Source organism: Streptomyces pseudovenezuelae, assembly GCF_001513955.1.
Taxonomy (GTDB): domain Bacteria; phylum Actinomycetota; class Actinomycetes; order Streptomycetales; family Streptomycetaceae; genus Streptomyces; species Streptomyces pseudovenezuelae.
The window spans coordinates 428,019-483,987 of the sequence record NZ_KQ948148.1; the positions used below are offsets into that span (position 1 = coordinate 428,019).

A 55,969-nucleotide genomic window follows, 5' to 3' on the forward strand; every position below is an offset into this window, starting at 1 on the left:
ACCTGACCACCCCCACGCGAGGGACGGGCGTGAGCGGTCGTGGGGCCGGTCCCCCCTCCCGGGGACGGGATCCGACCGCCGGGGTCACCCTGCGGAAAACCGGGGGCGAGGGTGCGGGGAACCGCGCGCGCTCGAGCGGCCCCGGGGCGGGCCTCGCCATCGCCCTGGAGAACCTCTTCCCGCCCCTGCCCGGCGAGGTGATCCTCCCCCTGACCAACTTCGCGGCCGGGCAGGGACAAGCCCGACCGCGCGGGCTGTCACCAGCTGACGGCGTCGTCCATCGACTGCTGCCAGTACGTGACCTTGAGGGAGTCGTCGACGTAGGTGCCCTTCGCGGGCAGCGAGGGGGTGGCGGCCCTGCCGACGCTGCCGCTGCCGGAGCGGCCCTGGAAGTAGACGGTCAGGGTCTTCGCGGTGTAGCCGTTCGCGCCGCTGCCGTCGGTGGCGGAGAGGTTCACGGAGGCGTAGCCGGACTCGCCCGGTGCGAGCGTGACGACCGCCTGCGGCTGCGAGGCCTCGATGACCGGGGGCACGGCCTGGGCCTCGCCGAAGCGGACGACCGGGTAGCCGTACAGGTAGCAGCTCTTGCTGCCGGTGTTGGTCACCGTGAGCAGCATGTGGTTCACGGGACGGGTCAGCGGGGCCGCGACCGTCCTGGTGGTGGAGCCCTCGCAGGTGACCGGCCTGCCGGCGGAGGAGGGCGCCTTGGACACGGCGGTGCGCGAGGCGGAGGTCCCCGCGCCGCCGCCCGCGGAGCCGGCGTCGGCGCCGGAGGGGCCCGTGGCGGCCGAGGAGTCCGTGGCGGGCGCCTGGTCCGTCGCCGCCGAGGGGGCCGGGGAGGCGGTCGCGGGGGAAGTGCTCGCGCCGGTCGCGTGGCCCTCGTCCTGGGTGCCGGTCCCGTCGTTGCACGCGGTCAGCGAGAGCGCGGCGAGGACGGTGGTCGCGGCGACGGCGACGAGACGGGTGCGGGAGATGCTGGACATGGTGGCTGTGCCCCTTCGGAGTTGGGGTGGCGGTGGTGATTGGATGACCGAAGCTTGTGGGGTGATCCGTCCCGACCGCCACGCTCAGCGGGCAGTTGGGGACACTGGAACGCCGAAACGGGCTCTGAACAGGGGAAACGCACTGCCCCTGGAATGCGGTACTGGAATGCGGGGGGTTGAGGGGAACGGGTGTCAGGGGCAACGGGGACCGAGCGGACGGAGACGTTCGCGCAGCTGCTGCGGGAGCTCAAGGACCGGTCGGGGCTGAGCTACGGGACGCTCGCCAAACGTCTGCACATGAGTACGTCGACGCTGCACCGCTACTGCAACGGCACGGCGGTGCCGGTCGAGTACGCCCCGGTGGAGCGCCTCGCGCGGGTCTGCCGGGCCACACCGCAGGAGCTGGTGGAGCTGCACCGGCGCTGGATCCTCGCGGACGCGGAACGGGGGCGCAGGCCGGACCAGGCCGCGGTGAAGGAGCCGGCCGGGGAGGCGGGTGCGGAGGGGTCCGGGTCAGCTGGTGACGAGGCCGCGCCCGAGGACGACGAGCCGGTGGTCACGGACACGGACACGACGGACCGGGCCACGCCGTCTCGTCACGCCTCCTGGCTGCGCCGACGCCGTACCGCGTTGATCGCCTCCGTCGTGGTGGTCGCCGCGCTGGGAGCCGGCGCCTACGCCCTGCGTCCGACGGCCGTCGGGGACACCTCGGCGCCGGCGTCCACCGGCACCCTCGCCGCGGGCGCCTCTCGGCAGCCTCCCGTCGCCCCGTCCGCCGACGGGAACGGACACGAGCCGTCCGCGTCGGCCACCGGCTCGCCCACCGCGGCCGCCGGGTCCGGGGGCGGACGGTCCGGCACCTCGCGGGGCGACGGCAAGCAGGGCGCGGGCCGGTCCACCGGCGGCGCCACCGACACCGTGCCGCTCACGGTCGGCGTCCGCCCCTACGTCTACGACAGCCCGTGCAGCCAGCACTTCCTCGTCGACAGCGATCCCGAGCAGGTCGGCCCCCCGGCGTCCGAGCAGGACGCGCCGCGCTGGGCCGCCGCGTACGGGGCGGTCTCCTCGGGCGAGCAGCGGATCGCGCTCACCGTCCAGGGCACCGGCCAGGAGACCGTCGTCCTGAACGCCCTGCACGTCCGCTTCCTCACCAAGGGCGCGCCGCTCGCCTGGAACGACTACTCGATGGGCGTCGGCTGCGGAGGCGGTGTCGGCACCAAGTCCTTCGACGTCGACCTGGACAACGGCAGCCCCGCGGTCACCGTGAAGAACGGCCAGCGCGACTTCCCGTACAAGGTCAGCGAGTCCGACCCGGAGGTCTTCTACATCAACGCCCGCACCAAGGCGCACGACGTCCGCTGGGATCTCGGCCTGGACTGGTCCAGCGGCGGGCGCAGCGGGACCGTCCACATCGACGACGGCGGCAAGCCGTTCCGCACCAGCGCCGACGTGGCCCGCCCGGGCTACGACTATCCGCTGGGCGGCGGCGAGTGGATCGAGCGGGTGGGCGGCTGATCCCGGGGTCCGCCGCGGTTCACAGCAGTTCGGGCTGCGGTTGCGGCGCTCGCGTCGGCGCCGGCGCCGGTTCCCACCGGGCGACGGTCCGCAGGTAGCCGTAGATCACCGAGGCCATCGCCAGCAGGAGCAGCGGTCCGGCCAGCCAGGGGTACTCGGCCATCTGCACCGGCAGCCAGCGGTACGACACCAGGAGCGCGACGAAGACCGTGGCGCCGTAGGCGGTCAGCCGGACCCCGGAGCGGTCCCAGCCGCGGTCGAACGCGCGCAGGCCCGCCTCGATGGTGAGGGTGAACACCACCCCGGCGACGAGGTCCACGCCGTAGTGGTAGCCGAAGCCCAGCGTGGCGCAGAGGGTCGCGATCAGCCAGAAGGTGCCCGCGTACCGCAGGAGACGGGGGCCCTTGCGGGAGTGGATGAAGATCGCGGTGGCCCAGGCGGTGTGCAGGCTGGGCATGCAGTTGCGGGGGGTGACCCCGTCGAACGGTATGGAGTGGGGGGCGGATATCGGCGGCGGGGTCTGCGGCCACAGGTTCGCCACCGCCCAGTGCCCGTCGCTGGGTATCTGCGGTGACCACAGGGCGATCGAGGCCCAGTGGTCGGTCCCGGTGCCGTAGGCGAAGACCGGTCCGACCACCGGGAAGATCATGTAGACGGCCGGTCCGAGGAGGCCGATCAGCAGGAAGGTGCGCACCAGGTGGTGGCGCGGGAAACGGCGTTCCCTCCCCACGTTGCGCAGTTGGTACAGCGCGACGACCACCGCGGCCACCGCCAGCTGGCCGTAGATGGTGTCGAGGAAGTTGAAGCCGATCGCCCCGGTGGCCGTGACGATCCGGCCCATGATCCACGAGGGGTTGCCCAGGGCGTGGTCGGCATTGGCCAGATACGGGTCCAGGACCAGGTGCCGGCTCTTCGCGGTGATGAGGAGCCAGGTGTCACCGGTCTTGCGGCCGGCCACCAGGAGCAGGCCCAGTCCGACGCCCTTCAGCAGCAGGACGCGGTCCGGGCCGGTGCGGCGGGTGAGGGCGAAGACCGCGCAGCCCACGATCACCCACAGCGCGCCGTTGCCGAAGGGGTGGCCGTGGGTCACCTTGATGTCGAGCGTCCACCGGACCACCGCGATGACGAGGTCGATGCCGATCGCGGTACCGAGCACCACGAACCGCTGCCGCCAGGTGAGCACCACCATCATCAGCGCCAGGCCGGCGTACAACAGGGGGCCCGACTTGGGCGGGTACACGAACTCCCGCAGCTGGGTGCCGAGCGGCCCCGGCAGACCGTAGCGATGTGCGGTGATCTCCATCGCGACGAAGAAGCCGAGGGCCACGACGGCCGCCGCGGCCCAGAGTCTCGTCCGCGAAGGAATCCGCGGTGGCATGTGTATCAATTTCGGCCAATTTCACTAGATGCTCGTCAGAGAACCGCCCGCCCGACTGAGGAAGAGGGAAGGATCGCGGTCCGGGTTCCTGTGTCCCCCCTGAGAAGCCCGGCTCACCGAAGATGCAGGGTATGACACGGCAGCGGTAATCGAACACCGAGCTGCACGGTCCGATCCGTCCCGGCCGTGGGCCGCGACCGTCGCCCGGTTCCCGGCGCAGGGATCAGGTCCGCGCGCGGCGACGCGTCAGGAGATGGCCCTCAGACCGCCGTGGGCCGGGCGGCGCAGCTCGTCGACGGCCTGGGCCGTCGTCTCGTCCGCGGGCAGGAGGACGACCAACTGCTGTGCGTCCACGGGTAGTTCGAGTGTCTCGCGGACCAGCCGGAGTTCGCGTCCGGAGGGATGGCGGAGCCGGAGGTCGCCACGCTGCGGAACGACGTGCCGGTGCAGGCGGCGAGTGAGATCGGGGCCGGCGACGGGTGCGAGCTCCGCGGTGAACCACTCGTAGGAGTCGAGGGACGGGCCCAGCCACAGGTCGAATGCCTGCTCGTCCGCGACGAGGTCCCAGTCGGCGAAGAACGACCGGGCACGGGGGTCGGTGAAGACGTACCGGGTGAGGTTCGGGGTGCCGGAGTCGAGCAGTCCGGTCCCGCTCGTCACCGCGTCGAACGCGCTGGTGTGGGCGAGGATGTCGCCCATCCGGTTGGTCACCAGGGCGATGCCCGGCTCCAGCAGGCGCAGTGTCCGCAGCACGGACGGCCGTACTTCACGCGAGGGCGGGGCGGGCCTGCGGTGGGCGGTGCACTCACCGCCGCTGATCTTCGCGAGGTAGCGCAGGTGGGCGCGCTCCGCCGGGTCGAGGGCGAGCGCGTCGGCCAGGGCGTTGACCACCGCGACCGAGGGGTTGCGGTCGCGGCCCTGCTCGATGCGGGTCAGGTATTCGACGCTGATGCCGGCCCGGGTGGCCAGATCCGACCGGCGCAGCCCCGGTGACCTGCGGCGGCCGTGGTCCGGCAGGCCCAGCGACGCGGGCTGGACGCTGTCCCGCCTGGCCCGGACGAAATCCCCCAGTGGTGTCCCCATGGCCCGAGCATAGGACGCCGCCCCGCCGTCCGCGGAGGGCTCAGGGTGGCCCTGCGGGGGCCAGCCTGAGCCCGGTCTGGCTGGGGTCGCGGCGGGGTTCGATCGTGGTCGGCATGGAAAACGACAAGCACAAGCTGGTGATCGTCGTCGGAAGCGTCCGGGAAGGACGGTTCGGGCCGGTCGTGGCCTCATGGGTCGCCGAACAGGCCGCGGCGCACGGGGGTTTCGAGGTGGAGGTCGTCGACCTGGCCAGCGTCGACGTCCCGTTGGCGCTGCCCGCGGTCTCACCGAAGTACGCCGGGGACGACTACCCGCGGCCGGCCGGGATGCGGCCGCTGACCGCGGCCCTGGAGAGCGCCGACGCGTTCGTCGTCGTCACCCCGGAGTACAACCACAGCTACCCGGCGTCCCTGAAGGCGGCGATCGACTGGCACTTCACCCAGTGGACGGCCAAGCCCGTCGCCTTCGTCAGCTACGGCGGCGCGGCGGGCGGGCGCCACGCGGTGCTGCACCTGGAGAACGTCCTGACCGAGCTGCACGCGGTCACCGTCCGCGACGGTCTCGCCTTCCCCAACTACTTCACCGCCTGGCAGGACGGCCATCCCCTCGACCCCGAGGCCGTCGGATACGCCAAGACCCTGCTGGAACAGCTGTCCTGGTGGGCAGGCGCCCTGCGCGCGGCACGGGAGGCGACGCTGTACCCGGCGTGAGGCGACGACCGGCCCGACCTGCGCACCGCTCCCCGTCGACGTCCACGACCGTCCCGTGCACGAAGGCCGCCTCGTCGCTGGCCGGCCAGACCACGACGTGCGCGATGGCGTCGGGGGTGCCGACGCTGCCGGCCGGGGTGCCCTCCATCATGACCTCGCCCGGGCGGGGCTCACCGCCCTCCGGGGCCGGGGGCAGGACGACACCCGGCGAGACGGCGTTCACGCGGACGCCCAGCGGGCCGAACTCCGTGGCCCACGCGCGCGTGAGCGTCTCCGTGGCTCCCTTGGTGGAGCTGCACAGCGTGCCGAGGGGAACGCCCAGGCGGGCGATCCGCGAACCGAGGTTGACGGCCACCCCGTCGCCGGCCTCCGTCATACCCGGGACGACGGCGGCCGGCGGAGGAAGGGCGCCTCCCGGGCCCGCTCGGCCGGGTCCTGGGAGGCGTCCTTGCTGCCGTCGAGGTCTGCCGCCAGGAACGACTCCCGAGGGCGACAGCGGTGGTCGGGCCGGCGGGCGGTACCCCGGTGACCCGGCATGCGCCCCCGAGTGGCGCTCACGTCGTCGACCCGTCCGCGTGGGGTGGATCACGTGGGCGCGGGGGGCGGATTTTCGGGCGCTTCGGGTGGGGGCGAAAGTCTGGTGTGATGGCATCACATTTACGGGGGTGTCGACGCCAGATTTGGGCCGCCTGGGCGGTGCCATGGCCGCCGGGAGCTCTCCCGACGGCCGTCTCGACGACGGGGCGGGCCGCCGCTGGGCCCAGAGGGCGGTCGCCGCCGGTGCTTCAAGGGTCAGCAGCAGGGCACCCGCGTGGAGGCGGCCTGCCGCGCGAATAACTGTCGCGGCCGCGACAGAATCACGGACCGGGCGCGGCGAAGTTTTCGATCGGGTCGCCACCAGAATGAGGGACGACGTAGATCCGCCCACCTACGGTGTGTTACCGTGATAAAAGTTGCAGTTTTGGTTTCCGGAGAATTTCTTCTCGAAGTTCACCGGCGTCTTTCCGGGTCTTCCGGAGGGGAGTCCATCGCGGCGACTCGGGGTCCGTACAGTGCGGGTCCCGGCACTGCCCCCTAGGGAGATTCAATATGGCATCTGGCACCGTGAAGTGGTTCAACGCGGAAAAGGGCTTCGGCTTCATCGAGCAGGACGGCGGCGGCGCCGACGTGTTCGCGCACTACTCGAACATCGCCACCTCCGGCTTCCGCGAGCTTCAGGAAGGCCAGAAGGTTACCTTCGACGTCACGCAGGGCCAGAAGGGCCCGCAGGCCGAGAACATCGTTCCCGCCTGACGCTGACGCGTATCTTCACGGCTGGGGCCCGCACTCTTGGGGTGCGGGCCCTGTCCCATTGCCCCGAAGAATCAGATTGTCCTGAAGAATCTGATTTTCTTCATTTTCCCCCGGCTCTTTCTTGCGAATTCTCGCGCGGCTTCACCGCGCCTTCGGAGGAATTCCTCGACACGTGCCGCACGCATCGAGGAAGGGTTCCCCTCCCATGAACCGCACCCGCCGTACCGGGAACAACGGGAACAACACGTCCCACCTCCGCTCCCGGGGCGCGAGCCACCAGCGCTCCCGCCCGGCCGCCGCTCCCCGCGGCGAGTTCACCCTCCCCACCACCGTCACCGAGGCCCTGCCCGCGGTGGAGGCGTTCGCCGACCTCGACCTGCCCGAGCGCCTGCAGGCCGCGCTCCTGGCCGAGGGTGTGACCACGCCCTTCCCCATCCAGGCGGCGACCCTGCCGAACTCCCTGGCCGGCCGTGACGTCCTGGGCCGTGGCCGCACCGGCTCGGGCAAGACGCTCGCCTTCGGTCTGCCGCTGCTCGCCCGCCTGGACGGACAGCGCGCCGAGCCCCGGCACCCGCTCGCCCTGGTCCTCGTACCGACCCGCGAGCTCGCCCAGCAGGTCACCGACGCGCTCACCCCCTACGCGCGGGCGCTGCGCCTGCGCGCGGCCACCGTCGTCGGCGGCATGTCGATCGGCCGCCAGGCGTCCGCGCTGCGGGCCGGCGCCGAGGTCCTGGTGGCGACGCCCGGCCGGCTCAAGGACCTCATCGAGCGCGGCGACTGCAGCCTGAGCCAGGTGACGATGACCGTCCTGGACGAGGCCGACCAGATGACCGACATGGGCTTCATGCCCCAGGTCACCGCCCTGCTCGACCAGGTACGCCCCGACGGCCAGCGGATGCTCTTCTCCGCCACGCTCGACCGCAACATCGACCGGCTGGTGCGCAACTACCTGCACGACCCGGTGGTGCACTCGGTCGACCCGTCGGCGGGCACCGTCACCACCATGGACCACCACCTCCTGCACGTGCGGGACGACGACAAGCACACCACCGCCACCGAGATCGCCGCCCGCGACGGCCGGGTGATCATGTTCCTGGACACCAAGCACGCGGCGGAGCGCCTCGCCAAGCACCTGCTGTCGGTGGGCGTGCGGGCCTCGGCGCTGCACGGCGGCAAGTCCCAGCCGCAGCGCACCCGCACCCTCGGCCAGTTCAAGGACGGCCAGGTCACCGTCCTGGTGGCGACCAACGTCGCGGCCCGCGGCATCCACGTCGACGACGTCGACCTCGTCGTCAACTTCGACCCGCCCGCGGACCACAAGGACTACCTGCACCGCGGCGGCCGGACCGCCCGCGCCGGCGAGTCCGGCACCGTCGTCACCCTGGTCCTGCCGCACCAGCGGCGCGCGGTGGACCGTCTGATGTCCGACGCCGGCGTCACCGCGCGGACCACCCGGGTCCGCCCGGGCGAGGCCGAGCTGAACCGCATCACCGGCGCCCGCACCCCCTCCGGCGTGCCCGTCACCCTGCCCGCTCCGGCGCCCGCCGAGACCCCGAGGCGCTCCGGGTCCGCGGGACGGAACCGCAGCAGCCGCTCCGCGCGGGGCCGCCGCCGCTCCACCCCCACCAGCCGATAGCCGTACGACCGACTGACGGGGCCGGTGGCCGCGCCGCCGGTGTCCCCCGTCGAGAAGGAGACGAACAGGGCCGCACCCTGGCCGTTCTCACCGTCACGTCCCGACCGCTCCCCGTGGAGGCACCATGCGCATCGTCATCGCACGTTTTCCCTTCGACCTGACCATGAGCGAGGTCGAGAGGTCGATGGACGGCATCCAGCCCGAACCCGCCACCGGCCTGTGTGTGACCGTCGGCCCCCACGTCTACCCGGTCAAGCAGGTCGGTCAGGTCATCACCCGGCAGGACCGCCGCGACTTCACCGCCAGCGAGGTCGGCCGGGCCCTGACCCGGCTCGGCTTCACCTGCCACGAGGTCCAGCCGCCCCGCCAGGAAGCCTTCAACGACCCGGCGGCGTCGCTGCCCTGGGCCGACACCCCGCTGGGCTGACGCAGCAGGGCGCACGGCACGGCGGTCACGCAGCCGCACCCTCCCGCCGTGCGGCGCCCGCCCCGGGATCACCGCGTTCCGTTCCCCCTCCCCGCCGCCGCGTGCAAGACTGCGGCTCCGCACGGCAGCGCCGCCGTGGTGCCCTCTCCTCTGTCATCGCTTGAGCCGGGAGCCGCGCGGCGGGACGCTGGGAGCATGGACAGCAGGGGCGGCACACCCGGAGGCACCGTGGAGGGACGCGCACCCGAGGACCTGGCGGTCGTCGTCGACGACGCCGGGACCATCACGGTGTGGAGCGCCGGGGCGCGTCAGCTGCTCGGATACGAGGCCGAAGAGGTCGTAGGACACCCCGCGTCCGACCTGCTCGCCGCCGATCTGCCCGAGTCCGCCCGCCGCCATGTCGCCGAGGGCCGGCGCTGGGCCACCGAGGTCGCGCTGCGGCACCGGGGTGGCGGCCGGATCGTCGTACGGCTGAAGGGGACACCGCTCGCGGACGGCGACGGCGCGCGGCCGTGGCTGGTGACCGCGGCCGCCCGGGAGCACATGGCCGGGCCCGTCGGACCGGACGCGGAGGCCCTGTGGGACCTCACGCTCGCGCAGTTGCCCGTGCCGGTCGCGGTCTACGACACCGAGGCCCGGCTGGTGTCGGCCAACGAGGCCATGACCCGGGTGATGGGCCGCAGCGTCACCGAGATGCGCGGGCTGACCCTGTGGGAGATCGAGCCGAACCCGCCCTTCGACGAGTACGACCGCCTCCAGCATCAGGTGCTGCTCACCGGCGAACCGCTCTTCCACGAGAACTACGGACAGGCCCCCGGCGAGGTGCGGGGCCACGCCTGGTCGATGTTCCTCTCCCCGCTGAAGGACGAGAGCGGCGCGGTGCGGGGTCTGTCCGCGGCCGTCTTCGACACCACCGAGCAGTACTGGGCCCGCCGCCGCCTCGCCGTCCTCAACGACGCCAGCCTCCGCATCGGCACCACCCTGGACGTGACCCGGACCGCCGACGAGCTGGCCGAGGTGGCCGTGACCGGCTTCGCGGACTTCGTCACCGTGGACCTGCTGGAGTCGGTGGCGTTCGGCGAGGAACCGGAACCGGTGCCCCCGGACCGGCCGGTCACGGTGCGCCGTACGGCACAGCGCTCGGTCCTCGACGGCTGCCCGGAGTCGGTGGTCCCCACCGGCGAGCGGACGTTCTACCCGGTGGACACGCCCCCGATGCGGGCCCTGATCGCCGGTCGCGGCAACCGGCCGGGGCCCTTGGACCCCGGGATGCGGGAGTGGATCGAGTCCTCCCCCGCCCGTGCCGAGACCGTGGCCAAGTACATGATCCACTCGGTGCTGATGGTGCCGGTGCGCGCCCGAGGGGTCACCCTCGGCCTGGTGCACTTCCTGCGCCACCGTACGGCGGAGCCCTTCAGCGAGGACGACCTGCTGCTCGCGGAGGAGATCGTCGCGAGGGCCGCGGTGAGCGTGGACAACGCCCGCCGCTACACCCACGAACGCCGTACCGCGCTCACCCTCCAGCGCAGCCTGCTGCCCGAGCGGCCGCCGGACCTCGCGGCCATGGAGGTGGCGTACCGCTATCTCCCGGCGGGCTCCGGCGCGGACGTGGGCGGGGACTGGTTCGACGTCATCCCGCTGTCCGGCGCCCGGGTCGCCCTGGTCGTGGGCGACGTGGTGGGCCACGGCATCCACGCCTCGGCGACGATGGGCCGGCTGCGCACGGCCGTACGCACCCTCGCGGACGTCGACCTCGCCCCCGACGAACTCCTCACCCAGCTCGACGACCTGGTCGTCAGGCTCGACCGGGAGGAGGGGCCGGACACCCGCGACCGGGGTACGGAGGCCCCGACACCGAGCGAGGTGGGGGCCACCTGCCTCTACGCCGTCTACGACCCGGTCTCCCGGCGCTGCACGATGGCCCGCGCCGGCCACCCGCCGCCGGCCGTGGTCACCCCGGACGGCGAGGTCCGCTTCCTGAAGCTCCCGACCGGACCGCCCCTCGGCCTCGGCGGGCTGCCGTTCGAGTCCGTCGAGGTGGAACTGGAGGAGGGCAGCCTGCTCGCCCTCTACACCGACGGACTGGTCGAGACGCCCGACCGCGACATCGAGGTCGGGCTGAACCTGCTGCGCGGCGCCCTCGCCGACAAGGCGGGCCCGCTGGAGGAGACCTGCGACGAGGTCCTGCGGACGGTCCTGCCGGCCCGCCCGGCCGACGACATCGTCCTGATGCTGGCCCGCACCTCGGCCCTGGACGCCGGGAAGGTCCGCACCTGGCAGCTCCGGCGGGACCCGGCGGCGGTCGCACGGGCCCGCAAGGCGGCGAGCGAACAGGTGACGGCGTGGGGCCTGGGGGACGCCTCCTTCGCGACGGAACTGATCGTCAGCGAGCTCGTCACGAACGCCGTCCGCTACGGCGACGACCCCGTCGTCCTCCGGCTGATCCGTGACCACGCGCTGATCTGCGAGGTCTCCGACGGCAGCAGTACGGCTCCGCACCTGCGGCGGGCGAGGGTGTTCGACGAGGGCGGGCGCGGGCTGCTGCTGGTCGCGCAGATGGCGGAGCGCTGGGGGAGCCGGCAGACGGCCACGGGGAAGACGATCTGGGCGGAGCTGGGGCTGGCGGACGAGTAGGCGCCGGTGGCCGGTCCGTGGGTTGCCCGGGTTACCCGGTTTGCGCGGGACGGCAAACGGAACGGTGAATTCATCAGCCTGTGCGACGATGCGCGCGTGAACGCACCCTCCAGCCCTTCCACCGGCCCGTCCCCGACGGAGCCGGCCCCCAAGTCCTCCGGTTTCGCGGCGGAGTTCAAGGACGCCGTGACGTTCCGGGCCTTCGGCCTGGTCCTCGGCGGCCTGCTGGTCCAACTCGCCTTCGTCCTCTCGTACGTCGGCGCCTTCCACTCCCCCACCCCCCACCGCATCCCCGTGGCCGTGGTGGCGCCCCCGCAAGCGTCCTCGAAGATCGTCGCCCAGCTGAACGCGCTGGCCGGCGAACCCGTGAAGGCGACGGCGGCCTCCAGTACGGCCGTTGCCCGTGAGTGGGTCATGACGCGCCGCACGGACGCGGCCTTCCTCTTCGATCCGAAGGGCACCGAGGACACCCTGCTGGTCGCCTCGGCGGGCGGCCCGTCGGTCTCCCAGACGGCCACCCAGATCGCCCAGAAGATCGAGGCGTCCGAGAAACGCCGGATCACGGTGACGGACATCCAGTCCCCCAACTCCGGCGACGGCCGCGGCATGACGTCCTTCTACCTGGTCCTGGGCTGGGTGATCGGCGGCTACCTCACGGCGACGATCATGGGCATGGCGTCCGGCTCCCGCCCGGCGAACCGCCCCCGCACCCTGATCCGCCTGGCGGTCCTGATCCCGTACGCGGTGGTCTCGGGCGTGGCCGGAGCGGTGATCGTGGGACCGGTGTTCGACGCCCTGGGCGGCCACTTCTGGGCTCTGAGCGCGATCGGGACGCTGACCGTCATGGCCTCGGCGGCCACGGCACTGGCCCTGCAGACCCTGCTGGGCCTGCTCGGCACCGGCCTGGTCATCCTCCTGTTCGTGGTCCTCGGCAACCCGAGCTCGGGCGGCGTCTACCCGGCCCCTCTCCTGCCCGCCTTCTGGAGCGCGATCGGCCAGGCGTTGCCGCCGGGCGCGGGGACGACCCTGGTCCGCAACACGGTGTACTTCTCGGGCCACGCGACGAGTTCGGCGCTGTGGGTGCTGGGGGCGTACGCGGTGGGCGGAGCGGTGCTCGCCTGGGGGGCGTCCTGGTGGCGGGAAGGGCGAGGCAGTGCCGCGAAGGTGAGTCCCGGGACGGAGGCTCCGGTGACCGTCTGACGGGCCCCTGCGCGGGCCGGGGTCCGGGTGGGCGACGCCGTACCGTCGACCACCCGGACGGCCTCAGGCCGTCGCCGCCGCCGGGACCGGGCCCCTCGCCCTCGCCACCCGCGCCCTGCGCAGGAACGGCCTCTCGATGGCGTAGTACGACAGCAGGGCCATCAGCAGTGTCAGCACCACCGTCGCCGCCAGTCGTCCCTCCTGGACGCCGAGGGAGGCGAGGAGTCGTACGACCGGGTAGTGCCAGAGGTAGATGCCGTAGCTCAGGTTGCGGCCCACCCAGGCCAGGGGGGTCAGGGCCAGCAGGCGGGACAGGCGGTTCTCGGGGCGCAGTTCCAGGGCGGTGACCAGGGTGGCGGAGAGGGCGGCCACGGCGAGGATGCCGACGGTGTACCACGTGGCCGTCCACACACCGAGGTCCTCGGTGACCGGTACCTGCCAGGCGATGAGAGCCAGCAGGGCGAGGGACGGCCAGGCCAGCCGGGCGGACCAGGTGCGCAGGAGGTCAAGGCGCGGGTCGTCGGAGCGCAGGCGGGCCAGGGCCACGGCCACCAGGGCGCCGGCCAGCAGCTGGTCGGCGCGGGTGTCGGTGCCGTTGTAGATGCGGTGGGCCGCCTCCGGGGTCCACAGCACGCAGCGCCAGAGCAGCGGGAGCACGCACAGGGCGGCCGTGCTCAGCAGGACCGTGCGGGCCCGGAACCGTCGCAGGAGGAAGAGCAGGGCGAGCGGCCACAGCAGGTAGAACTGCTCCTCCACACCCAGGGACCAGGTGTGCGCGAGCGGGCTGGTGAGGTCGGAGTAGGCGCCGGGCTCCATGGCCCGTACGACGTTGGTGAGGAAGACGGCCGACAGGCCCGCGGCCTGGAGCGAGCCGTCGAAGCCCCACAGGGACGTCGTCGACGCGAGCAGCACGCAGACCGCGCACAGCGCCAGCAGGGCGGGGACGAGCCGCAGCCAGCGGCGGCGGTAGAACGACATGAGGGAGATCCCGCCGCGGCGGACGTACTCGGCGATCAGCAGGCGGGTGATGACGAAGCCGCTGATGGTGAAGAAGACGTCCACGGCGACCGCGCCGCCCGGCAGCACGTCGGGCTCCACGTGGTGGACGATGACCAGCGCCACCGCGAAGGTGCGCAGTCCGTCCAGGCCGCTCACCCGGCCGGTGCGGGACACCGCGGACGGAAAACCCCGGCTCGCACGGGGTGCGACCGGGGCGGGGGGTCTGCGGACACCGACCGCCGTGTCCGCTCCTTCCTGCTCGGTGTCCGCCACGGCTGTCGAGTCCGGTGCCTTCGCCATGAAAGAGATCTCTTCTCACCTGCCCGCTGAATCGAGTAATCCCGGTGCGCCTAACCGGAAATCACGCTCGCATGCGTCCCTGGGCGCCGACTGTGCGGAATCACCGCCCGGCCACAGCACGCGCACAGGGTCCGCTCAGACACCCGCGGCACAGTCCCCGCTATGCCTGCCACTCGTGAAATCCGCCGGGGCGCGGTGCGCGTGCTGATCGTCGACGACGAGCCCGAACTCACCGAACTGCTCTCGTGGGCCGTCGTCGACGCCGGCTGGCAGCCCTTCCTGGCCGGGGACGGCCGCAGCGCCCTCACCCTCGCCCGCGGTTGCGCCCCGCACGCCGTCGTCCTGGACGGGATGCTGCCCGACCTGGACGGTGTGCACGTCCTGCGCCGGCTGCGCTACGAGAACGCGCGGCTGCCCGTCCTCATGCTCACCGCGCGCGACTCCCTGGAGCACCGGCTCGACGGACTGTCGGCGGGCGCCGACGACTACGTCACCAAGCCCTTCTCCCTGCAGGAGGTCATGCTGCGGCTGGGTGCCCTGCTGCGCCGGGCGGGCGCCGAGCAGGAGGCCGCCGACGAGCCCGTACGGGTGCTCGGTGATCTCGTGCTGGCCGAGAGGACCCGCCAGGTGCAGCGGGACGGGACGCCGATCGCGCTCACCGCGAAGGAGTTCGACCTGCTGCACTTCCTGATGCGGCACCCGCGTCAGGTGCTCAGCAAGGCGCAGATCCTGGGCGAGGTGTGGAGCAGCTCGTTCGACAGCGAGGGGAACCTGGTCGAGGTCTACATCTACGGCCTGCGCGCGAAGATCGACAAGGGCCGGCCGCCGATGATCCACACCGTGCGCGGCGCCGGGTACGTCCTCAGGGCGGCGGACGGCGGGTGAGGACCGGGCGTGCCGCCCGGTCGCTGCGGGCGCGGCTGGTGCTGTGCACCTCCCTGGTGCTGTGCGCGGTGTGCGTGACGATGGCCCTGACCACGGTGCTCGTGCAGCGGGCCCGGCTGCTGGACGAGCTGGACCAGCGGGTACGGGACGCTGCCGCGCGCAGCCAGGGCGGCGCCCGCCACCGGGCGGGCGGCGACACCGACCTGAGCTTCCTCAGCGAGCGGGGGCAGCCCGCCGGGACCGTGGCGGCCCGGACCGAGGACGGCCGGGTCACCGCGGCCGAGGTGGTGGCCCGGGGCGGCGCCCGCCGGAGCCTGACCGCGGACCAGCGCGCGGCCCTGACCGGGGTCCCCGCGGACGGCGTCCCGCGCACCCGGACGATCCCGGGGCTCGGCACCTACCGGGTGACCGCCGTCGTCGGCGACGGGGCCGACGTCCTGGCCGCGCTGCCCATGGCCGCCGTACGGGACACGGTCCGTCAGCTGGTCGTGACCGAGACGGTGATCGCCGTGGCCGGGATCGCCGTGGCCGGCTGCGTGGGCGCGGTCGTCATACGGCGGCAACTGCGCCCCCTGGGGCGGGTGGCCGCCACCGCCGCCGAGGTCGCGCGGGCGCCGCTGGACCGCGGCGAAATCTTGGGCCTCACCCGGGTCCCGGCCGGGGACACCGACCCGGGCACCGAGGCCGGTCAGGTGGGTGCCGCGCTGAACCGGCTGATCGACCGGGTGGAGGCCGCGCTGGTCCAGCGGCAGCACAGCGAGGACCGGATGCGCCGCTTCCTCGCCGACGCGAGCCATGAGCTGCGCACTCCGCTCGCCTCCATCGCCGGGTACGCCGAGCTGATGGGCCGGGACGGGGCACGTGTCCGGCCGGAGTCGGCCTGGCAGCGGGTCGGCGCGCAGGCGGCCCGGATGACCGGGCTCGTCGAGGACCTGCTGCTGCTCGCCCGCCTCGACGAGGGACGGCCGCTGGAGACGGTGGAGGTCGGTCTGGCGACGCTGGTCGCGGAGGCGGTGTGGGACGCGCGGGCGGCGGGCGGCGATCACGACTGGCGGCTCGCCCTGCGCCTGGACGAACCGGCCACGGTGACGGGCGACCCGGCCCGGCTCACCCAGGTCGTGACGAACCTGCTGGCCAACGCGCGGGCCCACACCCCGGCGGGCACCCGGGTCACGGTCACGGTGGAGGCCACGCGCGCGTGCCGCGTGATCCGGGTCCGGGACGACGGCCCGGGCATCCCGCCGGCCCTCCTCCCGACCGTCTTCGCCCGCTTCACCCGCGCGGACGCGTCCCGTGCCCGCGCCCAGAACGGCGGGGGCACGGGGCTGGGCCTCGCGATCACGGCGGCGATCGTACGAGCGCACGGCGGACACATCGAGGTGACGAGCGAACCGGGACAGACGGAGTTCACGGTGACGCTGCCGGGGGTGTCGGGGGTGGACGGGGTGCCGGGGGCGGGCTGAGGGGTTCCCGGGGCATCCGCGGAGGGGCTGGTCGGCGCCAGCGTGTGTACGGAGAGTGGCGGGGTGCGGTGCTCTCGCGGGACGGTGGTGCGGGGGCGCGCACGGGGCAGGTCGAGGGGGCCGGTGGAGCGGGGTGCGCCGAGTTCAGGGTGACGCTGCCCGGGGGCACGGGGTGCCGGGGGCGGGCTGAGAGCTTCCCGGGCATCCATGGAGCGGCCGGTCCTCGGCGCCGTGTGGGCGGAGGCCAGCGGGGGGCGTGGGGCTCGCGGGCGCGCACAGGGCGGGTCGAGGAGGCCCGGTGAACCAGGGTGCGCCGAGTTCTCGGTGACGCTGCCGGGGGCGGCGGGTGCGGCTATCCCGATCACGGCGGCGGTCTCGCGGGCGCACACACGGGCGCCGTCGGAGTGGGTGCGCCGAGTTCACGGTGACCTCACGATCGCGGGGGCGGTGGTGCGGAGGCGCACACAGTGCGCACCGAGTGCACGGTGACTGCCCGGGGTGCCGGGGGCGGCTTGAGGGTTTCCCGGGGCATCCATGGAGGGGCTGGTCTGCGCCGCCGTGTGTGCGGGGGCGGGCTCGCGGGCGTGCACGGGACGGGTCGAGGAGGCCCGGTGAACCAGGGTGCGCCGAGTTCACGGTGACGCTGCCGGGGGCGACGGGTGCGGCAGTCCGGATCACGGCGGCGGTCGTACGGGCGCCGTCGGAGTGGGTGCGCGAGTTCACGGTGGCGCTGGCGGAGGGGCCGGTTCGCGTCGGCATGTGGGCGGCGGAGGGGCCGGGGCGTGGGCGTGGGGTGTGCCGGGTTCACGGGTGTGGGTTTCTCAGGGGATTCACAGAGGTGCAGGTCCGGTGCGCCGGGGCCGTTGCCGTGGGGGGCGGGGTTCAGCTGGGACTCAGTTCGGTCGCCGAGGGTGGGGCGTCGTGGCCGTCCGAGGGCGGACGTGCCCATGACGAAGGGAGCCAGCGACGATGACCGAGCTCGACGAGGCGGGGGCCGGAAAGGCCGACCGGGGGGCCCACGCGAGCCGCCGAAACTTCATGCGGAAGGTCTTCCTCGCCTCCGGCGCCACGGCCGTGGCCACGATGGGCGGTGCCGGGGCCTGGTCGGCGCTCGCGGACGACACCACGGGCACGGCCGACGCCTCCGCGACCCCGGTGCCGAGCGGTGCGCCCAGCGGCGGCCCGGGCGGCGGCACGGGCGGGCCGGGCAACCAGTCGCTCACCGAGGAGTTCTTCGGCCTGACCACGGACGGCAAACGGATCGACGACCTGTTCACGGTCCACTCGACGGGCGTGGCCACCGCCCCGGTGATCGCGGCGGCGAACGCCTTCCTCGCCGGTCTCACGGACACCCAGAAGACGTCGACCCAGTTCACCGTCCACTCCACGGAGTGGCGCCTGTGGAGCAACATCGACTCCTACGACCGTCAGGGCGTCGCCCTGGCCGACCTCACCGACGACCAGAAGGCCCTCGGCACGGCTCTGCTCAAGGCGGCGCTGAGCGCGGACGGACTGGAGACGACGGAGAAGATCCGCAGGATCAACCAGGCGGCGGGCGAGGCGATCGGCAACACGAGCGCCTTCAACGAGGACGCCTACTACTGGACGGTGATGGGCACACCGTCCGCGGACGAGCCCTGGGGCTTCCAGTTCGACGGCCACCACCTGGTGATCAACTACTTCGTCCTCGGCGACCAGGTGGTGATGAGCCCCTGCTTCTGGGGTTCGGAGCCGACCTCGATGGAGATCGACGGCGAGACGGTCACCGTCTGCCACGAGGAGGTCGCCGCCTCACTGGCCTTCGTCAACTCCCTCACGGCGGCCCAGCGGGCGGTGGCGATCGCCTCCGCGACCAAGTCGAACGAGTCGATGAAGGCGGGCGCCTTCTCGGACAACGCGGTCCAGACGTACGAGGGGCTGCGCGCCGACGTGTTGACCGGCGCGCAGAAGAAGAAGCTGCTGGCGATCGTCGAGGCGTTCACCGGCCGGGCGAAGGCGGACGCGGCGAAGGTGCGGCTGGCGGAGGTCCGCTCCCACCTCGCGGACACCTATGTCACCTGGGCTGGCGGGACGGCCGACGACTCCGCGTTCTACGTGCGGGTCCACAGCCCGGTGGTGTGGGTCGAGGTCGACTGCCAGGGTCCGGGCCCCCTGGCCGGCGCGTACGGCGCGAGCCAGGGAGACGGCCCGACTCAGAAGCACGTCCACTCGGTGATCCGCACTCCGAACGGCAATGACTACGGAAAGGAGCTCATCAGGCAGCACTACCTGACCTCGCCGCATCATCGGTGAGGCGGGGGTCTCGCGTCAGGCGCAGGGTCGTACCCGGGTGGGTGCGGCCCTTTCGTCCGTGGGAGGGGCTACGCCGCTTCCGCTTCCGGCCGCGGGAAGGTCTCGTCCTCGTCGTCCCCGAAGTCCGGGGCCTGGAAGGGGTTGGTCGTGGGGGGCGGCAGGGCCGCGGGGGTGCGCTGGGGCTGCCCTTCGGGGGCGGAGAACAGCGAGGTCAGGTCGATGAGAGGGGGTCCTTTCTCCTACAGCTTGGTCATCTTGGAGTACGGACTCAGGATCCGCATCTGCGACGAGCCGAAATCGACGAGCACCGCGATTCCGTCCTCGACGCCGATCACGCGGCCGAGACCGTACATGTCGTGTGTGACCTGGTCGCCCACCGCGAAGTGCTTGGGAGCGGGTGCGACCGGTGCCTTGAAGGGGCTGGTGGGCAAGTGACGCTTCTGTGCAGCAGGCTTTGTCATCCTCCTCAGTATGCGCCTACGGCCGCCCGGCCCGCGCCGTCTGTCCAGGACCGATACGAACACGCAACGGGCCACGAGCCGCGCAGGGCGTCCCGAAGATCGCCGAGAAGGGCCCGACAGGGGGTACGGCAACCGCCCCGGGCCTGCGCCGGGGCCCGCTCGTGAACGCCGCAGGGAGCTCTTTCCCTGGAGCCGGTCCGCCGGCCTGTGCCCTCACCCCCGTACGCCACCCATCTCCGCCATGAAGCCCGCGGGATTGCTGTCGAAGCCCCGGATCAGCTCCCCGAGGTGCCACGCCCCGGAGGCGTCCCGGGTGAACTCGGCGATCGTCGCGGCCGTGGCGTCGGCGACGCCCGCGAAGTCGTCGGTCAGCAGTCGCCGGTAGCCCTCGACGACGAGCACCTCGGCGTGGGTGAGGTCGCCGAAGGTGCGGGGGCCGCCGTTCTGGTGGATGGCGACGCCGACCACGACCCGGCCGTAGGTGGACGACAGGCGCTCGAACTCCAGCTCCATCACCTCGACGAAGCCGAGGCCGAGGCCGGTCTCGCTGTGCCGGGTCATGTTGATGGTGCCGTCCGGTGAGCGGCTCTCGGTGTGCACGACGTACTCCGGCCGCCCGTACGGGTCGCCCACCGCGAAGGTCGCGGCGATGATGTCGAGATGCCGGGCCGGTTCTCCGTAGGGGCTCGGGTCCCACTTGAGCCGCACCTGGACCTTGCCAAGACCCGCACCGTCGGCATGCATCAAGCCGCTCCCCCGTCGGAGTTCCCGGGACTCTCCCGCTTGCTGAAGTATGTGCTCCGGCCGGCCTCTTGATGCCTCCTTGACGGTTGTCTCCTGGTCAGGTCTCTCCCAGGAGGTCGTCAGCCGGCCGCCGCTCCCGAGCTGCGCCAGATGCCGGCCGTCTCCTCGGCGGCGCCCGGCGCCACGAGCAGCAACGGCTGGTTGTGGGAGGGCAGTTCCGGCAGGGCCACCGCTCCGGCCTCCCGGGCGATCAGCAGCGCCGGGAGTCCGTCGACCGCGTGGAAGCCGCCGATCGCCGCCGCGGTCGCCCGGCCCGCGGCGACCTGCGCGAGGGACAGGGCCGTCGAGCCCATCACGCGCACCGTGCAGTGCCGGGCGGCGAGTTCGGCGAGGAGGGCGTCCATGCCGGGCCAATGCGCGTGCGCGGCCCACTCGGTGAGGAAGACATGGCCGGTGAGGGTGGTGTGGGCGGCCGCGTGCACCCGGGTGCCGTTCAGATACGCCCCGCGGCCCCGCACCGCCGTGAACGTCTCGCCGCGCCACGGGTCCGCCACCACGCCGAGCAGCGGGGTGCCGTCGGCGGCGGCCAGGCCCAGCGAGAAGGAGCACCAGCCCAGGGAGTGGGCGTAGTTGGTGGTGCCGTCGACCGGGTCGATCACCCAGTGCGGGGCGCCCGGGGAGCCCTCGGTGGTGCCGTACTCCTCGCCGACGATCCCGTGGTCGGGGAAGGCCCGCCCGAGCACCTCCCGGGTGTGCGTCTCCACCGCTTCGTCGGTGGCGGTCACGATGTCCGCGGGCCCGTCCTTCTCCCGCACCTCGGCACCCGGGTCGCGCGGGCGCCGGATCGCCTCCGACGCCCAGGCCGCCAGTTCCGTCGCGACCTGCAGGGCCCTGTCGAGATCCACGTCAGCCATGCCGGCCACCCTACGGGCCCGGAACCCGGCGGCCGGCGACCTCCCGGTGAACCCCGGACGGCCACTGCCCCACCGCGCCGGCCCGGCCCCTCACCTCTCCTCGTCCCCGCTCACCGACGGCTGCAACGGCAGTGCCGTGCTCACCTCGAAGCCGCCCTCCGGGCGCGGTCCCGCCCGCAGTTCACCTCCGACGGAGTGGGCGCGTTCGCGCATGCCCATGACGCCGAAACCCTTCGCCGGCTCGGCGGCCGCGGTGGGCGGGCCCTCGTCGGTGACCGTGATGAGGAGGCGGGGGCCGTCGTAGACGAAGCGGACGTGCGCGGTCTGGGTGGCCGCGTGCTTGGTGACGTTGGTGAGCGCCTCCTGGACGATCCGGAACGCGGTCAGGTCCACGCCCGGGGAGAGGGGCTGCGGCTCGCCCTCGGTGGTGACGGTGACGGTGATCCCGGCGGAGGCGCACGAGGAGACCAGTTCCGGCAGCCGGGCGAGGCCGGGTGCCGGCTCCAGCGGGGCGCCCTCGTCGTCGGTCTGCCGCAGCAGGCCGAGTGTGGCCTTGAGCTCGCGCAGTGCGGAGGAGGTCGTGCCGGTGAGGTCGTGCAGGATCTGCTGGGTCTGCCGCGGGTTGGCGAGCGCGAGGTGTTCGGCGGTGCCGGCCTGGGCGTTCGCGAGGGCCAGGTGGTGGGCCACGACGTCGTGCAGCTCCCGGGCGATCCGCATGCGTTCCTCGGTGACCCGGAGCCGCGCCTCCTCCTCCCGGGTGCGCTCGGCGTGCTCGGCGCGGGCCTGGGTGGCCGCGAGGTAGGCCCGCCTGAGCCGGGTCATGGTGCCCGCGGCGAGCGGGAGCAGCAGCCAGAAGACCGGGCCGATGGTCCTCAGGAGCAGTGACACGTGGTCCATGGAGTCGGAGACGGCCGCCGCGAGCGTCACCACCACCACAGTCGAGAGGCCGTAGGCGCGGATGGTCTCGCGCTCGGCGAGGGTGGCCAGCCAGTACAGCGAGGCCATGACCGGGCCGAGCAGCAGGGGCGTGAGGAGGTAGCCCTGTGCGATCACGACGGTGGCGCACAGCGCGTTGACCACGACGGTGAGGCGGGGGTGGGTGCGGTGCTTGAGCAGGGCCAGACAGGACACGCCCATGAGGACCACGGCCAGCCTGTCGTCGTCCGGCGGCGCGGCACCGGGCAGCGTGAGCGAGGCGCCGAGGGCCGCGGAACCCATCAGCGCGAGGACCAGGGCGAGGTCGACGAGGAAGGGGTGGCGTTCCGAGAACTCCTCCAGGCGGTCCGTGTAGCGCCGCTCCAGGCTGGTGGTGATCATGCTTCTCCGATGGGTGGGCCTGGGCCCCATGGTGCTCGAAGGGGGCCGCCCGTGCCGTAGGACACGGGCGGCCCCTCGTGGGGGGGCGGGTCAGACGCGTGCGGCCTCCTGGCCTACGGGCGCGGGCTCCTCGGGGGTGTCGGCCGCCCTGGTGAGCGCCTCGCCCTCGACGTCCACCCGGGGCAGGGCCCGGTCCAGCCACTTCGGCAGCCACCAGGCCTTGTCGCCGAGCAGGGCGAGCACGGCCGGCACGATCGCCATCCGGACCACGAAGGCGTCGAGCAGGACGGCGGCGGCCAGGCCGAACCCGATCATCTTGATCATGGAGTCGCTCTCGCCGATGAACCCGGCGAAGACCGCGATCATGATCAGGGCGGCGGCCACGACCACCCGGGCGCTGTGCCGGAAGCCGGAGGTGACGGCCTGCTGGGCGCTCTCGCCGTGGACGTACGCCTCGCGCATCCGCGAGACCAGGAAGACCTCGTAGTCCATGGCGAGGCCGAAGACGATGCCCACCAGGAAGATCGGCATCAGGCTCATGATCGGGCCGGTGGTCTCCACGCCCAGCAGTCCGGCGCCGTGCCCCTCCTGGAAGACCACGACGACCGCGCCGAGGGAGGCCAGGACGGAGAGCAGGAAGCCCAGCGCCGCCTTCAGCGGGACGAGCAGGGACCGGAAGACCACCAGCAGCAGCACGATCGCCAGGCCCACCACGACGATCAGGTAGGGCACCAGGGCGGACTGGACCTTCTCGGAGATGTCGATGTTGAGGGCGGTGGTGCCGGTGACCTCGAAGGTGGCGCCGGTGGCGGACTCGACGCCGGGGCGCTCGCCGCGGATGGTGGTGACCAGGTCCTTGGTCTTCTCGTCGGTCGGCGCGGTGGACGGCACGACCGAGAAGACGGCGGTGTCACCGGCCTCGTTGAAGCGGGCCGGGGAGACGGACACGACTCCCTCGGTGGCGCCTATCTCCTTCGCGATCGTCGAGGCCGCCCCCTCGGCGTCGTCGTCGCCCTTCGCGTCCACGACGACGGTCAGCGGGCCGTTGAAGCCGGGACCGAAGCCCTCGGCGAGCGCGTCGTAGGCCCGGCGTTCGGTGGTGGAGGTGGACTTGGCCTCGTCGCCGGGCATGCCCAGCTGGAGGGAGGTCACCGGCAGCGCGAGGGCGCCGAGGCCGACCACGCCGAGCAGCAGCACGGGCAGCGGGCGGCGCAGCACGAACCGGGCCCAGCGGGTGCCGCCGTTGTCCCTGGTCTCCGCCTGGACCCGGCCGCTCTTGCGGGCCTTGCGCCTGAGGACCGCGTTCGGCCAGAAGCCGAGGAACGCCGGGACCAGGGTCAGCGCGATCAGTACACCGACGACGACCGCGCCGGCCGCGGCCAGGCCCATCTTGGTGAGCATCGGGATGCCGACCACCGAGAGCCCGGCGAGGGCGATCACGACGGTCAGGCCCGCGAAGACGACCGCCGAGCCCGCCGTACCGACCGCGAGGGACGTCGCCTCCTGGGGTGCCCGGCCCTTGGCGCGTTCCTCGCGGTAGCGGGAGACGACGAACAGGGCGTAGTCGATGCCGACCGCGAGGCCCAGCATCATCGCCAGGGTGCCGGTCGTGGTGGACAGGCCGAGGGCGTCGGACAGGGCGAGGATCGAGGCCATGCTGACGCCGACGCCGATGAGCGCGGTCAGCAGCGGGAGTCCGGCCGCGGCCAGCGAGCCGAAGGTGACGAGGAGGACGACCGCGGCGATCGCGACACCGATCAGCTCGGCGGCGCCGCCCGCGCCGCCCCCGTCGTTCATGGCGGTGCCGCCCGCGTCGACGGTCAGCCCGCTGTCCCGGGCCTGGTCGAGGGCCTGGTCCAGCTGGGTTTTGCTGGCGTCGGTGAGGTCGTCGGCGGCGACCTTGTAGGTGACGGTGGCGTACGCCGTCGTGCCGTCCCTGCTCACCGCCTTCGCCTGGAAGGGGTTCACGGCGGACGCGACCTGCGAGCCGTCGGCCAGGTCGGTGACGGTGGCCTCGACGGCCTTTCTGTTGTCGGTGGCGGTGACCTTCTCCCCCTTCGGCGCGACGAAGACGACCCGGGCGGTCGCGCCGTCGGCCGTGGCCCCGGGGAAGCGCTGCTCCATGAGGTCGAACGCCTTCTGGGACTCGATGCCGGGCATCGAGAACCCCTCGTCGGCCGCACCGGGCGCCTTCAGGGCTCCCAGCCCGACGGCGGCCAGGACGGCCGCCCAGACCAGGGCGACGTACCAGCGTCGCCGGAAGGCCAGGCGGCCCACGCGGTAAAGGAAAGTAGCCACGGCGGGGGATCTCCACATCTGATGCCGAACGGTCCTCCCAGGCTGTCGGGACGAGGGCCGCGAAGTCGTCGTGCGCCTGCCGACATTCCCCCGTACTCAGAACGCAGTACGCGAACGTTCACCGGTAAGACCCCGGGACGACGGCGACGACCTGGGAACCGGTACGCGGGTTTTTCTGTGTTCTCTCTGTGAGAAGACCATTTCTTTGAGGCTTGACCAGCCCAAGGGGGAACCAGAGCAGTGAAGTTGAGACGACTCAGACTCGCCGGAGCCGCCGTGAGCGCGCTCGCCGTGGCCTGGACCGCGTTCCCGGTCTCGGCGGCCGCGCAGGACGCAGCGGCCCTGCCGGCACCGACCGTGCCGACCCTGACCTGGTCGGACTGCCAGGGCGGCTTCCAGTGCGCGAACGCTCAGGTGCCGCTGGACTACCGGGATCCGCAGGGCAGGACCCTCACACTGGCCGTCATACGCAAGCCGGCGGCCGACTCCTCCCACCGCAAGGGGACCCTGTTCCTGCAGCCCGGCGGCCCCGGCAACTCCGGTGTGGACTTCGTCCGCAACAACTACGCGGACCTGCCGGCCGCACTGCGCGACGACTTCGACGTGTTCGGCTACGACGTGCGGGGCGTCGGCCGCAGCTCCCAGGTCGTGTGCTGGGACGACCCGACCTACACCGCCGCCGTGACCGCCGCCAAGGGCGTCCCCGGCCCCGACGCCTACGAGCCCGCGGTCCGGCAGGCCGCCGACTTCGACCAGGCCTGCCGGGACAACGCGGGCGACCTGCTGCCGTACGTCGGCACCCAGTACGTGGCCCGGGACATCGACCTGCTGCGCCAGGCGCTGGGTGAGCAGCAACTGACCTACTACGGGCGGTCGTTCGGCTCCTACATCGGTACGGTCTACGCCGCGATGTTCCCGAAGCGGGTCCGCGCGCTCGCGCTGGACGGGGCCTACGACCCGGAGCACTACACCAGCCGGCCCTACGCCTACGACCGTCCGCAGTACCTCGCCCTGGACGGCGCGATGAGCCGCTTCCTGGACTGGTGCAAGGCCGACCAGGCGACCTGCGGCTTCGGTGACGGCGACCCGCGCGGGGCGTTCGAGAAGCTGAAGGCCGACCTGGACGCCAACCCGGTGGCGACGGCCAACGGCGGCCAGGCGAACGGCTACACGCTGGTCTACCGGCTGATGTTCAACATCAACGAGGGCAAGGTCATCTGGCCCTCGTTCGGCGAGGCCCTGCGCAAGGCGCAGCTGCGCGACAACACCTCGTTCCTGCTGCGGCCGCCGTCGCCGGCCAGCTTCGACTTCCTCAACCCGAACGTCGTGGTCGAGTGCGTCGACAAGAAGTACCCGAGCGACCCGGCCCTGCTGAAGCGCGAGGTCACGACCAACGCCAGGCTGGCCCCGCTGCTGGGCCCGGCCATGGCCTTCGGCCCGCCCACCTACGACCACCAGCACGCCACGGCCTGCGTGCAGTGGAAGGGCGAGCACACCAGCCGCTACGGCGGCAGCTTCCACGCGAAGGGCTCCGCGCCGGTCCTCGTCATCGGCAACACCGGTGACCCGGACACCCCGTATCAGGACGCGGTGGCGCTCTCCCGTGAGCTCGACAACGGCCGGCTGCTCACCTTCGAGGCGGAGGGGCACACCGCCTTCAACCGCAGTGTGTGCGCCACGGACGCGATCACGGACTACCTGGTGGACCTGAAGGTCCCGGCCCGCGGCGCGAGGTGCGCGGACGAGACCCAGCCGCCGTCGTCCACCCCGTCGGTGGCCCCGCCCGGCACGACGCTCTCGGAACTCCGCAACGGCGTGAACGAGCGGGTCGACCGCATCGGCTCACTGCGATAACGGCACGCATCGGCTCACTGCGATAACAGCACGCGAGGGCCCAGGTCTCCCCGGGAGACCTGGGCCCTGTCATGTCAGGCCGAGCGGGGTCAGTACCGCGCGATCCTCGGCTGCACGGTGCCCTGCGCGTCGGGGTCGACGACCGTGATCCGGTAGTCCTGGGTGAGGGTCTCGCCCGGGTGCAGGGTGCGCTGAGCGCCCGTCAGGTCGGTGAAGAGCGTGCCGGTCTGGCTCGCGGTCTCCACCGGCCGCCAGCAGCCGTGCGCGGTGCGCTGCTCGACCACGACGTCCGACGGCGTGAGGAAGGGACCCGCGTCCGGTGACTCCACCAGGAGCTGCGGGGCGACGGTCCGGTCCGCCGACGTGTCGTTGCGGTAGGTGACGGTGACCTGGTGCCGCTCACCGTCGGCCACGAGGGCGCTGGTGGGCAGGTCCACGAAGTCGACGGGTACGGAGGCCTGTTGGGCGCGTGCGGCCGCGACCGTGGCCGTGGGTGCGGCGACCGCCGGGCCGGCCGCCGCCAGACCGGCGAGGGTGAGGGCCGCGGCGACGAAAGCCGCCTTGAGACGAGTGCTGTGCATCAACACGTTCGCTGTTCCTTGTCCTGCGTGGGGGGTGTCGTTCAAGGGGACCGCGGCAAAAGGAAAACCGTTGGTTGATTCTCGTGGATATTTCGTGGATACCACTCGGTAGATCACCCGGAGCGCCCATTGCGGCCATAGCGGACTGATAACTTCCGCGTCACCGGCCTGGGGGAGCTTCGAAGCCGGTACCCCCCACCCCTTTCTCCGAATGACCGGACGGAATTCCTTGCGTACTTTCCGTGAAAGCGCCGGCGGGAGACACCGCTGGCGCGTACCGAAAAGCCGGCGCGGCCGGATAGCGGCGGCCGGCGCGATGTCCGTGCTCTCGCTGGCCCTCATCGCCCCGCTGGCCTCGGCGGCCCTGACCGACCCCGCCGACCCGACGTCCGCCCCGAAGACGGACCACGTCACCGACACCGCCCAACTCCCCTCCGGCTGGCAGAAGTCCGGCGACCGGATCGTCACCTACGACGGCGACGGCACCGGACTGCACGTCCTGGTGGCCGACGCGGCCGACGCCTACAAGTGGCACACCGCGGCCACCCTGTCCGAGCCCGGCGTCGACACCGACCAGTGGATCGGACAGACCTGTGTGACCGGGTCCGGCGACCGTGCCGTCGTGGTCTACGCGCCCCGGCAGGCCGTCAACGACCAACAGGGCTTCCAGCAGGGCGCGTTCGCGGCCGTGGTCGACCTGGCGGACGGCAGGGTGACCAAGCTGCCCGAGCTGGTCTCGCTCGCCTACTTCAACCCGGGCTGCGGTGACGGCGAACAGGCCGTCCTGACCCGGCCGCAGGGCACCGGCACACAACTGCTCACCGTGGACGCCGAGAAGGGGGCACTGGTCCGGCAGCAGACCGTCGCCGGCCAGCTCACCTCCGCCGTGCCCTTCGGGAACAGGATCGCGGCCGCCCTGGGCGACTCCGTGGTCTCGGTCGACGCCAAGGGCGCGACCAGCACCCTGGCCAGGACCGGCGGCACCCCCTTCCGGCTGGTGCCGGACGCGCACAGCGGACTCGCCTACCAGGTCCCGGACGGGAAGAAGGTCCAGGTCCGCCGGGTCACCTCGGCGGGCTCCGACACCCTTCTCGGCTCCGGCGCGCTCGGTGCCCTCGCGGTGCACGGCACCGGCGGCCGGGTCTTCGTGACCGGCCAGGACGCCGAGGACGCCGTGCGGACCCTGCCGAAGAGCTGGCGGACGCTGGACGTGCCGGCCGCCGCCGAGGTGTCCACCACCGGCGGCCTGGCGCTGACCTCCGTCGGCAACGGCACGGAGGCGTCCGGCGGCAGGACGGCGGCGGCGGACACCGCCCAGCCGGTCGGCATCGACGCGCTGCTGCCCGGCTCCGACACCGCCTTCGGCTTCCGTGTGAAGCCCAAGGCGCCGAAGGGGGCTCAGGGCGACGAGCAGTCCCCGGCCCTGACGGACGGGATCCACACCAACAGCGTCACCCCCGGCGACGACGACCCGTCGACCTCCACCACCGACCCCGACCGCGCCTGCGCCGTCACCCGCAACGACCCGAGCCTCCAGTCGCTGCAGCCCTCGACCGCACAGGCCGAGTGGGCGACGGACCTCGCCGTGCAGGGCAAGCTCGACGTGCGCCGCCGCAGCGGCTGGAACGGCAGCGAACTCCCCTCGTACACCCCGCAGGGCCTGTTCCCGTCCACCCCGCTCAAGGGCGGCGGCCGGGTGCCCGCGCAGATCATGCTCGGGGTGCTCTCCCAGGAGTCCAACCTGCTCCAGGCGAGCTCCCGGGCGGCGGCGGGCGAGAGCAGCAACTTCATCCAGGGCGGCTACTACGGCAACGCCGGCAGCGTCCACACCGTCAACTGGGCAGCGGCGGACTGCGGTTACGGCATCTCCCAGGTGACCAGCGGCATGGCGAAGACGGACACCACGTACACCGCCGAGCAGCAGCAGGCGATCACCGTGGACTACGCGGCCAACATCGCCGCGGGGCTCCAGATCCTCCAGGACAAGTGGAACCAGCTGTACGACAAGGGTCTGCTGGTCAACGGCGGCGACCCCCAGTACCTGGAGAACTGGTGGCTCGCGCTGTGGGCCTACAACAGCGGCTTCAACCTGCCCAGTTCGACGGACGCGAGCGCTCCCTGGGGCCTGGGCTGGTTCAACAACCCGGCCAACGGGCTCTACCCGGCCGACCGCACGATGTTCCTGTCCTCCGGCTACGACGACGCCCGCAACCCCAACCTGTGGACGTACCCCGAGCGGGTGCTCGGCTGGGCAGCCTACTCCCAGCAGAAGACCGACCCGGCGACCGGGGCGACGGTCCGGGCGTTCACCGTCGGCGACTGGCCCGCGGACGCCCCCGCCGCCGAGCCCGCGCACGACACGTTCTGCCGGCCCACGGTCAACGACTGCGACATCACCAAGCCGCGCAAGGTCGAGGGCTCGACCCAGCCCGAGGGCCCGTGCCAGCGCGACGACTTCAAGTGCTGGTGGAACGAGCCGGTGAGCTGGACCGACTGCACGGCCACCTGCGGCACCGAGGTGCTGAAGTACCAGGCGAGTGACCCCGAGCCCGAGGTCGCGGCCCCGCACCCGGCGGCCTGCACGTCCACCCTCCCGGCGAACGCCCTGATCGTGGACGACGTGCCGAACACGGTGAAGTTCCGGGTCGGCGCCTCCAACCCGTGCGCGGGGAAACGGAACTGGACGAGCCGGGGCAGCCTCACGTTCACCTTCGGGTCGGCGCAGCAGAACGGCGCCACCGTCTACCCCTCGAAGATCGACTTCCACCAGCTGGGCGCCGGCTTCGGCGGGCACTTCTGGCTGACCCACACCCGGGTGCCGAGTTACACCGACTCGGTCGTCACCGGCACGTGGACGCCGGACCGGAAGCTGACCGGGTCGGCGGAGGTGATGGTGCACCTGCCCGACCACGAGGCCAACACCCCGTCGGCCACGTACCGCATCGACCTCGGTGACGGCACGGTCGTGGAGAAGACGATCTCGCAGAACACGGGCGGGAAGAACGCCTGGGTGTCGCTGGGGTCGTACGCGTTCAAGGGGACGCCGAGCGTGTCCTTGAGCTCGGCCACGGCCGACGGCACCGGCGACGCCTCGATCGCCTGGGACGCACTGGCCTTCGTCCCCCAGAAGAACCAGCCGACGGACACACCGAAGTAACCAAACCCCGCGTCCGCCGCCCAGCGCGGCGGACGCGGGCACACCCCCGTCAGGGGCTGCGCAACAACCCACGACGAACCCGCACCCGACAACAAGCCGGCTCCCCACCCCCCAGGGGCGCGGGGAACTGCGCGACAAGCCACAACGGACCCGCACCCGACGACAAAGCCGCACCCCCCCGGGGGGGGGAACTCACCCCAGAACCGCCCCCGCCCGAGCCGCCTCGACGAACGCGGTGATCAGGGCGGGGTTCTTCACACCCCGGCTCGCCTCCACGCCACTCGACACGTCCACCCCCCAGGGCCGCGTGACGTCCACCGCCTCCCGCACGTTCTCCGGCGTGAGCCCCCCGGCGAGCAGCCACCTCTCCCCCGCGGCCGCCACCTGCTTGCGCGACCAGTCCCAGGCGATGCCGGAGCCCGGCACCGGGGCGTCGAGGAGCAGCATGTCCTCGCCGAACTCCCCGCAGCGCGGTACGGAGTCGCCGAAGGCGGCCGCGCGGATCAGGGTCCAGCCGCCCGTCGCGAGGTCGACGTAGTAGCCGCGGTCCTCGGGGCCGTGCAGCTGAACCGCCCGGATGCCGGACTCGGCGGCCACGGAGCGGACGTGGTCGAGGGGTTCGCGGCGGAACACACCGACCGTGAGGACGCTCTCGGGGACCCTGGCGACCAGCCGCGCGGCCGCGGCGGGGTCGATGCGGCGCGGGCTTTCGGAGAAGACGAACCCGACGGCGTCGGCGCCGGCCTCGACGGCCGTGTCGACGTCCTGCTCGGTCCGCAGGCCGCAGATTTTCACGAAGAGCGTCATGCCGCACACCGTATCTAATTCGTATGTGTGAACAACAATCACATACGCGACCGTTGACGCGACCATGGCAAGCGCTTACCGTCCGAAGGATACGTGCCCCCGTCGCCGCACACCATGGAGACGAACGATGCACCTGAGACCCCTCATCGCGTCCGTCGGCCTCGTCGCCGGCACGCTCGTCGCACTGTCCGGCACCACAGCACAGGCCGCCACCACCCGCTACGAGGCGGAGACATCCCCCGCCATCTGCACGGGAGCCGTCGAGACCGAGTACGCCGGCTACTCCGGCAGCGGATTCTGCAACGGCACCAACGCCACCGGCGCGTACGCCCAGTTCACCGTGTCCGCACCCGCATCGGGCACGGCGACCCTGAGCGTCCGCTTCGCCAACGGCACCACCACCGCCCGCGCCGCGGACATCATCGTGAACGGCTCGACCGTTTCCTCGGCGTCCTTCGCGTCCACCGGCACCTGGACCGGCTGGACCACGAAGACCCTCACCGTCCCGGTGAACGCGGGCAGCAACACGATCCGGCTGAACCCGACCAGCGCCAACGGCCTGCCCAACGTCGACTACCTGGACGCCGAGACATCGGGCACCACGACCCCGCCGTCCAGCAGCGCCCTGTACGTGTCGCCGAGCGGCACCGACAGCGCGGCCGGCACGGTGACCGCCCCGACCACCCTCACCTCGGCCATCAGCCGCATCTCCGCAGGCGGCACGATCTACATGCGCGGCGGGACGTACGCCTACTCCTCGACGGTGACCATCCCGGCCGGCAACAACGGCACCTCGGCCGCCCGCACCACGCTCTCCGCCTACCCGGGCGAGACACCGGTGCTCAACTTCTCGGCGCAGGCCGAGAGTTCCACCAACCGGGGGATCCAGCTCAACGCCGACTACTGGAAGATCTACGGCCTCGTCGTCGAGCGTGCCGGGGACAACGGCATCTACGTCGGCGGCAGCAACAACGTCGTCGAGCGCACGGTGACCCGCTTCAACCGCGACACCGGGCTCCAGCTGGGCCGGATCGCCTCCTCCACCCCGGCGAGCCAGTGGCCGGCCAACAACCTGATCCTGAGCGCCGAGTCGCACGACAACGCCGACTCCGACGGCGAGGACGCCGACGGCTTCGCCGCCAAGCTCACCACCGGCACCGGGAACGTCTTCCGGTACGCCGTCTCGCACAACAACATCGACGACGGCTGGGACCTCTACACCAAGACCGACACCGGCGCGATCGGCCCGGTGACCATCGAGTACTCCCTGTCCTACGGCAACGGCACGCTCACCGACGGCTCACAGGCCGGCAACGGCGACCGCAACGGCTTCAAGCTCGGCGGCGACGACATCGCGGTCAACCACGTGGTGCAGCACTCCCTCGCCTACCGCAACGGCCATCACGGGTTCACGTACAACAGCAACCCCGGCTCGATGACCATCACCAGCAACGTCTCCATCGGCAACACCGAGCGCAACTTCAACTTCGAGACCGGCACCTCGGTCTTCCGCGGCAACACCTCCTGCGACAGCGGAGGCAACGACCGGTACGCCGGTGACGCCGACAGCTCCAACCAGTTCTGGTCCGGCACCAACGGCTCCCGATGCGCCACCTACGCGGGTGCCCTGGGCTGGTCCTACGCCTCCAACGGCAGCCTGGTCGTCACCTTCGGCGGCAAGCAGGTCACGCTGTAGGACACGGGACCCCGGGCCGCGGGCCCGGGGTCCGCTCAGATCACTGCTGGGGCGCGGCCTGCTGCACGACCTCGAAGCTCCACAGCGTCGACCCGGAGGCGGCGGGCCTGGGGCGCTCCCCCTCGCCGCCGCCCCCGTGCGAGGCCTGCGCCATCCCGGACATCCACTTCTGGAACGACTCCTCGTCCCGCCAGCGCGTGTACACCAGGTAGGTGTCGGTGCCCTCGACGGGACGCAGCAGTTCGAACCACTCGAAGCCGTCCGAGCCCTCCACGCTCCCCGCCCGGGAGGCGAACCGCTTCTCCAGCGTCTCGCGCTGCTCCTCGGGGACCGTGAGTACGTTGATCTTGACGATGCTCATGACGGCCATTGTGCGCCAAGGGGCATCAACAGGACGTCAGTGGGACGTCAGCGGGACGCGGACCGGGCGGGCACCTCCCCCTTGGCGTCGACGACGGCGGTCTCCATCACGGCGCTGGTGCCGGACAGGGTCTCCTTCGTGATGCCCCGGTCGGGATCGGTGACGTAGTAGCGGGAGCCGAGCAGAGCCAGGGTCCCCTTGTCGAAGATCCACTCGTCGCGGGTCGCGAAGCCGGTGTCGTCGAGGGTGATGGCGATGCCGTGCCGGCCGGCCGCGTCGACGGCGTCCGGGATCTCCCGCACGCCCGGCAGCATCGCGGCGGCCCGGTAGAAGGCGGCGGCGTTGGCGGGCGGCATGACGGTGCCGCTGATCAGGTCCCCGATCAGGGAGAAGACCGCCTGGTCCCGCGACTCGCCCTCGACCGGCCTGGCCTCCTCGCGGAGCCGGCGCAGCAGGGCGTCGGGGTCGGTGGGCAGCGCGGCCAGCCACCGGTAGGTCGGGTGGTACACGCCCGCCGGGACGGCGTCCGTGGTCTCGATCGGGATCAGCCGGTCGGGCATGATCGCGTCCTTGCCGCTGGACCGCAGCCAGCCGGTGACCCGCAGCGGGCCGGGATCCTGGGCGGTCCAGTGCTCCTCGGTGTGCAGGGCACCGAGTCGCACGGGGCCGCTGAAGCTGCCCTTGTTGGAGCGCTCCAGCTCCCTGACGTACACGAACTGGTCGTCCCGCACCCGGATCGCGTCGCTCGCCATGGCGGCCGTGGCGATCCGGTTCAGGGTGACGGAGGCGCCGGCGCCGGTCGCCGAGGGGGCGGACCCGGTCGCCGGGGCACTGCCGTCCACGGAGAGGGTCACGAGCAGGGCACCCGCCAGGGCCGCGGAGGCGAGGGGCACCAGGACGGCGGGGCGGGCGAACCGGCGCCGCGCGGGGGGCCGCCCCGGGGTCTTCACGGAAAGGTTCCGGTCCTGATCGATCTGCTGCATCAGTACGTCCTTGAAGTGACGGTGGCGCTCCGGCGAAAGGTCCCATTCAGCCGGGGTGGTCAGCAGTTCCTCGGCCTCGCTCATCGGGTCTCCTCCCGCAGGAACAGGGCCGCGAGCGCGGCCTCACTCTCCATCTCTCCGTGGGCCGGGGGCGGTTCCGCCTCCGCACTCAGCCGGGCGAGCCGGGCGCGGGCCCGCGACAGCCGGGATCGCACGGTCCCGACGGGCACGCCCAGGGCCTCGGCGGCCTGCTGGTAGTCGAGGCCGGCCGACACGCACAGCGCGAACACCTCACGGTCCTGCCGCTTGAGCCGGCCCAGGGCGCGATGCACCAGCGCGAGCCGCCGTGCGTCGTCGATCCGGCCGGCGGTCTCCTCGGCGAAGTCCTCGACCGGGCGCGGCTCCGGGCTGCGCGCCAGGAACGCGAGCCTGCGCCTCAGGCCCCGGTTGGCGTTGTACGCCTTGTGCGTGGCGATGCCGAGCAGCCAGGGCTTCAGCGAGCCGCCCTCCGGGTCCACGCTCTCCCTGGTGCGCCAGGCGGCGAGAAAGGTCTCGGACATCGCCTCCTCGGCCTCCGCCCAGTTGCCGGTCAGCCGCAGGGCGTGGTTGTAGACCGCCCGCGCGTGCCGGTCGTACAGCTCGCCGAAGGCCGCCCGGTCCCCGGCCCGTATCCGGGCCCGCTCCGGTTCCGCCGTTTCTGTTTCCCTCACATCCGTAACGCTCCGCATCCCGGTCCCGGGTTCCTGTGTCCTGCACCACACGCCACGGCGGACCAGGACGCCTCATCGCGCCCCGCCCGGCGGACCGCCTACGCTGCGCGCCATGGAACAGCGTGAGGTCATGCAGAACGTCGTCGGAATCCTCACCGAGGCTCTGGAGATGCGGCGGCAGGTCCGCGAGCACCCCGACCAGCAGGTCTCCCTTACCGGGGCCGTCTCCGCGCTGCTCGTGGAGACCCTCCCACAGATCCACCTCCCCGCGGACGCCGGCGGCCACGCGGCGGCGGACGCCGTGGTCGAGGAGCTGGGCCCCGCCATCGCGAGCATCGCCCACTGCTTCGCGTTCGCCTTCGTGCAGCTGGCCGAGGCCCACGACGCGGGCCGCACCGACAGCTCCGCGGAGGTACTGCGGCGCATCTCGCTCCAGTTCGCGGGCGGCGCGCAGAAATAGCCGCGCGTCCCGTCGAGATTCCCGCGCCGAAACGACATCCGCTCGGCCGCGCGCGACGAACAGCACCAGGGGACGCACCGAAACGGGCTCCCGGAGCGACGAGGGAGGCGCCGGGAGCCCGTTTCGTGTGCGGTGGATGCCGGGTGTGGATGCCGGTCACCGCCTCGGCAGGCCCAGCCGGCCGCGGGTCGCGGCCAGCAGGATCAGGGCCGCCGCCGCCGTGCTGAGGACCAGGGCGTGCGCGAGGTCGCCCTCGGACAGCGAGGGGAACATGTCCGACCAGGCGAGGGAGAAGAAGTTGTTGACGCCGGTGTGCAGCAGCATCACCAGCGGCATGCTCTCGCCGGACCGGTTGAACACCCAGGTCATCACGCAGCTGAAGGTGATCGTCATCACGAGGAACTCCACCGGCACGGTCCACGCCACGTGCGGCCCGCCGCCCCACTCCGTCAGGAACAGCGGCAGGTGCCAGCAGCCCCACAGCGCACCGACGACGAGGGTCGCGGTCAGGGGGCCGTAGCGGCGCTGCATCCGGGGCATCGCGAACTCCCGCCAGCCGGGCTCCTCCGCGAGACCGGTGGTGATCATCTGGATGAGCAGTCCGGGGAGATACGCGGCGAGGAGCGCCGCGGACGGCAGAGCGGGTCCGCGGCCGGCCAGCGCGGCCGAGGCGAGGGTCAGCACGGCCGGCACCGCGAGCAGCACGACCGCGTACCAGCGCCAGCTCACCCCGAACCTGGTCATCCTGGCCCGCCAGGTCCGCAGGCCCGCGCGTCCCTCCGTGATCCCGGTGACCAGCAGGGCCGAGGCGATCGGGCCGAGGTAGGCGCCGGGCAGGACGCCGGAGAGCTGGCTGCCCGCGCGGCCGCCCGGGAAGGTGAAGTCCCAGACGCCGAGGCCGTTCCCGGACAGGACGTACGGCGTCCAGGCGGCCCAGCTCAGTGCGAAGGCCAAGGTGAAGAACCAGGTCAGTGGGTTGCGGCGGATGCTGCCGCGCAGGCCGCGGGCCTCTTGGGCGACCGGTCGGTTCTCGATGCTGACGGGGGCTTGGACGCTCACCGCGGGTCCCTTCCGAGGGGGCTGATGTGATGCGTCCAGCACACCAGCGCCGGCTCCGCGGATCATTGCCGTACAGGGCCCGACTCCGGTGCAGCAGGCTGTACTACGACCGTCGCCGCGCGTCCTCCAGGTAGTGGAGTACGGCCGCCACGCGCCGGTCGACCTGGTCCGTCGGCGCCAGATCGAGCTTCGCGAAGATGCTCCGGATGTGCTTGTGCACGGCCCCGTCGGTCACGAACAGCTTCTCGGCGACGGCGCTGTTGCCGAGCCCCTCGGCCATCAGGGCGAGGACGTCCTTCTCGCGCGGGCTGAGCCGCTCCAGCCGCTCGTCCTGGTGGGAGCGCGTGAACAGCTGGGCGACGACCTCGGGGTCGATGGCGGTGCCGCCGGACGCCACCCGGCGCAGCGCGTCGAGGAACTCCTCGACGCGGCCGACCCGTTCCTTGAGCAGATAGCCCAGCCCTCCGACCCCGCCGGTCAGCAGCTCGGTCGCGAAGCTCTGCTCGACATAGGCGGACAGCACGAGGACGGCGAGGTCCGGGCTGCGCCGCCGGGCCTCGACGGCCGCGCGGACCCCCTCGTCGGTGTGCGTGGGCGGCATCCGTACGTCGAGGATGGCCACGTCGGGCTTGTGTGCGTCGATGGCGTCGAGCGCCCCCTCGGCGGTGTCGGCCGTGCCGACCACGTCCAGTCCCTCGGCCCGCAGCAGCAGCGCGAGCCCTTCGCGCAGCAGGGGGTCGTCCTCGGCGATCACGATCCGCATGTCAGGTCCGTCTCCCGTGTCATGGTGCCGTCCGGCGGGCCCGCCGGACGAAGGGTGCGGCCACAGCCGCACGGGCCGCGTGCCGTTCCGCCCCGCACCCCGGATCCGCCACCCGTCACACCCCGCACGGCAGATCCACCTCCACGACCGTCGGACCGCCCGGCGGGCTGGTCAGGGTGAGGGTGCCGTCGTGGGCGGCGACCCGGTGGCGGATGCCGGTGAGTCCGGAGCCGCCTCTCTCGTCGGCGCCGCCGAGGCCGTCGTCCGTGATCCGCAGCAGGAGCCGGGGGCCGCGGGCGCGGACAGTGACCGTGGCGCGCGACGCCCCGCTGTGCTTGGCGATGTTGGTGAGCGCCTCGGCGACGACGAAGTACGCGGTCGCCTCGACGGAGGCGGCACACCGCCGCGGCATCTCCACGTCGACCGTGCAGGGCACCGCGCTCTCCGCCGCGAGCCCGGTCAGCGCCCCCGCGAGCCCCCGGTCCGCGAGCACCGGCGGCAGGATGCTGCGGGAGACCGTCCGCAGCTCGGCCAGTGCCTGTTCGGCCGCGGACTGGGCCCGCTCCAGGATTTCGTCGGCGCCGGCCGGGTCGCGGGCGACCATCCGGCGGGCGGCCCCGAGCAGCACGGTCACCGTGACGATCCGGTTCTGGGTGCCGTCGTGCAACGAGCGCTCGATGCGCCGCAGTTCGGTGGCGTGGGCGTCCAGCGCTGCGGCCCGGGTCGCGGTCAGCTCGGCGACGCGCAGGGAGAGATCGGCGTCGGGGCCGGCCGACAGGAGGCGGCGCCCCGGGGTCGCCTGGAGCCGTGCCAGGCCGGGCGTGAGCCCCAGGATGATGGCGATCCAGCCCACGCCGAGCAGGCACACCGCGAGGGCGTCCGGCCAGGAGTGCGCGACACCGATCCCGATGGACGTGGCGGTCGCGTCCTTCGGGGCGAACCGCCAGTACAGCGGGAAGGCGGTGTCCCGCAGGGCGAGCACCGGCAGGACGAAGCCGAGCAGCCCCAGTGGCAGGCCCACGGCCAGATGTCGGACCAGCCACAGCAGTTCGCGCCGGGTGGTGGGGTCGCCTAGGGCGGCCCGCAGCCGCTGCGGGGGCGGCGCGGGCGCGATGACCTCGGGGCCCCAGCGGGCGAGCCGGACGCGTTCCATGCCGGCCAGGCCGTGCAGCACGCGCACCCCGCCGGGCGCCAGCACCAGCCACAGCAGCACGAACGGCGTGAGGATCGCCGTACCGAGTCCGGAGACCAGCTGGCCGAGCGCGGCGGCCGCGGTCGTGGCGGTCCCCACGGCAAGGCCCTTGACGTCGGCGGCGGCCATGCGAACCCTCCTCGGGCCGGAGGACAACGACCCTAGGCGCAGGACGGGTCCACCGACAGGCCGGGCGGCGGAAAGTACAGCCTGCTGTACCCCGGACCGGGCGGAGTGCTGGATCGCCGGACCCGGGCCGTGGCTCGTAGCGTCGTCCTCACCGAAGACACCCGACAGCCCCTGGGAGTAACCCGTGAACCGTCTGCTCTGGCCCCTGCTCGTCCTCAGCGTGCTCGGCAACGCGGTGGCGTCCTTCACCCCGGCCGACACCGCCGTCCACCTGGCCTTCGGCACGGTCACCGCGCTGACGGCCACCGTCCTCTTCGTACGGCGTGTGCGCATCGGCCCCTGAGGGGCGCCTACTTGAGGCCGATCGCAGCACAGTCCGCCGCGTACTCGGCGGTGCAGATCTGCTTCACCGTGTAGACGTCGTCCTTGATCACCGTCTGCTTGATGTTGTCCCTGGTCAGGGCGACCACCGGCACCAGCAGCGACGGGATGTCCTTCTGGGTGGGGCTGTCGACCTTGTCGCGGATGAGCGCGTCGAACTGGAGGTCGCGGCCCTGGATCTTGTAGACCGCGATCTGCGCCGCGTTGGTCGCCTCCAGCAGGAACGACTTGTACACGGTCATGTACTGCTCGCCCGACACGACCCGCTGCACCGCGGCGAGGCTCGCGTCCTGCCCGGTCACCGGCGGGATCTTGGTGGCCCCCGCCTCCTTGAGCTCGTCGATGACCGCGCCCGCCATGTCGTCGTTGGCCGAGTACACGGCGGCGATGTTGTTCAGCCCGAAGGAGGCGATCGCCGCCTTCATGTTGGCCTTGGCGACCGACGGCAGCCACTCCCGGGTGTCGTACTGCTTGGCGATGACGACCTTGCCGTTGAGTTCGTCCAGCGCGCCCTTCTTGAAGAGCGCGGTGTTGGGGTCGGCGAGCGAGCCGTTCATCATCACGATCTTGCTGGTCTCGGCCTTGTCGCCGAGCGCCTCGACGATGGCCCGGCCCTGCACCTCGCCGACGAGCTCGTTGTCGTGCGAGACATAGGCGTCGATCGGGCCCTGGGCGAGCCGGTCGTAGGCGATGACGGGAATGCCCGCGTCCTTCGCCTTCTGGACGTCCGGCCCGATCGCCTTGGCGTCGACCGCGTCCACCAGGATCACGTCCACCTTGTCGGCGACCATCTGCTGGAACTGCCGGCTCTGCCGCTTCGCGCTCGCCTCGGCGTTGGCGTAACTGACCTTGCCCTTGCCGTGGGTGAGGCTCGCCACCTCCTTCTTGAAGAGGGGGTAGTCGAACCGGTCGAAGCGGCTGGTGTCGCGGTCGGGCAGCAGCAGACCCAGCGTGATGTCATCGCCCTTCTTGGGGCTCACCGCGGTGTTGCTGTCGCCCACCCCGCAGGAGGTGAGCAGCAGGGCCGACGCGCAGACGGCCATGACAGAGGGGATGCGACGCATGGCGATCCTGGGGGTGGGGGGCTGTCACGTAGGCGCAACAGTAAGTGCCCTCAATCCCGATCAAACGCCCTGACCGTTTCCTTCAAGGGATCACCACTCGGCGTCCGCAAACGGGCGTCGATGTGCACAAGTTGCCCGTCCGTCAGGACACGCACCATGAGGATCGCGGCCACGGCGGCACCGACCACGGCGAGATCGGCGACCAGCAGCGTGGTCACACCGTGGTAGGCGCGGGCGATGACGTCGTCCGTGTCGCCGTCGTACATCAGCCCCACGCCGGTGACCATGCCGACCAGCCACAGCGCCCACCACACGTTCACGACGACGGGCAGCTTCCGGTCCGGAGCGGTCCTGTGGTGGATGTCGGCGACGATGCCGCGCGGGATCCAGAGGTTGGCGACCGGCACGAACCAGGACACGTAGACCCAGATGCCGGCATGGCGCGGGGGCAGGCCGGACAGGGCCCGCGCGTTGTCCCGCATCCGCCCCAGCCAGCCGATGAACAGGGCCGCGCACAGCAGGGTGAGGAGGCTTCCGGCGGTGCTGACCAGGTGGTACGAGTCCTCCAGGGAGTTCAGCGGCCGGTGCCGGCCCTCGCCCTGGTCCGGCGGCCCCGAGGCGGGCTCCCCGGCCATGGCCAGCCGGATGTGCCACACGGCCCGCACGGCCCAGGCGGCCCCGGCGAGCCCGAGCCCGGTGACGGCGAGCCGGGCGGAGCCACGCACGCTGCACAGATCGTCCCGGACGGCGTTCTCACTCACGGGGTCCCCCTTCGATGCATCGGTTCACCCCGTCATCGTCGCGAACCCGGCGATCGGTTCACGCGGACCCGGCGGCACGCGCAAGTCCGTGTGCCGACGGGTCACTTGTGGCACGGGTGACACCTCACACCCCGGTTACGTTTCGCTCAACCCCTGGTTGCCGGGCGATGAGCGGGCGACGATGGGCGCATGACTCTGGCCGAGCGTGCCCTGGAGCGCCTGGAGGCGTGGTCCGACCTCAGCACAGGCCTGCCCAGCTGCGGAGCGGGCCTGGCGCTGCGCTCCGCACACAGCGAGATCGTGCACTTCCACCCGGGGCGGGACGTGGATCTGCAGTTCACCGAAGCGGCCGTCCGCAGGTTCCACGACGACCTCCAGGAGTCGACCGCGGTACGGCTGCTGCCCGGCTCCCGCTGGGTGACCGTGCACCTCGACTGCGAGACCGATGTCGACCTGCTGATGAGCCTGGTCAGTATGGCGCTCAAGGCCCACCAGACGGGCCCTGGGCCGGTCGGCCCGGCCGCCTGCAACTTCCACCGGGTCACGGTGGTCCCCCGGGACATCTCTTACGCGCCGATTAGGTGACAATCGGCGATAATCGGACCATGAGTACGGCGACGTTTGTCCTGGCGGCCTCGTCGAGCGAAGTACTCAACGTGATTGCCGCCTTCGCCGGCGGGCTGTTCATCGCCGGCGCGCTGGTATGGGCCGTGCAGTTCGGCATGCGGGTCCAGGACCGGGAGCTTCCACGGCCGCTCAGCGATGAGCAGCCGCACCTCCCGGAGACCGGACCGATCCGCGAGATCCGGGAGATGCGGGAGCCGGACGAACTGCCGGCCCCCGCGGAGGGGCGGGAACGGCTCATGCCGTACCAGCTCCATCACTCGGGAAGCAGACGAGGAAAGGACCAGCAGCGCAAACGCTGGCTGCCCGGCTCCAGCGGCGGCTTCGGCAGCGGCGGCATCGGGCACGTGTGACCGGCCCCCGGGGGGGGGTCAGGCCCGCATGTCCGGCCGGTACACCGCGAGGGCCCAGATGACGAAGAAGTCGATGCCGATCATGATGACCGACCACACCGGGGCGTAGGGCAGGAAGAGGAACTGCGCCAGCATGCTCAGCGAGGCCAGGAAGATGCCCGTCATCCGGGCCCAGGCCGCGCCCCTGAGGATGAACGCTCCGGTGACGGCCGCGAGGGCCCCGAGGCAGAGCAGGATCACACCCCACCCGGTGTGGTTGATCTTGTAGACGTAGTCGCCGACACGGGCCCAGACGTCGTCGTCCGCGAGCAGGGAGATGCCCTGCAGGATCGCCAGGATGCCGTTCATCAGCATCAGCACACCGGCGAAGACGACCCCGCCGGCGGCCCACGCGGCCTCGGTCCGTGTGGGCCCCAGGCCCGGGTCGGGCGCCGGGGTCGGGCCGGCGGACGGCTGGGTGGCGGGTGGTTGCTGCGTCATGGCCGTGTCCCACCTTTCGTGGTCGATGTGCTTCGACCATCGGGCGCGGCGGGTCCGGCCACCACGGGAGTGGGCCGTACGGGTGACACGGGGCGTGCGGCGGCGGCGCGGGGGACCTTCACTGGAGGGACCTGCATCCGGGAGGCGAGATGACCCGCTGGACGACGGCCGCGCTGCTGACGGCCCTGGCCCTCACCGGCCTGACCGCCTGTTCCGACGACGACACCCCCTCGTCGGTGGCGAGCAAGGTCGCGTCGGCCGCCTCCCGCGCCGGGGACACGGTGGCGTCGGCGACGGCGGAGGCGGGCAGACGGTTCGACGACATCAAAAACGGCGTCGACGCCAAGGACGCCGTACGGCTCGGCAGACCCGTGACCGCCTCCGACGGCCGGACGACGGTCGAGGTCACCGCCGCCAACAGCGCGGCCGGGGCGAAGTCCTTCGCCGTCCAGGTCGACTTCACCGACGGGTCGGGCAAGCTGCTGGACGCGGTGGTCGTGACGGTGCCGGACGTCCCGGCGGGGAGCACCGGCAAGGGCACCGCCCGCAGCACCCACCGCCTGTCGGGGGACGTGCGGGCGAAGGTGTCCCGGGCGGTGCGCTACTGACCGTCCGGTCCCGCTGTCAGGCCATCCAGAAGAAGACGGCCGTCATGCGCTTCTCCTCCAGCGTGCTGCCGCAGTAACCGGTGGCGCTGTGCACGAGGTTGGCGTTGTAGAGGAGCAGCCGGTTGTACCTGTGCGGCACCCGTACGTCCTCCTCGAAGGCGTCGGGCGCGACGAACCGGGTGCCGAGGGCCTCGACGAGGTTGTTGTGCGGGGCCTGCACGACATTGCCGCCGAGCCGTCCGCCGGGCAGGGACTGCCGGTAGAAGCTGGTGCCGCAGTCCTTGGGGACGCCGGAGTTGAGATACAGCACGGCGGCGTACCGGCACAGCGCCCGGGAGTCGGTGTGCGGCCGGGGTTCGCTCTCGCCCTCGCCGACGACCTGTACGCAGTTGTGGTTGAGGGTGCCCCCGCCGGGCGCCTGCTGCACCCACAGCCTTGCGGCCCCGGTCGCCTTGCGCACCAGCCGCTCCACGCCCGCGAGTTCGGCGGGTCCGAGTCCGGGCATGGCCCGCAGCCCCGGCCAGGTCTCCGAGGTGTACGGATGCCCACGGACCCAGTCGTCCTTGGCCAGGCAGCGCTCCCGTACGGCGTCGACGTCCGGGAGCACGTCGTCGATCACCCAGTAGTCGCGGCCCTTGGTGGGCTTGCGGTACGGGAGGACGGGGAGGGGCCGCTGCGCCCGCTGTGGCATGGACATGTTGCGAATCTAGGTCCGGGCCCCGTCAGGTCTCTCCCGCGATTTTCCCCGGACTTCCCCGGGAACCGGTCAACGGACGGTCAACCGGCCCACCAGGACACTTCCCTGACGGGGCGTGGCGTGACCCGGATCATCCCGCGGCAGCGGTGCTGAACATCCGCGACCCGGCGTGCGTACTCCTGTGCGTCCGACCCGCCTCCCGGCGGGAAACCCCTACCGGGCAGGAGGCACGGTGCCACTCTCGCGCAACGCGATGGGAACGCTGTTCGTGGGCGGAGCCCTCACACTGACGCTGGGCGCGCTGGCGTACCCGTCCATGCTGGGTGTCAGTCAGGCCGCGACCGCTCAGGACAGAATCATCGCCCAGACGCAGTGGGGCCCGCTGACCGAGCAGGACCGCGACTTCGTCGTCAAGGTGCGGGCGGCCGGTCTGTGGGAGTACCCGCTGGGGCAGGTCGCCCAGCAGAAGGGGACGACCCCGGAGGTGAAGGAGGCCGGAAAGCATCTCATCGACGGGCACGCGGCCCTGGACGACGCCTGCCGCAAGATCGCCCCGATGCTCAACATCACCATCCCGAACGTGGCGAGCCCGCAGCAGGTCGGCTTCGTGAACACGATCGAGTCGAGCAGCGGCCAGCAGTTCGACACGAACTTCGCCAACATCCTGCGGGTGACGCACGGTTCGATCTTCAACGCGATCTCGAAGATCCGCTCCACCACGAAGAACTCGCTCGTGCGGTCGCTGGCCGACATGGCCAACGACACGGTGCTCGACCACATGACGGTCATGGAGAAGACCGGCTTCGTCAACTTCGACCAGGCCCTCTTCATGCAGACCACTCCGCCGAAGCTGCCCGCCACCGACCTGACTCCGCCCGCACCGCAGCCCGGCGCGCCGATGGTCGTGCTCACCCCGCCGCCGAACCCGACGTCGACGCCGCTCGCGATCCCGGGCGAGAACGCGAACGGCGCCACCCCGGCCACGGGCGCGACCCCGGCCCCGACGCCGACCGTCGGCTAGCCCTAGCCCAGCCAGGCCGTCGTATCCGGTCCCAGCAGCCCGTCCTGCAACGGGCTGCTGGACAGCAGCACCTCCCCGGCGGGGAGCGGGACCGCGGTCCCCGACAGGTTGGCGACACACCGCCAGCCCTCGTGGCGGGCGAAGTCCAGCACCCCGGCCGGTCCGGCGTCCGCCCAGGTCAGCTCCTCCCCCTGGAGGAGCTTGCGGCGCAGGCGCAGGGCGGTGCGGTACAGCTCCAGCGTGGAGCCCTCGACCCCGTCCTGGGCCTCGACGGCGTACTCGGCGAACCACTGCGGCTGCGGCAGCCAGGAACCGCCCGCGCCGAAGCCGTACGACGGACCGCTCCTCGTCCACGGCAGCGGCACCCGGCAGCCGTCGCGTCCCTTGCGCACCCGGCCGGTCTGCTCCCAGATCGGGTCCTGGAGCACCTCGAAAGGCAGCTCGGCGACCTCGGGCAGCCCCAGTTCCTCTCCCTGGTAGACGTACGACGAACCCGGCAGCGCGAGCATGAGCAGCGTGGCCGCGCGAGCGCGCCCGAGGCCCTGGGCGAGGTCGATCCCGGGCGCCCTGCCGCCGGACAGCAGCCAGGCGTTCTCGTCGGTGCCCGGCGGGAGCACGAGGCGGGAGGCGTGCCGTACGACGTCGTGGTTGGAGAGCACCCAGGTGGCCGAGGCGTGGGCCGCGCGGGCGGTGTCGAGGGAGTCGGTGATGGCCTGGCGCAGCGCACCGGCGTCCCACGGCGTCTGGAGGTACTCGAAGTTGAAGGCCTGGCCGAGTTCGTCCGCGCGGGCGTACAGCGCGCGGCGCGGGCCCGGGACCCAGGCCTCGGCGACGGCTGTGCGGGGCGGGGTGTAGGAGTCGAGGATCGTGCGCCAGTCGCGGTAGATCTCGTGGACCTCGTCGCGGTCCCAGTAGGGGTGGCCGCCCGGCGGCAGGTGGTCCAGGGCCTCCTCCGCGACGCCGGGCAGGTCGCCGAGGTCGCGCAGCGGCTCGGTCAGGTCCTTGGCCAGCGCGTGCGCCACGTCCACCCGGAAGCCGTCGACCCCGCGGTCGGACCAGAAGCGCAGGGTGGTGCGGAAGTCCTCGCGGACCTCCTCGTGGGACCAGTCGAGGTCGGGCTGCTCGGGGGCGAACAGATGCAGGTACCACTGCCCGTCGGCGACCCGCCGCCAGGCGCTGCCGCCGAAGACGGACTGCCAGTCGGTGGGCGGCAGTTCGCCGTGCGCGCCGCGCCCGTCACGGAAGACGTAGCGCTCGCGGGCCGCGGACCCGGGTCCGGCCGCGAGGGCCTCCTGGAACCAGGCGTGCCGGTGGGAGGTGTGGTTCGGGACGAGATCGACGATCACCTTCAGGCCGAGCCGGTGGGCCTCGGCGACCATGGCGTCGAAGTCGTCGAGGGTGCCCAGGCGCGGGTCGACGTCCCGGTAGTCGGCGACGTCGTAGCCGCCGTCGGCGAGTTCGGAGGGATAGAAGGGGCTCAGCCACAGGGCGTCGGCGCCGAGGGCGGCCAGGTGCGTCAGGCGTTCGGTGACGCCCCTGAGGTCCCCGAGGCCGTCACCGTCGGCGTCGGCGAAGCTGCGGGGGTAGACCTGGTAGACGACGGCCTGCCGCCACCAGTTCGGGTCGCTGCTGGAGAGGTCGGGCGAGGGGTCGGGCGTGGTGGTGCGCGAGATCACGCGGGCTCCTCCGCAATGCGGGTGCGATGAGTGCGGTCCATGAGAGCGACAAAGGGGATATCTGTCCACACGGCAGGAGAAGTGAACACGGTCTTTGCGGACTGATTCGTTCCCAGTGTGTCGAAATTGTGATGGCCGGCGAACCGCCCTTGTATCACCGCAGGTTGACAGCATTCCGCAAGGAGATCCACGATGTGTGAACACCGTGGCGCATGTGACCAATGGGCCCAGTGTTTCTGATGCTTGCTGTACCCACTCACTCTCATCCTGACGGGATACGTATGTCCATAGCGAGACGTGTCACCATGCGGCGCCTGTTGGGGACGGGCGCCGCGACGCTCGCCTTCTCCGCCGCCCTCGCCTCCGTCGCCTCCGCCTCCGACTGCCCCGGCGGCAAGGGCTGGGGGGACGGCGGTCACTACAAGCCGGGCACGGGCGCCGGCTCGAAGACCGAGACCGACCGCTGCGAGTTCTCCCTCGACGGCAAGAACTTCTACGCCTCGGTCAAGGTCGACGACCAGAACCTGAAGCCGGGCGACGACGGCAAGGTCCACGTCAAGGTCCGCGCCGCGGGCGACGCCACCACGTGCACCGCCTCCCTCGCGTCCTACCTCGCGCACGGCCCGACGTTCGCCACCTCCGGCGAGCAGGTCTTCCACGACTTCGACACCGTGACCGTCAAGGCCGGCGCCATCGACACCCTCGACGTCGCGATCCCCGACGCGGGCTGCTACGGACAGGTCGACCTCTACCGGGGCAACACGAAGTTCGACGGCAAGCTCGACGCCAACGACGGTTTCACGCACGGCGACCTCCCCAAGGGCCCGGACCACCCGGTCATCAAGGACAAGCTGATCGCGGCCTGGAACGGCGGCACCAAGGACTGCACGACCACGCAGACCACGCCTCCGGCGACCCCGCCGGCCTCGGAGACCACTCCGCCGGCCTCGGAGTCGACCCCGCCGGCCTCCGAGTCCACGCCGCCGGCGTCCGAGAGCACGCCCCCGGCCTCCGAGACCCCGGGCACCGACAGCCCGACCCCGTCCGCCTCGGAGTCCACCTCGACTCCGGGTGCCCCCACCCCGAACGGCGGCGGCGGTGACAACCTCGCCGAGACCGGCGCCAGCAGCAACACCCCGCTGATCGCGGGCGGTGCGGCGGTGCTGCTCGCGGGTGGCGCGGGCATCGTGCTCGCCACGCGTCGCCGTAAGGCCTCGCGCGCCTGACGTCTGTGACGCCTCCCGACGACGGGGCCGTCCCACCCTTCGGGGTGCGGGCGGCCCTTTCCGTTGTTCCCTGTACCGCCGGTCAGTGGAGGGTGGGCCGGTAGACGAGCTCCTGGATGTCGCCGTCGAGCGTCCGGCTCTCCAGCAGCTCCAGGTCGAAGTCCTCCGCGCCCCGGAAGACCGGGTCCAGCCCGGTCCGCCCGGTGATGACGGGGAAGACCGTCACCTGCACGCGGTCGACCAGACCGGCGGCCATCAGGGCCCGGTTCATCGCCAGGCTGCCGTGCGAGCGCAACGGCGTCCGCGACTCCTCCTTGAGCCGGGCGACGACGTCGAGGGCGTCCCCGCTCACCACACTCGCGTCCGGCCAGCCGAGAGAGTCCTCCAGCGTCGTCGACACCACCGTGGTCGGCAGATTCCTCATCCGGGTGACCCAGGGGTCCCGTACGTCGTCCCCCGCACTGCTCTCGGCCAGCATCCGCGCGAAGGCCCGGAAGGTGGTGGCCCCGAAGACCATCCGCTGCTCCACGCCGTACAGGGCGAGCCGGTGGTCGAGCAGCTCGGGCCCCTGCTTGCCCCAGTAGCCGGTCCAGTCCCCGCCGGCGGCGCCGTAGCCGTCGAGGGAGGAGAAGACGTCGAAGGTGTAGGTGGCGGTCATGTCGTTCTCCGGCCTGGTGAAGGGATGTCCGTCGTCCCGGTAGACCCGTCCGGCCGCCGGAAGTCATCGCCGTACCGCAACGCGTCGCCGCGCCCGCCATGGCCCAATAAATCGAACACATGATTGAATCCGGGCATGCGATCGTTCCCCGACGACCTGGCCCGGGCACAGCGCGAGTGGAGTGCCACCTACCAGCAGCTTGCCGAGCGCCCCGGCCGCACGGAGCTGCGCCGACGCCTGTACCGGCTGTCGACCCAGGTGTTCTTCCATCCCCACTGGCAGCAGGAGCGCCCGCACCCCGCCGAGTGGCGGGAACTGCGGAGCGGGGACGCCGGCGAACGGTTCGGCCGATGACGGACCGAAGTGCGGGACCGTACACCCCGGACGATCCTGAAGACATGTCCGGACCGATCCGCGTGATCGTGCACCCCCCGTCCCCCACCGGCGGGCGCCGCGTCCGCGTGGACGGCGAGATCCTCGGCCTGGCCCACAACCTGACCGACGTCGCGGAGTTCCTGCGCCGGGCGGGACTGGAGATCGACGCGGCGGAGGTGGCGCGATCGCCCTGGATCGACTGGCGGGGAGCCGGACCCGAGGACTGGGGCCCGGAGACGGACGGCTGACGTTCAGAGAGAGCTGAGAGGTTGCTGTGCCAGTCTGGCGCGCCCGAGCCGCGTACCGTCGTGGCCGATCCCGCTGGAGGACCCCTCATGGGCCTGGTCAACGGCCTTCCCGCGCACGTCCTGTTGGTGCACTTCGTCGTCGTGCTCGTTCCTCTGACCGCGCTGGCTCTGACGGTCGGCGCGATATGGCCGAACGCGGCGCGGCGCATGGGAGTCGCGCTGCCGTTGCTCGCCCTCGTCACGCTGGCGAGCGTGCCGCTCGCCACAGGCGCCGGGGAGTGGCTGGAGGAACACGTCGGCGACAACGCGCTGGTGCGCCGCCACGCGGAACTGGGCGACGGCCTGCTGCCCTGGGCGCTGGGCCTGTTCGCGCTCTCGGCCCTCGTCTGGTGGGCGGCCCGCCGTACGGCCCCGGCCGGACCGGCCGCCCCGGGCGGTACCCGCTGGTCCGCCCTGCCGGTGCGGGCCGCGGCCGTGGTGCTGTCCCTCGTGGTGGCCGCGGGGGCCGTCGTGGACGTCTACCGCATCGGCGACTCGGGCGCCAAGGCCGCGTGGCACGACGGCTTCTCCAGGACGGCGACCGGCCAGGACGCCGACGACCGCTGAAGCCCCGCCGCGCGCGGCACCCGGTGACGCGCGCACCCTCCTGACGCCGGCCCGCGCCCCGCTCGCCCCCGCCCATCCCCGACCCCGGCCAATCCACCGCCCGACCTGCTCCGGATTACGCGGAGATCGCAGGTCGCCAAGGCGGGAGGAGAGGCGATGGAGCACACGCCGGAGCAGTCACGGCGCGGCCCGGGGCCCGGGGCACGGCACGGGCGGCGGACGGCCGTGGTGGGCTCGGGAGTGGCGGGCCTGACCGCCGCGTACATCCTGGGCCGCACCCGTCACGTCACCCTGTACGAGGCGGACGGCCGGCTCGGCGGGCACGCGCACACCCACGAGTTGACCTCGCCGCACGACGGACGGGTGCACCGGGTCGACTCCGGCTTCATCGTGCACAACCGGCGCACCTATCCGCATCTGCTGCGGCTCTTCGACGAACTCGGCGTCCCCACGAAGGAGTCGGAGATGAGCATGTCCGTGCGGTGCGAGGGGTGCGGACTGGAGTACGCCGGGGCGCGCGGTCCGGCCGGACTGTTCGCCCGGCCCCGCGCGCTGCTGCGCGGCCGCTATCTGCGGCTGCTGGCCGAGGTGCCCGCCTTCCACCGGGCGGCCCGCGGGCTGCTGGCCGAGGGCGGTCCGGACGCCCTCACGCTCGGGGAGTTCCTGGACCGGGAGGGCTTCTCCGGCTACTTCCGGGCCCACTTCATGACACCGGTCGTGTCGGCCGTGTGGTCCTGCGACGCCGCCACCGCCCAGCGCTATCCGGCCGCCTACCTGTTCCGCTTCCTGGACCACCACGGGTTGCTGTCGGTGACCGGTTCCCCGGTGTGGCGCACGGTCACCGGCGGTTCGCGCGCGTACGTGGACCGGATCGCCAAGCACATCGGCGAGATCCGCACCGGCGTCCCGGTGCGCGCCGTGCGCCGCCACGCCGACGGCGCCGAGGTGACGACCGACGACGGCACGAGCGAGCCGTACGACGCGGTGGTCATCGCCGTCCACCCCGACCAGGCGCTGCGGCTCCTGGCGGACGCGACCGAGCGGGAGCGGGAGGTGCTGGGCGCGTTCCGCTACTCCCGCAACACCACCCTCCTGCACACCGACACCCGGCTGCTGCCGCGGGCGGCCGGTGCCCGCGCCGCCTGGAACTACCTGATGCCCGGGTGCGAGGCCGGTGCCGACCGGGTGCGGGTCAGCTACGACATGAACCGTCTGCAACGCCTGGACGCCACCGAGAACTTCGTCGTCACCCTGGGCGGTGAGGACCGGGTCGACCCGGACCGGGTGCTGGCCCGCATGGTCTACGAACACCCCGTGTACACACCCGAGTCGGTGGCCGCACAGCGGCACCTGCACGAACTCGCCGGGCCGGTCTGCGTGTTCGCGGGCGCCTACCACGGCTGGGGGTTCCACGAGGACGGCTGCCGTTCCGGCGTCGAGGCCGCGGCGGCGCTGGGAGCGCGTTGGTGAGCGCGCTGTCGAGCACCGTGCCCGCGCTCTACTCCTGCCGGATCGCCCACGTACGGACCACCCCCCGGCGTTACGCCCTGCGGCACCGCACGTACCTGTGGCTCATCGACCCGGACCGCCCGCCCCGGCTGCCGTTCCCGCTGCGGGCGCTCGCCCGGTTCGACCCGCGCGACCACTTCACCGGGGACCGGCCCACGATCCGGGCCGGGCTGGACGCCTTCCTCGCCGAGCGGGGCATCCACCTGGGCGGCGGCAAGGTCGTGATGCTCACCCACGCGCGCGTGCTCGGACACGTCTTCAACCCGCTCACCCTGTACTGGTGTCACGGCCCCGGCGGGGAACCGCGCTGCGTGGTCGCGGAGGTGCACAACACCTACGGGGGTCGGCACTGCTACCTGCTGCACCCGGACGAGGCGGGCGGTGAGGTCCGTACCGACAAGGAGTTCTACGTCTCGCCGTTCCTCCCCGTCGACGGCCGGTACCGGATGCGGCTGCCGCTGCCGGGGCCACGGCTCGACCTGACCGTGCACCTGGACCGCGAGGGCGCGCGGACCCTCACCGCCACGGTCCGCGGCACCCGCCGCGCGGCGACCGTCCTGGCGCTGCTGCGGCTGGCGCTGCGCCACCCCTGGTCCACCCTCGCCGTGTCGGCCGCGATCCGCGTCCACGGCGTCCGCCTGTACCTGCGGGGACTGCCCGTCCAGCCCCGCCCCGACCACCGCACCACGGAGAACGTCCGATGAGCACAGCAGGACCCGGCACCGCCACCGAAGAGCCCGCGTCGCCGGGCGGCCACCCCGGCCCCGGCAGCACCGGTGACGGGACCCCCACGATCCCCTCCGGCCGCACCACCCCCGACAGGCCCCACACCCCGGACGGCCTCCCACCCACGGGCCCGGCCCCCCGCCCCCACCTCGGCCTCCCCCCTCACGAGACCCCAACGCGCCCGTCCCCCCGCACCCCCACCGACAGGACCAGCACCGCAGACGGCCTCCCGCCCACCGACCAGATCATCCCGACCGCCTCCCGCGGCCCCGCCGACAGGACCAGCACCGCAGACGGCCTCCCGCCCACCAGTCCAGCCTTCTCGACCACCCCCCGCCGCCCCGCACCCGACCACGCGAGAAACGAGACCGCCGCGGTCTCGTCCCCCCGCACCACCCCCGACAGGACCAGCACCGCAGACGGCCTCCCGCCCACGGGCCGGACCATCCCGACCGCCTCCCGCGGCCCCGCGTCCGACCACGCGAGGGACGAGACCAGGACGTCCCTCGTGGACACGGGTCCGTCCGCCGGGACGGCGCCCGCCGATCCCGGCCGCTGGCCCGATGTCGCCGTCGTGCCCTCCGCCTCGCGGGCCCGGGTGGCCGTGACCGCGGCGCTCGTGCGCCGGGCGCTGAGCAGGCTGCCGCTGCGGGTCCGGTTCGACGGGGGCGGCACGGTCGGGCTGGGCGGGCCGCTGCTGGAGGTGCGTGATCCGGCCGCCTTCCACGCGCGGATCGGCACCGGCGGCCTGGTCGGGTTCGGCGAGTCCTACATGGCCGGCGAGTGGGACGCCCCCGACCTGGTCGCCGCGCTCACCGTGCTCGCCGCCCACACGGCCGAACTGATCCCGGCCCCGCTGCAACGGCTGCGCGGCCTGTGGGCACCACGGCACCCCAAGGACGAGCGCAACACACCGGACGGCTCGCGCACCAACATCAGCCGTCACTACGACCTGTCCAACGACCTGTTCGCGCTCTTCCTCGACGACACCCTCACCTACTCCAGCGCGGTCTTCCGGGGCTTCCCGGCGCACTGGGACCGGCTCGCCGCGGCCCAGCACCGCAAGATCGACCGGCTGCTCGACCTGGCGGACATCGGCGCGGGCACCCGGGTGCTGGAGATCGGCACCGGCTGGGGCGAGCTCGCCCTGCGGGCCGCCGCCCGCGGGGCCCGCGTCACCTCGCTCACCCTCTCCCGGGAGCAGCGGGACCTGGCCCTGGAGCGGGTACGCGCCGCCGGCCACGCCGACCGCGTCTCGATCGAGCTGTGCGACTACCGCGAGGCCCGCGGACAGTACGACGCCGTCGTCAGCGTGGAGATGGTCGAGGCGGTCGGCGCGGAGTTCTGGCCGGTGTACTTCCGCACCCTGGACGAGCGGCTGGCCCCGGGCGGCCGGGCGGCACTCCAGGCCATCACGATGCCGCACGAGCGGATGCGCGCCACCCGGTCCACCTTCACCTGGATTCACAAGTACGTCTTCCCCGGCGGGTTCATCCCCTCCACCCGGGCCGTCGAGGACACCGTCCGCGACCACACCGGGCTGCGCCTGGCGCGCCGCGACGCCTTCGGCGCCCACTACGCCGAGACGCTGCGGCTGTGGCGGGAACGGTTCGCCGAGCACGCCCCCCAGGTCGGCGCGCTCGGCTTCGACGAGACCTTCCGCCGGCTGTGGACCTTCTACCTCGCCTACTCCGAGGCCGGCTTCCGGGCCGGCTACCTCGACGTGCACCAGTACCTGTTCACCAAGGAGAACCCGGCCTCATGAGCACCGCGCCCACCGCACCCACCACCGACCGGCCCGGTGCCGCCCACCGGCTCGCCACCCTGGCCGCGGACGTCCTGGGCGGCCCCCTTCCGGTGCGGCGGCTGTACCTCGTCGGCGGGGCGCTGGCGTTCGAGGAGGGCCGGATGGGCGTCGACCAGATCCTGGGCGTGCGGCCCGGCACGGACGGCGACAGCGGCATGACGGCGGGCGCGTCCGGCTGGTACGAGGGGCTGGACCGGCTGTGAGCGGCTTCCCGTGGAGCGCGTTCGCGCTCAACCTCCTCTGGGCCGCGGGCACGGCGCTCGCCGTCATGCTGGTCACCTTCGCCGTCGCGGTGCGCAGGGGCCTGCACCGGATCGTGGACATCGCCTGGGGCGTCGGCTTCACGGCGGTGGCCGCGGTGACCCTCGGCGCGTCCGCCGGGGAGGGCGATGTCGTACGGCGGCTGCTCGTCACCTCGCTGACGGCGGTCTGGGGGCTGCGCCTGGCGGTGCACATCGCCCGGCGGGGCCGCGGTCACGGCGAGGACCCGCGCTACGAGGCGATGCTCGCCAAGGCCCCCGGCAGCCGGAACCTGTACGCCCTGCGGATGGTGTACCTGCTGCAGGGCGCCCTGGTCTGGCTGGTGTCCCTGCCCGTGCAGGCGGCCGCCTATGTGCCGGGCCGGCCCTCGCTCCTCGCCTGGGCCGGTGCCGCGCTGTGGGCGCTCGGCCTCGCCTTCGAGGCGGTCGGGGACGCCCAGCTGGCCCGGTTCAAGGCCGATCCCGCGCACCGGGGACAGATCATGGACCGCGGGCTGTGGGCGTGGACCCGGCACCCCAACTACTTCGGTGACTTCTGCGTCTGGTGGGGCCTGTACCTGCAGGCCTGCGACCTCCCGGCGGCGGCCGCGGTGTCCGTCGTCTCCCCGCTGGTGATGAGCCTGCTGCTGATCAGGGGCAGCGGAAAGCGGCTGCTCGAACGGCATATGGCCGGCCGGCCCGGCTACGCCGAGTACCAGGCCCGCACGAGCGGTTTTCTCCCGCGTCCGCCGAGGAAGAAGGGGGTGGGCCCGTCGTGACGGACCGGCCCGGAGGACTCGGCGACGGGGGCGGGAGGCGCGACGGCATGCGACAGGACGCGAGCGGACACCCCGTGCCGGACGCGCGCGCGTTGCTGCCCCGCCGCAGCCCGCCGGCCCCGGGCGCCGCCGTCGTGGTGCTGCACGGCGGGCAGGCGACGAGTGAGCGGCGGACCCGGTCCTGGCAGGCCGCCGCCCTGCGGATGGACCCCTTCGTGCGCGCGGTGACGGCCGGACTGCCCCGCCAGGACGTCCTGGTCGCCCAGGTCCGCTACCGCCTGCGCGGCTGGAACGGCCACCGGGACGATCCGGTGCGGGACGCCCGGCAGGCGCTGGACGAACTCGCCGAACTGGCCGGTCCCGTCCCCACGGTGCTGCTCGGCCACTCCATGGGCGGCCGGGCCGCGCTGCGCGCCGCCGGTCATCCGCAGGTGCGCGCGGTGGTCGCGCTGGCCCCGTGGTGGCCGCCCGGCGAGCCCGTGGAGCAGCTGGCGGGCCGGCACGTCCTCGCCCTGCACGGCGACCGGGACCGCGTCACCTCGCCCGCCGAGACCGCCGACTGCGTGCGCAGGGCGCGGCGGACGGCGGCACGGGCGGGCATGGCGGTGATCGGCGGGGGCGACCACGCGATGCTGCGCAGGCCCGGCCTCTGGCACCGCACGGCCGCGGCCGTGGTCGCCCATCTGCTCGACCCGGAGGGCACGCCCGACCCGCTGCCCGGGGACTGTTACGGCGCCGGGGACTTCCCCGTGCTCTGACCGCGCGCCCCCGCGAGCTCCGCGGCGAACTGCGCTCCCGTGAGCAGGGCCAGGTTCGACAGCCACAGCCAGATCAGGAACACGACGACGCCGGCGAGTGAGCCGTAGAGCCGGCTGTAGGCGCCGAGCGTCGAGGCGTACGCCGAGAAGCAGGCCGAGACCGTCAGCCACAGGGCCGCGGCGAGCGCCCCGCCGGGCAGGCTGTGGCCGCGTCGGCGTGCCGGTGCCGGTCCGGTGCGGAAGACCACGACCACCAGCAGCGCCACCAGGCACAGCAGCACGGGCCAGCGCAGCAGGCTCCACGCCCAGGCGGCGGTGCCGTCCACGCCCACGGTGCGGCCCGCGGCCTGCGCGAGCGGGCCGCTCAGCAGCAGGGTGAGCGAGCCGACCAGGAGCAGGCCGAGCAGCCCGAGCGCGGTGAGCGCGATGCGGGGCGCGGTGCGCCAGGGCGAGCGCCGGTCCTCGACGCGGTGCATGCGGTGCAGGGAGCGGCGGAACACGGCGAGATAGCTGGACGCCGACCACAGGGCACTGGCCGCACCGGCCGCCATCAGGGGCCAGGCCGTACGGCCGTTGCCCAGCGCGCGGGTCAGGACGGCGTGCAGATCGGGGCCGGACTCGGCGGGGGCGTACGCGGTGACCTGCCGGACGAACTCCTCCGCCGTGCCCGGGCTGATCATGCCGAACGCCATGACGGTGGCGAGCATCGCGGGCAGCACCGCGAGGATCGCGTAGTACGTGAGCGCCGCCGCGTCGTCCGAGAGGTCGTCGTTCCACAGCGACACCGGGGTGCGGCGCAGCGCGGGCCACCAGGCGGCGGGCAGCCGGAACCACCGGAGTCGGCGGGGCCGGCGGGCGGCGCCGGAGCAGGGTTCAGCGGACATGCGGCATACGACTGTCCGGGAGGGTGTCCGGTTCCGGCCGGGCCGCCCGTTCCGAGGCCGTGGTGGTGCCCCGCCGGGCTGCGGCCGTCACCGGCGGCTCCGCTCGAAGGCGTCCCGTACGTCCCGGACGCCGCCGCCGCGCTCGACCCACCGGCCCAGTGCCCAGCCCAGGCAGCCGAGGGCGGCGACCAGCACGAAGGCGCCG

The 55,969-nt window shown here is 72.6% G+C and carries 53 protein-coding genes and 2 pseudogenes (1 of these 55 running past the window's edge); 29 read left to right on the forward strand and 26 right to left on the reverse strand.

Going from position 1 to position 55,969, the window contains the following annotated elements; genetic code table 11:
- Nucleotides 1–257: 257 nt before the first annotated feature.
- Nucleotides 258–983: a DUF4232 domain-containing protein gene (locus AQI94_RS22310; protein ID WP_062229895.1), complete on the reverse strand. Its 726-nt coding sequence runs from the start codon at nt 981–983 to the stop codon at nt 258–260.
- Nucleotides 984–1,172: 189 nt separating this feature from the next.
- Here AQI94_RS22310 and AQI94_RS22315 point away from each other — a divergent pair, with 189 nt between their 5' ends.
- Complete coding sequence (locus AQI94_RS22315; protein ID WP_031061573.1) at nt 1,173–2,498, forward strand: helix-turn-helix domain-containing protein; 1,326 nt, start codon at nt 1,173–1,175, stop codon at nt 2,496–2,498.
- Between the two features lie 19 nt (nt 2,499–2,517).
- Here the strand turns inward: AQI94_RS22315 and AQI94_RS22320 are convergent, their stop codons facing one another.
- Nucleotides 2,518–3,876: a phosphatase PAP2 family protein gene (locus tag AQI94_RS22320; RefSeq protein WP_051833053.1), complete on the reverse strand. Its 1,359-nt coding sequence runs from the start codon at nt 3,874–3,876 to the stop codon at nt 2,518–2,520.
- Nucleotides 3,877–4,122: 246 nt separating this feature from the next.
- Complete coding sequence (locus AQI94_RS22325; protein ID WP_031061567.1) at nt 4,123–4,959, reverse strand: helix-turn-helix domain-containing protein; 837 nt, start codon at nt 4,957–4,959, stop codon at nt 4,123–4,125.
- A gap of 113 nt (nt 4,960–5,072) precedes the next feature.
- Here AQI94_RS22325 and AQI94_RS22330 point away from each other — a divergent pair, with 113 nt between their 5' ends.
- Nucleotides 5,073–5,669 (forward strand): NADPH-dependent FMN reductase, encoded by a 597-nt coding sequence (locus tag AQI94_RS22330; RefSeq protein WP_031061565.1) that lies wholly within the window; start codon nt 5,073–5,075, stop codon nt 5,667–5,669.
- 25 nt (nt 5,670–5,694) lie between these two features.
- Here the strand turns inward: AQI94_RS22330 and AQI94_RS43005 are convergent.
- Nucleotides 5,695–6,063, reverse strand: a pseudogene (locus AQI94_RS43005) (SDR family NAD(P)-dependent oxidoreductase); the annotation flags it as partial.
- A 695-nt stretch (nt 6,064–6,758) separates the two neighbouring features.
- On the opposite strand from AQI94_RS43005, the gene AQI94_RS22335 reads away from it, so the two are divergent.
- From AQI94_RS22335 to AQI94_RS22355, 5 genes are all read left to right on the forward strand, one after another.
- Nucleotides 6,759–6,962, forward strand: a complete 204-nt coding sequence (locus AQI94_RS22335; protein ID WP_007383480.1) for a cold-shock protein — start codon at nt 6,759–6,761, stop codon at nt 6,960–6,962.
- Between the two features lie 205 nt (nt 6,963–7,167).
- Nucleotides 7,168–8,598: a DEAD/DEAH box helicase gene (locus AQI94_RS22340; protein ID WP_062229896.1), complete on the forward strand. Its 1,431-nt coding sequence runs from the start codon at nt 7,168–7,170 to the stop codon at nt 8,596–8,598.
- A gap of 124 nt (nt 8,599–8,722) precedes the next feature.
- On the forward strand, nt 8,723–9,025 hold the full coding sequence (locus AQI94_RS22345) for an SCO5918 family protein (RefSeq protein ID WP_062229897.1): 303 nt from the start codon (nt 8,723–8,725) through the stop codon (nt 9,023–9,025).
- 195 nt (nt 9,026–9,220) lie between these two features.
- Nucleotides 9,221–11,659 carry an ATP-binding SpoIIE family protein phosphatase gene (locus AQI94_RS22350; RefSeq protein ID WP_062229898.1) on the forward strand — a complete coding sequence of 813 codons (2,439 nt, stop codon included), beginning with the start codon at nt 9,221–9,223 and terminating at the stop codon, nt 11,657–11,659.
- A 96-nt stretch (nt 11,660–11,755) separates the two neighbouring features.
- Entirely contained in the window at nt 11,756–12,859 is a 1,104-nt protein-coding gene (locus tag AQI94_RS22355; protein WP_037943830.1) for an ABC-2 transporter permease, read from the forward strand.
- 63 nt (nt 12,860–12,922) lie between these two features.
- Here the strand turns inward: AQI94_RS22355 and AQI94_RS22360 are convergent, their stop codons facing one another.
- Nucleotides 12,923–14,158 carry an acyltransferase family protein gene (locus AQI94_RS22360; protein ID WP_031051801.1) on the reverse strand — a complete coding sequence of 412 codons (1,236 nt, stop codon included), beginning with the start codon at nt 14,156–14,158 and terminating at the stop codon, nt 12,923–12,925.
- 162 nt (nt 14,159–14,320) lie between these two features.
- On the opposite strand from AQI94_RS22360, the gene AQI94_RS22365 reads away from it, so the two are divergent.
- The 3 genes from AQI94_RS22365 (at nt 14,321) to AQI94_RS22380 (ending at nt 18,798) form a co-directional block, all read left to right on the forward strand.
- Nucleotides 14,321–15,043 (forward strand): response regulator transcription factor, encoded by a 723-nt coding sequence (locus tag AQI94_RS22365; RefSeq protein WP_031051802.1) that lies wholly within the window; start codon nt 14,321–14,323, stop codon nt 15,041–15,043.
- 80 nt (nt 15,044–15,123) lie between these two features.
- Nucleotides 15,124–16,506 (forward strand): sensor histidine kinase, encoded by a 1,383-nt coding sequence (locus AQI94_RS22370; protein WP_079062560.1) that lies wholly within the window; start codon nt 15,124–15,126, stop codon nt 16,504–16,506.
- A gap of 969 nt (nt 16,507–17,475) precedes the next feature.
- A complete protein-coding gene (locus tag AQI94_RS22380) occupies nt 17,476–18,798 on the forward strand; it encodes a DUF3500 domain-containing protein (RefSeq protein WP_031039453.1) in 1,323 nt (440 codons plus the stop codon).
- A gap of 239 nt (nt 18,799–19,037) precedes the next feature.
- On the opposite strand, the gene AQI94_RS22385 is transcribed toward AQI94_RS22380, so the two are convergent.
- From AQI94_RS22385 to AQI94_RS22405, 5 genes are all read right to left on the reverse strand, one after another.
- Nucleotides 19,038–19,259, reverse strand: coding sequence for a hypothetical protein (locus AQI94_RS22385; protein ID WP_007383474.1), 222 nt, complete (start codon nt 19,257–19,259; stop codon nt 19,038–19,040).
- A 213-nt stretch (nt 19,260–19,472) separates the two neighbouring features.
- Nucleotides 19,473–20,003, reverse strand: a complete 531-nt coding sequence (locus AQI94_RS22390) for a TerD family protein (protein ID WP_031039456.1) — start codon at nt 20,001–20,003, stop codon at nt 19,473–19,475.
- A gap of 119 nt (nt 20,004–20,122) precedes the next feature.
- Complete coding sequence (locus AQI94_RS22395) at nt 20,123–20,926, reverse strand: inositol monophosphatase family protein (protein WP_031039460.1); 804 nt, start codon at nt 20,924–20,926, stop codon at nt 20,123–20,125.
- Between the two features lie 81 nt (nt 20,927–21,007).
- Nucleotides 21,008–22,231: a sensor histidine kinase gene (locus tag AQI94_RS22400; protein ID WP_037941582.1), complete on the reverse strand. Its 1,224-nt coding sequence runs from the start codon at nt 22,229–22,231 to the stop codon at nt 21,008–21,010.
- 93 nt (nt 22,232–22,324) lie between these two features.
- Entirely contained in the window at nt 22,325–24,532 is a 2,208-nt protein-coding gene (locus tag AQI94_RS22405; protein WP_031039466.1) for an MMPL family transporter, read from the reverse strand.
- A gap of 240 nt (nt 24,533–24,772) precedes the next feature.
- Between AQI94_RS22405 and AQI94_RS22410 the strand changes: the two genes are divergently transcribed.
- A complete protein-coding gene (locus AQI94_RS22410) occupies nt 24,773–26,386 on the forward strand; it encodes an alpha/beta hydrolase (RefSeq protein WP_031039471.1) in 1,614 nt (537 codons plus the stop codon).
- Between the two features lie 89 nt (nt 26,387–26,475).
- Here AQI94_RS22410 and AQI94_RS22415 read toward each other — a convergent pair whose 3' ends face one another.
- The gene (locus tag AQI94_RS22415) at nt 26,476–26,967 is read right to left on the reverse strand and encodes a hypothetical protein (RefSeq protein ID WP_031039474.1); all 492 of its coding nucleotides are present in this window, start codon (nt 26,965–26,967) and stop codon (nt 26,476–26,478) included.
- A gap of 316 nt (nt 26,968–27,283) precedes the next feature.
- On the opposite strand from AQI94_RS22415, the gene AQI94_RS22420 reads away from it, so the two are divergent.
- Nucleotides 27,284–30,124, forward strand: a complete 2,841-nt coding sequence (locus AQI94_RS22420; RefSeq protein WP_037941577.1) for a golvesin C-terminal-like domain-containing protein — start codon at nt 27,284–27,286, stop codon at nt 30,122–30,124.
- Between the two features lie 192 nt (nt 30,125–30,316).
- Here the strand turns inward: AQI94_RS22420 and AQI94_RS22425 are convergent, their stop codons facing one another.
- Nucleotides 30,317–30,931, reverse strand: a complete 615-nt coding sequence (locus tag AQI94_RS22425; RefSeq protein ID WP_031039478.1) for a phosphoribosylanthranilate isomerase — start codon at nt 30,929–30,931, stop codon at nt 30,317–30,319.
- Between the two features lie 127 nt (nt 30,932–31,058).
- Here AQI94_RS22425 and AQI94_RS22430 point away from each other — a divergent pair, with 127 nt between their 5' ends.
- Nucleotides 31,059–32,627 carry a carbohydrate-binding protein gene (locus AQI94_RS22430; RefSeq protein ID WP_031039479.1) on the forward strand — a complete coding sequence of 523 codons (1,569 nt, stop codon included), beginning with the start codon at nt 31,059–31,061 and terminating at the stop codon, nt 32,625–32,627.
- A 40-nt stretch (nt 32,628–32,667) separates the two neighbouring features.
- Here the strand turns inward: AQI94_RS22430 and AQI94_RS22435 are convergent, their stop codons facing one another.
- From AQI94_RS22435 to AQI94_RS22445, 3 genes are read right to left on the reverse strand one after another with little or no spacing between them, the layout of a single operon-like run.
- Nucleotides 32,668–32,988: an antibiotic biosynthesis monooxygenase family protein gene (locus AQI94_RS22435; RefSeq protein WP_031039480.1), complete on the reverse strand. Its 321-nt coding sequence runs from the start codon at nt 32,986–32,988 to the stop codon at nt 32,668–32,670.
- A 47-nt stretch (nt 32,989–33,035) separates the two neighbouring features.
- Complete coding sequence (locus AQI94_RS22440; RefSeq protein ID WP_031039485.1) at nt 33,036–34,055, reverse strand: CU044_5270 family protein; 1,020 nt, start codon at nt 34,053–34,055, stop codon at nt 33,036–33,038.
- Nucleotides 34,052–34,699: an RNA polymerase sigma factor gene (locus AQI94_RS22445; RefSeq protein ID WP_051831941.1), complete on the reverse strand. Its 648-nt coding sequence runs from the start codon at nt 34,697–34,699 to the stop codon at nt 34,052–34,054. The genes AQI94_RS22440 and AQI94_RS22445 overlap by 4 nt, the downstream gene beginning before the upstream one ends.
- A gap of 94 nt (nt 34,700–34,793) precedes the next feature.
- Here AQI94_RS22445 and AQI94_RS22450 point away from each other — a divergent pair, with 94 nt between their 5' ends.
- The gene (locus AQI94_RS22450) at nt 34,794–35,141 is read left to right on the forward strand and encodes a hypothetical protein (protein WP_031039492.1); all 348 of its coding nucleotides are present in this window, start codon (nt 34,794–34,796) and stop codon (nt 35,139–35,141) included.
- Between the two features lie 156 nt (nt 35,142–35,297).
- Here AQI94_RS22450 and AQI94_RS22455 read toward each other — a convergent pair whose 3' ends face one another.
- The 3 genes from AQI94_RS22455 to AQI94_RS22465 form a co-directional block, all read right to left on the reverse strand.
- Nucleotides 35,298–36,200: a CPBP family intramembrane glutamic endopeptidase gene (locus AQI94_RS22455; RefSeq protein WP_078902630.1), complete on the reverse strand. Its 903-nt coding sequence runs from the start codon at nt 36,198–36,200 to the stop codon at nt 35,298–35,300.
- A 103-nt stretch (nt 36,201–36,303) separates the two neighbouring features.
- Nucleotides 36,304–36,963 (reverse strand): response regulator transcription factor, encoded by a 660-nt coding sequence (locus AQI94_RS22460; RefSeq protein ID WP_031039497.1) that lies wholly within the window; start codon nt 36,961–36,963, stop codon nt 36,304–36,306.
- 115 nt (nt 36,964–37,078) lie between these two features.
- Nucleotides 37,079–38,284 carry a sensor histidine kinase gene (locus AQI94_RS22465; RefSeq protein WP_031039501.1) on the reverse strand — a complete coding sequence of 402 codons (1,206 nt, stop codon included), beginning with the start codon at nt 38,282–38,284 and terminating at the stop codon, nt 37,079–37,081.
- A 184-nt stretch (nt 38,285–38,468) separates the two neighbouring features.
- On the opposite strand from AQI94_RS22465, the gene AQI94_RS45070 reads away from it, so the two are divergent.
- A complete protein-coding gene (locus AQI94_RS45070) occupies nt 38,469–38,627 on the forward strand; it encodes a hypothetical protein (protein WP_167364517.1) in 159 nt (52 codons plus the stop codon).
- 7 nt (nt 38,628–38,634) lie between these two features.
- Here AQI94_RS45070 and AQI94_RS22470 read toward each other — a convergent pair whose 3' ends face one another.
- On the reverse strand, nt 38,635–39,729 hold the full coding sequence (locus tag AQI94_RS22470) for a sugar ABC transporter substrate-binding protein (protein WP_031039504.1): 1,095 nt from the start codon (nt 39,727–39,729) through the stop codon (nt 38,635–38,637).
- Nucleotides 39,730–39,779: 50 nt separating this feature from the next.
- Complete coding sequence (locus AQI94_RS22475; RefSeq protein ID WP_031039505.1) at nt 39,780–40,490, reverse strand: DUF4328 domain-containing protein; 711 nt, start codon at nt 40,488–40,490, stop codon at nt 39,780–39,782.
- 189 nt (nt 40,491–40,679) lie between these two features.
- On the opposite strand from AQI94_RS22475, the gene AQI94_RS22480 reads away from it, so the two are divergent.
- Nucleotides 40,680–41,075: a luciferase domain-containing protein gene (locus tag AQI94_RS22480; protein WP_031039506.1), complete on the forward strand. Its 396-nt coding sequence runs from the start codon at nt 40,680–40,682 to the stop codon at nt 41,073–41,075.
- A gap of 20 nt (nt 41,076–41,095) precedes the next feature.
- Nucleotides 41,096–41,467 carry a DUF6479 family protein gene (locus AQI94_RS22485; protein ID WP_031039509.1) on the forward strand — a complete coding sequence of 124 codons (372 nt, stop codon included), beginning with the start codon at nt 41,096–41,098 and terminating at the stop codon, nt 41,465–41,467.
- A gap of 18 nt (nt 41,468–41,485) precedes the next feature.
- Here AQI94_RS22485 and AQI94_RS22490 read toward each other — a convergent pair whose 3' ends face one another.
- The gene (locus tag AQI94_RS22490) at nt 41,486–41,947 is read right to left on the reverse strand and encodes a DUF7144 family membrane protein (RefSeq protein ID WP_031039512.1); all 462 of its coding nucleotides are present in this window, start codon (nt 41,945–41,947) and stop codon (nt 41,486–41,488) included.
- Between the two features lie 149 nt (nt 41,948–42,096).
- Here AQI94_RS22490 and AQI94_RS22495 point away from each other — a divergent pair, with 149 nt between their 5' ends.
- Nucleotides 42,097–42,555, forward strand: coding sequence for a hypothetical protein (locus tag AQI94_RS22495; RefSeq protein ID WP_031039513.1), 459 nt, complete (start codon nt 42,097–42,099; stop codon nt 42,553–42,555).
- A gap of 16 nt (nt 42,556–42,571) precedes the next feature.
- On the opposite strand, the gene AQI94_RS22500 is transcribed toward AQI94_RS22495, so the two are convergent.
- Entirely contained in the window at nt 42,572–43,252 is a 681-nt protein-coding gene (locus tag AQI94_RS22500) for a DUF6445 family protein (RefSeq protein ID WP_199814294.1), read from the reverse strand.
- A gap of 253 nt (nt 43,253–43,505) precedes the next feature.
- Here AQI94_RS22500 and AQI94_RS22505 point away from each other — a divergent pair, with 253 nt between their 5' ends.
- Nucleotides 43,506–44,273 carry a DUF4142 domain-containing protein gene (locus AQI94_RS22505; RefSeq protein ID WP_199814295.1) on the forward strand — a complete coding sequence of 256 codons (768 nt, stop codon included), beginning with the start codon at nt 43,506–43,508 and terminating at the stop codon, nt 44,271–44,273.
- A 2-nt stretch (nt 44,274–44,275) separates the two neighbouring features.
- On the opposite strand, the gene AQI94_RS22510 is transcribed toward AQI94_RS22505, so the two are convergent.
- Nucleotides 44,276–45,949, reverse strand: a complete 1,674-nt coding sequence (locus AQI94_RS22510) for a glycoside hydrolase family 13 protein (RefSeq protein ID WP_031039521.1) — start codon at nt 45,947–45,949, stop codon at nt 44,276–44,278.
- A gap of 281 nt (nt 45,950–46,230) precedes the next feature.
- On the opposite strand from AQI94_RS22510, the gene AQI94_RS22515 reads away from it, so the two are divergent.
- Nucleotides 46,231–47,175, forward strand: coding sequence for an LPXTG cell wall anchor domain-containing protein (locus AQI94_RS22515; RefSeq protein WP_031039524.1), 945 nt, complete (start codon nt 46,231–46,233; stop codon nt 47,173–47,175).
- 82 nt (nt 47,176–47,257) lie between these two features.
- Here AQI94_RS22515 and AQI94_RS22520 read toward each other — a convergent pair whose 3' ends face one another.
- A complete protein-coding gene (locus AQI94_RS22520; RefSeq protein WP_031039525.1) occupies nt 47,258–47,833 on the reverse strand; it encodes a dihydrofolate reductase family protein in 576 nt (191 codons plus the stop codon).
- A gap of 135 nt (nt 47,834–47,968) precedes the next feature.
- Here AQI94_RS22520 and AQI94_RS22525 point away from each other — a divergent pair, with 135 nt between their 5' ends.
- The 9 genes and pseudogenes from AQI94_RS22525 to AQI94_RS22565 all read left to right on the forward strand — a co-directional run bounded on the left by AQI94_RS22525 (nt 47,969) and on the right by AQI94_RS22565 (nt 54,880).
- Nucleotides 47,969–48,187, forward strand: a complete 219-nt coding sequence (locus tag AQI94_RS22525) for a hypothetical protein (protein ID WP_031039531.1) — start codon at nt 47,969–47,971, stop codon at nt 48,185–48,187.
- A gap of 44 nt (nt 48,188–48,231) precedes the next feature.
- Nucleotides 48,232–48,456: a hypothetical protein gene (locus tag AQI94_RS22530; RefSeq protein ID WP_031039534.1), complete on the forward strand. Its 225-nt coding sequence runs from the start codon at nt 48,232–48,234 to the stop codon at nt 48,454–48,456.
- A gap of 87 nt (nt 48,457–48,543) precedes the next feature.
- Entirely contained in the window at nt 48,544–49,062 is a 519-nt protein-coding gene (locus AQI94_RS22535; protein WP_062229900.1) for a DUF2231 domain-containing protein, read from the forward strand.
- Nucleotides 49,063–49,218: 156 nt separating this feature from the next.
- On the forward strand, nt 49,219–50,532 hold the full coding sequence (locus tag AQI94_RS22540; protein ID WP_051832616.1) for an NAD(P)/FAD-dependent oxidoreductase: 1,314 nt from the start codon (nt 49,219–49,221) through the stop codon (nt 50,530–50,532).
- Nucleotides 50,529–51,275: a DUF1365 domain-containing protein gene (locus AQI94_RS22545; RefSeq protein WP_031053573.1), complete on the forward strand. Its 747-nt coding sequence runs from the start codon at nt 50,529–50,531 to the stop codon at nt 51,273–51,275. Before AQI94_RS22540 ends, AQI94_RS22545 begins: the two co-directional genes overlap by 4 nt.
- Before the next feature lie 530 nt (nt 51,276–51,805).
- Nucleotides 51,806–53,062, forward strand: a complete 1,257-nt coding sequence (locus tag AQI94_RS22550) for an SAM-dependent methyltransferase (RefSeq protein WP_031053534.1) — start codon at nt 51,806–51,808, stop codon at nt 53,060–53,062.
- 92 nt (nt 53,063–53,154) lie between these two features.
- A pseudogene (locus AQI94_RS44065) lies at nt 53,155–53,307 on the forward strand (SAM-dependent methyltransferase); the annotation flags it as partial.
- A complete protein-coding gene (locus AQI94_RS22560) occupies nt 53,304–54,122 on the forward strand; it encodes a DUF1295 domain-containing protein (RefSeq protein WP_031053539.1) in 819 nt (272 codons plus the stop codon). The pseudogene AQI94_RS44065 and the gene AQI94_RS22560, both read left to right, overlap by 4 nt.
- A 47-nt stretch (nt 54,123–54,169) precedes the next feature.
- On the forward strand, nt 54,170–54,880 hold the full coding sequence (locus AQI94_RS22565) for an alpha/beta fold hydrolase (protein WP_062229927.1): 711 nt from the start codon (nt 54,170–54,172) through the stop codon (nt 54,878–54,880).
- Here AQI94_RS22565 and AQI94_RS22570 read toward each other — a convergent pair.
- The gene (locus AQI94_RS22570; RefSeq protein ID WP_031053007.1) at nt 54,850–55,764 is read right to left on the reverse strand and encodes a YihY/virulence factor BrkB family protein; all 915 of its coding nucleotides are present in this window, start codon (nt 55,762–55,764) and stop codon (nt 54,850–54,852) included. The genes AQI94_RS22565 and AQI94_RS22570 overlap by 31 nt on opposite strands.
- Before the next feature lie 87 nt (nt 55,765–55,851).
- On the reverse strand, nt 55,852–55,969 hold the 3' portion of the coding sequence (locus AQI94_RS44645) for a hypothetical protein (protein WP_031053004.1). Its footprint extends 68 nt past the window's final position; the window shows 118 of its 186 coding nt (coding positions 69–186); the start codon falls outside the window, past its right edge; it ends in the stop codon at nt 55,852–55,854.

Coding starts and splice junctions, on each gene's coding strand:
- AQI94_RS22460 (WP_031039497.1), bottom strand. CDS start 36,963: ATGCGGATCGTGATCGCCGAGGACGACCCCCTGCTGCGCGAAGGGCTC.
- AQI94_RS22495 (WP_031039513.1), top strand. CDS start 42,097: ATGACCCGCTGGACGACGGCCGCGCTGCTGACGGCCCTGGCCCTCACC.
- AQI94_RS22485 (WP_031039509.1), top strand. CDS start 41,096: ATGAGTACGGCGACGTTTGTCCTGGCGGCCTCGTCGAGCGAAGTACTC.
- AQI94_RS22320 (WP_051833053.1), bottom strand. CDS start 3,876: ATGCCACCGCGGATTCCTTCGCGGACGAGACTCTGGGCCGCGGCGGCC.
- AQI94_RS22330 (WP_031061565.1), top strand. CDS start 5,073: ATGGAAAACGACAAGCACAAGCTGGTGATCGTCGTCGGAAGCGTCCGG.
- AQI94_RS22500 (WP_199814294.1), bottom strand. CDS start 43,252: ATGTCCATGCCACAGCGGGCGCAGCGGCCCCTCCCCGTCCTCCCGTAC.
- AQI94_RS22430 (WP_031039479.1), top strand. CDS start 31,059: ATGCACCTGAGACCCCTCATCGCGTCCGTCGGCCTCGTCGCCGGCACG.
- AQI94_RS22470 (WP_031039504.1), bottom strand. CDS start 39,729: ATGCGTCGCATCCCCTCTGTCATGGCCGTCTGCGCGTCGGCCCTGCTG.
- AQI94_RS22335 (WP_007383480.1), top strand. CDS start 6,759: ATGGCATCTGGCACCGTGAAGTGGTTCAACGCGGAAAAGGGCTTCGGC.
- AQI94_RS22310 (WP_062229895.1), bottom strand. CDS start 983: ATGTCCAGCATCTCCCGCACCCGTCTCGTCGCCGTCGCCGCGACCACC.
- AQI94_RS22445 (WP_051831941.1), bottom strand. CDS start 34,699: ATGCGGAGCGTTACGGATGTGAGGGAAACAGAAACGGCGGAACCGGAG.
- AQI94_RS22535 (WP_062229900.1), top strand. CDS start 48,544: ATGGGCCTGGTCAACGGCCTTCCCGCGCACGTCCTGTTGGTGCACTTC.
- AQI94_RS22530 (WP_031039534.1), top strand. CDS start 48,232: ATGTCCGGACCGATCCGCGTGATCGTGCACCCCCCGTCCCCCACCGGC.
- AQI94_RS22365 (WP_031051802.1), top strand. CDS start 14,321: ATGCCTGCCACTCGTGAAATCCGCCGGGGCGCGGTGCGCGTGCTGATC.
- AQI94_RS22505 (WP_199814295.1), top strand. CDS start 43,506: ATGGGAACGCTGTTCGTGGGCGGAGCCCTCACACTGACGCTGGGCGCG.
- AQI94_RS22425 (WP_031039478.1), bottom strand. CDS start 30,931: ATGACGCTCTTCGTGAAAATCTGCGGCCTGCGGACCGAGCAGGACGTC.
- AQI94_RS22565 (WP_062229927.1), top strand. CDS start 54,170: ATGCGACAGGACGCGAGCGGACACCCCGTGCCGGACGCGCGCGCGTTG.
- AQI94_RS22340 (WP_062229896.1), top strand. CDS start 7,168: ATGAACCGCACCCGCCGTACCGGGAACAACGGGAACAACACGTCCCAC.
- AQI94_RS22420 (WP_037941577.1), top strand. CDS start 27,284: ATGTCCGTGCTCTCGCTGGCCCTCATCGCCCCGCTGGCCTCGGCGGCC.
- AQI94_RS22525 (WP_031039531.1), top strand. CDS start 47,969: ATGCGATCGTTCCCCGACGACCTGGCCCGGGCACAGCGCGAGTGGAGT.
- AQI94_RS22540 (WP_051832616.1), top strand. CDS start 49,219: ATGGAGCACACGCCGGAGCAGTCACGGCGCGGCCCGGGGCCCGGGGCA.
- AQI94_RS22325 (WP_031061567.1), bottom strand. CDS start 4,959: ATGGGGACACCACTGGGGGATTTCGTCCGGGCCAGGCGGGACAGCGTC.
- AQI94_RS22380 (WP_031039453.1), top strand. CDS start 17,476: ATGACCGAGCTCGACGAGGCGGGGGCCGGAAAGGCCGACCGGGGGGCC.
- AQI94_RS22345 (WP_062229897.1), top strand. CDS start 8,723: ATGCGCATCGTCATCGCACGTTTTCCCTTCGACCTGACCATGAGCGAG.
- AQI94_RS22520 (WP_031039525.1), bottom strand. CDS start 47,833: ATGACCGCCACCTACACCTTCGACGTCTTCTCCTCCCTCGACGGCTAC.
- AQI94_RS22435 (WP_031039480.1), bottom strand. CDS start 32,988: ATGAGCATCGTCAAGATCAACGTACTCACGGTCCCCGAGGAGCAGCGC.
- AQI94_RS22415 (WP_031039474.1), bottom strand. CDS start 26,967: ATGCACAGCACTCGTCTCAAGGCGGCTTTCGTCGCCGCGGCCCTCACC.
- AQI94_RS22440 (WP_031039485.1), bottom strand. CDS start 34,055: ATGAGCGAGGCCGAGGAACTGCTGACCACCCCGGCTGAATGGGACCTT.
- AQI94_RS22370 (WP_079062560.1), top strand. CDS start 15,124: ATGGCCCTGACCACGGTGCTCGTGCAGCGGGCCCGGCTGCTGGACGAG.
- AQI94_RS22350 (WP_062229898.1), top strand. CDS start 9,221: ATGGACAGCAGGGGCGGCACACCCGGAGGCACCGTGGAGGGACGCGCA.
- AQI94_RS22385 (WP_007383474.1), bottom strand. CDS start 19,259: ATGACAAAGCCTGCTGCACAGAAGCGTCACTTGCCCACCAGCCCCTTC.
- AQI94_RS22390 (WP_031039456.1), bottom strand. CDS start 20,003: ATGCATGCCGACGGTGCGGGTCTTGGCAAGGTCCAGGTGCGGCTCAAG.
- AQI94_RS22490 (WP_031039512.1), bottom strand. CDS start 41,947: ATGACGCAGCAACCACCCGCCACCCAGCCGTCCGCCGGCCCGACCCCG.
- AQI94_RS22465 (WP_031039501.1), bottom strand. CDS start 38,284: ATGGCCGCCGCCGACGTCAAGGGCCTTGCCGTGGGGACCGCCACGACC.
- AQI94_RS22360 (WP_031051801.1), bottom strand. CDS start 14,158: ATGGCGAAGGCACCGGACTCGACAGCCGTGGCGGACACCGAGCAGGAA.
- AQI94_RS22480 (WP_031039506.1), top strand. CDS start 40,680: ATGACTCTGGCCGAGCGTGCCCTGGAGCGCCTGGAGGCGTGGTCCGAC.
- AQI94_RS22570 (WP_031053007.1), bottom strand. CDS start 55,764: ATGTCCGCTGAACCCTGCTCCGGCGCCGCCCGCCGGCCCCGCCGACTC.
- AQI94_RS22515 (WP_031039524.1), top strand. CDS start 46,231: ATGTCCATAGCGAGACGTGTCACCATGCGGCGCCTGTTGGGGACGGGC.
- AQI94_RS22450 (WP_031039492.1), top strand. CDS start 34,794: ATGGAACAGCGTGAGGTCATGCAGAACGTCGTCGGAATCCTCACCGAG.